55 protein-coding genes and 1 tRNA gene (1 of these 56 only partly in view) are annotated in these 56,613 nt (G+C 56.4%); 34 read left to right on the forward strand and 22 right to left on the reverse strand.

All coding sequences use genetic code 11. The features are described 5' to 3' along the window. Positions 1-102: 102 nt before the first annotated feature. From KGD89_RS05375 to KGD89_RS05400, 6 genes are all read left to right on the forward strand, one after another. Complete coding sequence (locus KGD89_RS05375) at positions 103-687, forward strand: fimbrial protein (RefSeq protein WP_025258785.1); 585 nt, start codon at positions 103-105, stop codon at positions 685-687. Positions 688-748: 61 nt separating this feature from the next. Continuing rightward, a complete protein-coding gene (locus KGD89_RS05380; protein ID WP_025258786.1) occupies positions 749-1,486 on the forward strand; it encodes a fimbrial biogenesis chaperone in 738 nt (245 codons plus the stop codon). Positions 1,487-1,631: 145 nt separating this feature from the next. Continuing rightward, positions 1,632-4,196 (forward strand): fimbria/pilus outer membrane usher protein, encoded by a 2,565-nt coding sequence (locus KGD89_RS05385; RefSeq protein ID WP_025258787.1) that lies wholly within the window; start codon positions 1,632-1,634, stop codon positions 4,194-4,196. Next, the gene (locus KGD89_RS05390; protein WP_025258788.1) at positions 4,187-4,933 is read left to right on the forward strand and encodes a fimbrial biogenesis chaperone; all 747 of its coding nucleotides are present in this window, start codon (positions 4,187-4,189) and stop codon (positions 4,931-4,933) included. Before KGD89_RS05385 ends, KGD89_RS05390 begins: the two co-directional genes overlap by 10 nt. A 1-nt stretch (position 4,934) precedes the next feature. Beyond that, on the forward strand, positions 4,935-5,933 hold the full coding sequence (locus KGD89_RS05395) for a fimbrial protein (RefSeq protein ID WP_025258789.1): 999 nt from the start codon (positions 4,935-4,937) through the stop codon (positions 5,931-5,933). Between the two features lie 102 nt (positions 5,934-6,035). After that, on the forward strand, positions 6,036-6,260 hold the full coding sequence (locus tag KGD89_RS05400) for a hypothetical protein (protein ID WP_025258790.1): 225 nt from the start codon (positions 6,036-6,038) through the stop codon (positions 6,258-6,260). Positions 6,261-6,266: 6 nt separating this feature from the next. Here KGD89_RS05400 and KGD89_RS05405 read toward each other — a convergent pair whose 3' ends face one another. The 4 genes from KGD89_RS05405 to KGD89_RS05420 form a co-directional block, all read right to left on the reverse strand. Beyond that, a complete protein-coding gene (locus tag KGD89_RS05405; protein WP_025258791.1) occupies positions 6,267-7,019 on the reverse strand; it encodes a YkgJ family cysteine cluster protein in 753 nt (250 codons plus the stop codon). Positions 7,020-7,120: 101 nt separating this feature from the next. Next, positions 7,121-7,435 carry a hypothetical protein gene (locus KGD89_RS05410; RefSeq protein WP_025258792.1) on the reverse strand — a complete coding sequence of 105 codons (315 nt, stop codon included), beginning with the start codon at positions 7,433-7,435 and terminating at the stop codon, positions 7,121-7,123. A 38-nt stretch (positions 7,436-7,473) separates the two neighbouring features. Next, a complete protein-coding gene (locus KGD89_RS05415; protein ID WP_025258793.1) occupies positions 7,474-7,935 on the reverse strand; it encodes a GNAT family N-acetyltransferase in 462 nt (153 codons plus the stop codon). 65 nt (positions 7,936-8,000) lie between these two features. Further along, a complete protein-coding gene (locus KGD89_RS05420; RefSeq protein ID WP_025258794.1) occupies positions 8,001-8,900 on the reverse strand; it encodes a chemotaxis protein in 900 nt (299 codons plus the stop codon). A gap of 600 nt (positions 8,901-9,500) precedes the next feature. Between KGD89_RS05420 and KGD89_RS05425 the strand changes: the two genes are divergently transcribed. The 7 genes from KGD89_RS05425 (at position 9,501) to KGD89_RS05455 (ending at position 16,460) form a co-directional block, all read left to right on the forward strand. Further along, positions 9,501-10,010 (forward strand): disulfide bond formation protein B, encoded by a 510-nt coding sequence (locus KGD89_RS05425; protein ID WP_025258795.1) that lies wholly within the window; start codon positions 9,501-9,503, stop codon positions 10,008-10,010. A gap of 466 nt (positions 10,011-10,476) precedes the next feature. Continuing rightward, the gene (cyoA, locus tag KGD89_RS05430; RefSeq protein ID WP_025258796.1) at positions 10,477-11,418 is read left to right on the forward strand and encodes a ubiquinol oxidase subunit II; all 942 of its coding nucleotides are present in this window, start codon (positions 10,477-10,479) and stop codon (positions 11,416-11,418) included. A gap of 3 nt (positions 11,419-11,421) precedes the next feature. Continuing rightward, a complete protein-coding gene (gene cyoB, locus KGD89_RS05435; RefSeq protein ID WP_025258797.1) occupies positions 11,422-13,434 on the forward strand; it encodes a cytochrome o ubiquinol oxidase subunit I in 2,013 nt (670 codons plus the stop codon). A gap of 2 nt (positions 13,435-13,436) precedes the next feature. Beyond that, entirely contained in the window at positions 13,437-14,066 is a 630-nt protein-coding gene (cyoC, locus tag KGD89_RS05440; protein ID WP_025258798.1) for a cytochrome o ubiquinol oxidase subunit III, read from the forward strand. Beyond that, positions 14,067-14,399, forward strand: a complete 333-nt coding sequence (gene cyoD / locus KGD89_RS05445; RefSeq protein ID WP_025258799.1) for a cytochrome o ubiquinol oxidase subunit IV — start codon at positions 14,067-14,069, stop codon at positions 14,397-14,399. Positions 14,400-14,409: 10 nt separating this feature from the next. After that, the gene (gene cyoE / locus KGD89_RS05450) at positions 14,410-15,297 is read left to right on the forward strand and encodes a heme o synthase (RefSeq protein ID WP_025258800.1); all 888 of its coding nucleotides are present in this window, start codon (positions 14,410-14,412) and stop codon (positions 15,295-15,297) included. Between the two features lie 143 nt (positions 15,298-15,440). Beyond that, on the forward strand, positions 15,441-16,460 hold the full coding sequence (locus tag KGD89_RS05455; protein ID WP_025258801.1) for a branched-chain amino acid aminotransferase: 1,020 nt from the start codon (positions 15,441-15,443) through the stop codon (positions 16,458-16,460). A 256-nt stretch (positions 16,461-16,716) separates the two neighbouring features. On the opposite strand, the gene KGD89_RS05460 is transcribed toward KGD89_RS05455, so the two are convergent. The 3 genes from KGD89_RS05460 to KGD89_RS05470 all read right to left on the reverse strand — a co-directional run bounded on the left by KGD89_RS05460 (position 16,717) and on the right by KGD89_RS05470 (position 20,350). Next, the gene (locus tag KGD89_RS05460; protein ID WP_038399757.1) at positions 16,717-17,679 is read right to left on the reverse strand and encodes a hypothetical protein; all 963 of its coding nucleotides are present in this window, start codon (positions 17,677-17,679) and stop codon (positions 16,717-16,719) included. A 118-nt stretch (positions 17,680-17,797) separates the two neighbouring features. Further along, positions 17,798-19,399, reverse strand: a complete 1,602-nt coding sequence (locus tag KGD89_RS05465) for a methyl-accepting chemotaxis protein (protein ID WP_025258802.1) — start codon at positions 19,397-19,399, stop codon at positions 17,798-17,800. Positions 19,400-19,561: 162 nt separating this feature from the next. Further along, the gene (locus KGD89_RS05470; RefSeq protein WP_025258803.1) at positions 19,562-20,350 is read right to left on the reverse strand and encodes a transporter substrate-binding domain-containing protein; all 789 of its coding nucleotides are present in this window, start codon (positions 20,348-20,350) and stop codon (positions 19,562-19,564) included. 162 nt (positions 20,351-20,512) lie between these two features. Here KGD89_RS05470 and KGD89_RS05475 point away from each other — a divergent pair, with 162 nt between their 5' ends. After that, positions 20,513-21,523 carry a zinc-dependent alcohol dehydrogenase family protein gene (locus tag KGD89_RS05475; protein WP_025258804.1) on the forward strand — a complete coding sequence of 337 codons (1,011 nt, stop codon included), beginning with the start codon at positions 20,513-20,515 and terminating at the stop codon, positions 21,521-21,523. A 12-nt stretch (positions 21,524-21,535) separates the two neighbouring features. On the opposite strand, the gene KGD89_RS05480 is transcribed toward KGD89_RS05475, so the two are convergent. Next, positions 21,536-22,195 (reverse strand): hypothetical protein, encoded by a 660-nt coding sequence (locus KGD89_RS05480; RefSeq protein WP_025258805.1) that lies wholly within the window; start codon positions 22,193-22,195, stop codon positions 21,536-21,538. Between the two features lie 433 nt (positions 22,196-22,628). Continuing rightward, positions 22,629-23,057 carry a hypothetical protein gene (locus tag KGD89_RS05485; protein ID WP_025258806.1) on the reverse strand — a complete coding sequence of 143 codons (429 nt, stop codon included), beginning with the start codon at positions 23,055-23,057 and terminating at the stop codon, positions 22,629-22,631. Positions 23,058-23,502: 445 nt separating this feature from the next. On the opposite strand from KGD89_RS05485, the gene KGD89_RS05490 reads away from it, so the two are divergent. Both KGD89_RS05490 and KGD89_RS05495 read left to right on the forward strand, forming a co-directional pair. Next, on the forward strand, positions 23,503-24,345 hold the full coding sequence (locus KGD89_RS05490; protein ID WP_025258807.1) for an AraC family transcriptional regulator: 843 nt from the start codon (positions 23,503-23,505) through the stop codon (positions 24,343-24,345). Between the two features lie 50 nt (positions 24,346-24,395). Further along, positions 24,396-24,962 (forward strand): LysE family translocator, encoded by a 567-nt coding sequence (locus tag KGD89_RS05495; protein ID WP_025258808.1) that lies wholly within the window; start codon positions 24,396-24,398, stop codon positions 24,960-24,962. Positions 24,963-24,964: 2 nt separating this feature from the next. Here the strand turns inward: KGD89_RS05495 and KGD89_RS05500 are convergent, their stop codons facing one another. Both KGD89_RS05500 and KGD89_RS05505 read right to left on the reverse strand, forming a co-directional pair. Beyond that, positions 24,965-25,360, reverse strand: coding sequence for a RidA family protein (locus KGD89_RS05500; protein ID WP_025258809.1), 396 nt, complete (start codon positions 25,358-25,360; stop codon positions 24,965-24,967). Continuing rightward, complete coding sequence (locus KGD89_RS05505) at positions 25,350-26,486, reverse strand: DSD1 family PLP-dependent enzyme (protein WP_025258810.1); 1,137 nt, start codon at positions 26,484-26,486, stop codon at positions 25,350-25,352. The genes KGD89_RS05500 and KGD89_RS05505 overlap by 11 nt, the downstream gene beginning before the upstream one ends. A 96-nt stretch (positions 26,487-26,582) precedes the next feature. Here KGD89_RS05505 and KGD89_RS05510 point away from each other — a divergent pair, with 96 nt between their 5' ends. Both KGD89_RS05510 and KGD89_RS05515 read left to right on the forward strand, forming a co-directional pair. Continuing rightward, complete coding sequence (locus KGD89_RS05510) at positions 26,583-27,464, forward strand: LysR family transcriptional regulator (protein ID WP_025258811.1); 882 nt, start codon at positions 26,583-26,585, stop codon at positions 27,462-27,464. A 109-nt stretch (positions 27,465-27,573) separates the two neighbouring features. Beyond that, positions 27,574-28,329: a hypothetical protein gene (locus KGD89_RS05515; protein WP_025258812.1), complete on the forward strand. Its 756-nt coding sequence runs from the start codon at positions 27,574-27,576 to the stop codon at positions 28,327-28,329. Positions 28,330-28,391: 62 nt separating this feature from the next. Here the strand turns inward: KGD89_RS05515 and KGD89_RS05520 are convergent, their stop codons facing one another. Next, positions 28,392-28,622 carry a hypothetical protein gene (locus KGD89_RS05520; protein ID WP_025258813.1) on the reverse strand — a complete coding sequence of 77 codons (231 nt, stop codon included), beginning with the start codon at positions 28,620-28,622 and terminating at the stop codon, positions 28,392-28,394. 176 nt (positions 28,623-28,798) lie between these two features. Here KGD89_RS05520 and KGD89_RS05525 point away from each other — a divergent pair, with 176 nt between their 5' ends. Then, positions 28,799-32,326, forward strand: coding sequence for an AAA domain-containing protein (locus KGD89_RS05525; protein WP_074569092.1), 3,528 nt, complete (start codon positions 28,799-28,801; stop codon positions 32,324-32,326). Positions 32,327-32,377: 51 nt separating this feature from the next. On the opposite strand, the gene KGD89_RS05530 is transcribed toward KGD89_RS05525, so the two are convergent. The 8 genes from KGD89_RS05530 to KGD89_RS05565 all read right to left on the reverse strand — a co-directional run bounded on the left by KGD89_RS05530 (position 32,378) and on the right by KGD89_RS05565 (position 40,804). Continuing rightward, on the reverse strand, positions 32,378-33,229 hold the full coding sequence (locus KGD89_RS05530; protein WP_236250095.1) for an alpha/beta hydrolase: 852 nt from the start codon (positions 33,227-33,229) through the stop codon (positions 32,378-32,380). Between the two features lie 44 nt (positions 33,230-33,273). After that, positions 33,274-34,065 (reverse strand): TSUP family transporter, encoded by a 792-nt coding sequence (locus KGD89_RS05535; RefSeq protein WP_025258815.1) that lies wholly within the window; start codon positions 34,063-34,065, stop codon positions 33,274-33,276. An 82-nt stretch (positions 34,066-34,147) separates the two neighbouring features. Next, positions 34,148-35,227: a hypothetical protein gene (locus KGD89_RS05540; protein ID WP_025258816.1), complete on the reverse strand. Its 1,080-nt coding sequence runs from the start codon at positions 35,225-35,227 to the stop codon at positions 34,148-34,150. A gap of 542 nt (positions 35,228-35,769) precedes the next feature. Next, complete coding sequence (locus KGD89_RS05545; RefSeq protein WP_025258817.1) at positions 35,770-37,371, reverse strand: hybrid sensor histidine kinase/response regulator; 1,602 nt, start codon at positions 37,369-37,371, stop codon at positions 35,770-35,772. A gap of 403 nt (positions 37,372-37,774) precedes the next feature. Beyond that, a complete protein-coding gene (locus tag KGD89_RS05550) occupies positions 37,775-38,320 on the reverse strand; it encodes a BRO-N domain-containing protein (RefSeq protein ID WP_025258818.1) in 546 nt (181 codons plus the stop codon). A gap of 318 nt (positions 38,321-38,638) precedes the next feature. Beyond that, on the reverse strand, positions 38,639-39,886 hold the full coding sequence (locus KGD89_RS05555; protein WP_025258819.1) for a DUF1835 domain-containing protein: 1,248 nt from the start codon (positions 39,884-39,886) through the stop codon (positions 38,639-38,641). Positions 39,887-40,233: 347 nt separating this feature from the next. Further along, complete coding sequence (locus tag KGD89_RS05560; RefSeq protein ID WP_074569091.1) at positions 40,234-40,554, reverse strand: type II toxin-antitoxin system YafQ family toxin; 321 nt, start codon at positions 40,552-40,554, stop codon at positions 40,234-40,236. Continuing rightward, positions 40,484-40,804 carry a type II toxin-antitoxin system RelB/DinJ family antitoxin gene (locus KGD89_RS05565; RefSeq protein ID WP_025258821.1) on the reverse strand — a complete coding sequence of 107 codons (321 nt, stop codon included), beginning with the start codon at positions 40,802-40,804 and terminating at the stop codon, positions 40,484-40,486. The genes KGD89_RS05560 and KGD89_RS05565 overlap by 71 nt, the downstream gene beginning before the upstream one ends. Before the next feature lie 754 nt (positions 40,805-41,558). Here KGD89_RS05565 and KGD89_RS05570 point away from each other — a divergent pair. Both KGD89_RS05570 and KGD89_RS05575 read left to right on the forward strand, forming a co-directional pair. After that, on the forward strand, positions 41,559-43,139 hold the full coding sequence (locus KGD89_RS05570; RefSeq protein ID WP_025258822.1) for an AAA family ATPase: 1,581 nt from the start codon (positions 41,559-41,561) through the stop codon (positions 43,137-43,139). 3 nt (positions 43,140-43,142) lie between these two features. After that, complete coding sequence (locus KGD89_RS05575; RefSeq protein WP_143008723.1) at positions 43,143-44,165, forward strand: hypothetical protein; 1,023 nt, start codon at positions 43,143-43,145, stop codon at positions 44,163-44,165. A 710-nt stretch (positions 44,166-44,875) separates the two neighbouring features. On the opposite strand, the gene KGD89_RS05580 is transcribed toward KGD89_RS05575, so the two are convergent. Beyond that, positions 44,876-44,960 (reverse strand) — tRNA-Leu (locus tag KGD89_RS05580). Between the two features lie 117 nt (positions 44,961-45,077). Between KGD89_RS05580 and queA the strand changes: the two genes are divergently transcribed. From queA to KGD89_RS05610, 6 genes are all read left to right on the forward strand, one after another. After that, positions 45,078-46,142, forward strand: a complete 1,065-nt coding sequence (queA, locus tag KGD89_RS05585) for a tRNA preQ1(34) S-adenosylmethionine ribosyltransferase-isomerase QueA (RefSeq protein ID WP_025258823.1) — start codon at positions 45,078-45,080, stop codon at positions 46,140-46,142. 14 nt (positions 46,143-46,156) lie between these two features. Then, the gene (gene tgt / locus KGD89_RS05590; protein WP_117148216.1) at positions 46,157-47,272 is read left to right on the forward strand and encodes a tRNA guanosine(34) transglycosylase Tgt; all 1,116 of its coding nucleotides are present in this window, start codon (positions 46,157-46,159) and stop codon (positions 47,270-47,272) included. 53 nt (positions 47,273-47,325) lie between these two features. Then, positions 47,326-47,661, forward strand: a complete 336-nt coding sequence (yajC, locus tag KGD89_RS05595; protein WP_025258825.1) for a preprotein translocase subunit YajC — start codon at positions 47,326-47,328, stop codon at positions 47,659-47,661. Between the two features lie 61 nt (positions 47,662-47,722). Continuing rightward, complete coding sequence (gene secD, locus KGD89_RS05600; RefSeq protein WP_025258826.1) at positions 47,723-49,591, forward strand: protein translocase subunit SecD; 1,869 nt, start codon at positions 47,723-47,725, stop codon at positions 49,589-49,591. A 9-nt stretch (positions 49,592-49,600) separates the two neighbouring features. After that, positions 49,601-50,512 (forward strand): protein translocase subunit SecF, encoded by a 912-nt coding sequence (gene secF, locus KGD89_RS05605; protein WP_025258827.1) that lies wholly within the window; start codon positions 49,601-49,603, stop codon positions 50,510-50,512. A 121-nt stretch (positions 50,513-50,633) separates the two neighbouring features. Continuing rightward, positions 50,634-51,176: a glycine zipper 2TM domain-containing protein gene (locus KGD89_RS05610; protein ID WP_025258828.1), complete on the forward strand. Its 543-nt coding sequence runs from the start codon at positions 50,634-50,636 to the stop codon at positions 51,174-51,176. Positions 51,177-51,278: 102 nt separating this feature from the next. Here KGD89_RS05610 and suhB read toward each other — a convergent pair whose 3' ends face one another. Further along, positions 51,279-52,094, reverse strand: a complete 816-nt coding sequence (suhB, locus tag KGD89_RS05615; RefSeq protein WP_025258829.1) for a type III secretion system regulator SuhB — start codon at positions 52,092-52,094, stop codon at positions 51,279-51,281. Positions 52,095-52,286: 192 nt separating this feature from the next. Here suhB and trmJ point away from each other — a divergent pair, with 192 nt between their 5' ends. The 7 genes from trmJ to hscB form a co-directional block, all read left to right on the forward strand. Beyond that, complete coding sequence (gene trmJ / locus KGD89_RS05620; protein WP_025258830.1) at positions 52,287-53,048, forward strand: tRNA (cytosine(32)/uridine(32)-2'-O)-methyltransferase TrmJ; 762 nt, start codon at positions 52,287-52,289, stop codon at positions 53,046-53,048. Then, entirely contained in the window at positions 53,048-53,824 is a 777-nt protein-coding gene (cysE, locus tag KGD89_RS05625) for a serine O-acetyltransferase (protein ID WP_025258831.1), read from the forward strand. The genes trmJ and cysE overlap by 1 nt, the downstream gene beginning before the upstream one ends. A 158-nt stretch (positions 53,825-53,982) precedes the next feature. Further along, on the forward strand, positions 53,983-54,474 hold the full coding sequence (gene iscR, locus KGD89_RS05630) for a Fe-S cluster assembly transcriptional regulator IscR (protein ID WP_025258832.1): 492 nt from the start codon (positions 53,983-53,985) through the stop codon (positions 54,472-54,474). A 44-nt stretch (positions 54,475-54,518) separates the two neighbouring features. Further along, the gene (locus tag KGD89_RS05635) at positions 54,519-55,733 is read left to right on the forward strand and encodes an IscS subfamily cysteine desulfurase (RefSeq protein WP_025258833.1); all 1,215 of its coding nucleotides are present in this window, start codon (positions 54,519-54,521) and stop codon (positions 55,731-55,733) included. Positions 55,734-55,816: 83 nt separating this feature from the next. Continuing rightward, on the forward strand, positions 55,817-56,203 hold the full coding sequence (gene iscU / locus KGD89_RS05640) for a Fe-S cluster assembly scaffold IscU (RefSeq protein ID WP_002552476.1): 387 nt from the start codon (positions 55,817-55,819) through the stop codon (positions 56,201-56,203). Positions 56,204-56,248: 45 nt separating this feature from the next. Then, positions 56,249-56,572: an iron-sulfur cluster assembly protein IscA gene (iscA, locus tag KGD89_RS05645; protein WP_025258834.1), complete on the forward strand. Its 324-nt coding sequence runs from the start codon at positions 56,249-56,251 to the stop codon at positions 56,570-56,572. 11 nt (positions 56,573-56,583) lie between these two features. Next, positions 56,584-56,613, forward strand: partial view of a co-chaperone HscB gene (gene hscB / locus KGD89_RS05650; RefSeq protein WP_025258835.1) — the 5' portion only. 492 nt of this gene lie beyond the right edge of the window; the window shows 30 of its 522 coding nt (coding positions 1-30); its start codon is at positions 56,584-56,586; the stop codon falls past the right edge of the window.

Raw genomic sequence — 56,613 nt, forward strand, 5'->3', positions numbered from 1 at the left:
TTTCAAAGTCATTAGCCTGACAGCGGCTTAAAAGTCCGGGACCTATAGTGCTCGCCGTCCGATAGTGGGCACACACGAAATAACACAAGGAATGTCGTTGGTATGAAAAAGCTTTCTCTCACATTGGCTGTTATGGGCGTTCTGGGCTTGGGTGCTGCGGGCATGGCTAACGCCGCCAACAACGGTAAGTTGATATTCAATGGAACACTGACCAATATTTCCTGTGATGTTGCTCCAGGCACGGGTGTCAGCCCGGGTACCAATCCTGGCGAAATCAATGTCGATCTTGGAAATGTATCGTTTTCCGATATCGGTCTTTCGAGTGAAAGCAAACTCGAAACGGCCATGCCTATTCAGTTGCTGGTCAACTGCAGTGCCGGTGCCGATCAGTACAACATGGTGAAAATGCGTTTTACAGCCCGCAATGGCAGTGGCCTGGATAACAACGATCCGAAACTGTTGCGCACCACCGGTGCGGCAGACGGTGTCGGTATTGGTCTGCTCAACGCATCCAATGTACTCATGGACCTGAGTGGTAATGAAACCATCGACAACACCCTGGTGAAGGATGGTGCGGGTGGTGCGACGGCAGAAATCAACTTCGGCGCCGTCTATGTACTCAATGGCACACCGACCAATCCGGGTAATGCCGATGGTTTCATGCCTTTCGTGCTGGACTACGAGTAATGAAACGGCAGGGTGAGCATTGCTCGCCCTGCCTCATGCCGAACTCAATGCGAATGCCACCATGTTATTTACCTCTTTTCGCTCTGCCGTCGTTCTTGCGGTGGGGCTGTGGATGTCGGCCGTCGAGGCGGGCATTGTGCTCAATACCACGCGGGTCATTTATCAGGGGGGTGACAAGGAAGCCAGTTTTGCTGTGCAAAACAGCGGCGGCGGAGAGATTCTTCTGCAGTCCTGGCTGGAAGCGCCGGCCCGCGCAGATAACGTCACTGCGAACCTGCCTTTTGTCGTGGCTCCGGCACTTGCCCGCATGGCAGGCGGCAGTCGGCAATTGTTGCGCATCATCTATGCCGGATCAGGCTTGCCGGAGGATCGGGAGTCGGTGCTCTGGCTCAATGTGCAGGAAATTCCCCAGACGGCCTCGGAAAATACCCTGCAGATTGCGATACGTCAGCGCATCAAGGTGTTCTTTCGACCTCAGGGCCTGAAGGGCGATCCGACGGCGGCACCGGAAATGTTGCGCTGGCGGCTGCTCAAGGGCGATGTGCTGGAGGTCGAGAATCCGGGGCCTTACCACGTCTCGATGCTCAAGCTGGCCACCCGCCAGGGCGGCAAGGAACTGGCAAGTCTTGAAAGCCAGATGCTTTCGCCGGGCCAGAACCTGCGCCTGACACTGATGCACAAGTCTGGCAACGGGCCGGTGGCGTTGAGTTTTATCAGCATCAATGACTTCGGTGGGCAAGTTCCTTATCAAGCGACTCTCAATGGAGAGCAAGTTACTTTGGCCACTAAAACCCGATAGCGATAACTCTCCAAATATTAGCCTGGACGCTTTTATTGATTCTCAACCCTTTGAGTACTGAAGATAACAGTGACTCGGTAATCGTGCGCCTGCGTGAAAGGATTCCGCTGCACGTCAGATCTGCGAAGTAGAGTGAAAACAGCTAATGGAATGGCACCACCAGAACAACAAGAAGGCCATGACAGGTTTTGGTCTGTATGGCAGAGCGAACTGGATCAAAGGCAAGACCCGAAGATCATTGCGGCGATGTCGGCTGGCGATTGTGGGGGGAAGTCTGTGTATCACGGCGTTCACCGTGGTATCGGCAGACACGCAAGGTGCACAGCCGGTCAAGTTCAATACGGCTTTCATTCAAGGCAGTGACCAGCCTCCCGACCTGCAGGAGTTTCTGCGCGCCAACAGCGTATTACCCGGTACTTACCGGGTGGATGTGTATGTCAACCGCGCACTGAGCGGTCGCAGGGATATCACCTTCAGTCGTAACGAAAGCTCCGGCCTGATCGAGCCCTGCCTGAGCCCCGAGATGCTTGAGAACTTCGGACTGGACCCGCAGCGTTTGACGGTGACCAGCGGGCAGGAGTGTTTCGATCTGGAAAACACCATTGAATTCGCCCGCATCGATTACCGGCCCGATGCCCTGCGTCTCGATATCAGTGTTCCGCAGGCTGCCATGGCGCGCAGCCGGCGAGGGTATGTATCACCGGAACTCTGGGATCAGGGAGAAACAGCCGGTTTCATCAATTACAACTTCAATGGCTCAAGACGTGATCAGCGTGGGCAGCAGTCGGATCAGTATTATCTGGGGCTGCGCAATGGCTTTAACCTCGGTGCATGGCGGCTGCGCAACGAGTCTTCGCTGGTGTATGGCGATAACCAGCCCTATCGCTTTCGCAGCAACCGCACTTTCGCGCAGCGCGATATCACGGCACTCAAGAGCCAGCTCACTCTGGGTGAAACCTTCACCGATTCTCAGGTCTTCGACAGCGTGCGTTTTAAGGGCGCGACGATAGCATCCGATGATGGAATGCTGTCCGACAGCGAGCGCACCTATGCGCCGGTGATTCGCGGCACTGCCGAAACCAACGCTACGGTCGAGGTCCGGCAGAACGGCTTCATGCTGTACAGCGGCAACGTTTCGCCCGGGCCGTTCGAGATCACCGACATTTATCCCAGCGGTTCCAATGGCGATCTGCTGGTGACCATTATCGAGGCCGACGGTCGACGGCGCACCTTTACCCAGGCCTATGCGTCTCTGCCGATCATGGTGCCTGCCGGTTCGTTTCGCTACAGCCTCGCCGCCGGGCAAGTGGACAGCAATGACGATCACCAGGCCTCGCCGAATTTCACCAGCGCCGCTGTCATTTATGGGCTTTCCGAGCGGGTAACCGGTTTTGGTGGCCTGCAACTGGCCGAGGACTACAACGCCGCCAATATCGGAACCGGGGTCAATACAGGCCTTGGGGCCCTGTCTTTCGACATCACCCATTCGATCAGCGAGCTGAAGCAACAGACCCGCAGCGGCCAGAGTATTCGGGTGCGTTATGCCAATACCCTGGATGTCACCAACACCACATTGGCAGTGGCCGGTTATCGTTATTCCACCGAGCAGTACCGGACCCTCAACCAGCATGTCAGTGAAACGGACGAGCGGCCCGGGCTGCTTGCCAATGGCCGGGCACGAGACCGGCTGGAGCTTAATGTCACTCAGGTGCTGCCCAGCCAGTCCGGTTCTCTGAGCCTGACAGCCTCCGAGCAGCGCTACTGGAACGTGTCCGGCAAGACTCGCCAGTTGTACCTGTCCTACAACGCGGCCTGGCGCACCTTGAATTACAGTGTGTCGTTAGAGCGCAATCAGGAATTTGGCACTCAGGGAAAGGGTGAAAACGATAATCGTCTGGCTTTGAGCATGACCCTGCCGCTGGGGGACTCGCCGGGTTCTTCGCGTCTTTCGTTCAATGCCGTGCGTGATGACAACGGCGAATACAACGTACAGACCGGGCTCAACGGTCAGGTGCTGGACAGGCGCGACCTGTTCTATTCGGTACAGGCCGGCCATGACAGCAGTTCCGGCAGCTTCGGTGCCGGCAAACTCAATGTCACGACGCCTTACGGCCGTTTCGAGACGGGCTACAGCCAGGGCCGTGACTATGACGCCTTGACCCTGGCTGCATCGGGTTCGCTGGTGGCCCATGGTGGCGGGATCAACCTCGGCCAGCCGCTGGGGGAAACCTTTGCTCTGGTTCAGGTACCGGAGGTAGGTGGCGCCAGGTTGAAGTCCTACAGCAATGTGGAAACTTCGGACAATGGCTATGCGGTGCTGCCCTACGCCCAGCCTTATCGCACCAACTGGGTGTCGCTGGACACCCGGCAACTGGGCGCCGATATCGAACTGGATAACGCGATCAGCCAGATCGTGCCGCGTCGTGGCGCGATTCCTCTGGTGAGTTTCAAGGCATCCCAGGGTCGCCGTGTGCAGTTTGAACTGGTTCGTGCCGATGCCAGCCCGATCCCGTTGGGCGCCAGTGTCGAGGATGAGCAGGGCCGTAATCTGGCCGTTGTCGATCCCAACAGCCAGGCATTGGTGCTCAGCGAAAAGGACAGCGGCGTGTTGCGCGTGCAATGGTCGGGGCAAAGCTGCCGTGCTCCGTTCACGCTTCCCCCCAAAGACGCCAAGCGTGCCTATGAGCGGCTCAAGGTGGTTTGCCAATGAACCGGGCATTGCGTCGCGGTGTGTTTGCGCTGTTCTGCTGGGCGAGCAGCACTGTGCAGGCGGCAGTATCGCTGGCGGGTACCCGACTGATTTTTGATGGCGTCTTTCGCGAAGCGAGTATCCAGGCCAGTAATCTCAGTGAGCATGAAGTGTTGATTCAGGCCTGGTTGAGCGCTCCCCAGGACACTGACGAAACGCCCAGAGAGCAGCGAACAGTCCTGCCCTTTGTCGTCACGCCGCATTTCTCCCGTTTGCCTGCCGGAGGCAAGCAGGAACTGCGGGTGCTGTATCAGGGCGCGGGCCTGCCCGAGGATCGCGAGTCACTGCTGCACCTGTACGTTCTGGAGATCCCGCCGCGGCGTGAGGGCACCAATCAGCTCAATATCGCCGTGCGTCAGCGTATCAATGTGTTCTATCGACCTCCCGGCCTGCCGGGCGACCCGGCTGAAACTGTCGGGCGCCTGGGCTGGAGCCTGACGGATGACGCCGTTCGCGTCAGCAACCCCACGGCTTATCACGCCACGCTGCAAGCGGTGAAGCTCGATGAGTTTCTGCTCAGCGATTACCTGTTGCTGGAGCCGGGTGCGCGTCTTGAGTTGCCGATGCCGCGTCAGTCCCGGCCACAAGTCTTTTCATTCAAGGGCCTGACCGACTATGGCGGTCAGCGCTCCCATTGCATGCGGTTGAACGGGCGAATGCCGTTCACTGATTCCATCCCACTCCAAGAAGAATGCTGATATGACCTGTTTTCCTGCCAAGCGCTGGTTGAAACCCCTCGTTCTTGTAGCGGCACTGAGCCCGGCCACCGGCTTTGCCCTGGTGTGCAAGACCCAGGGTTCGGGTGAGTCCGCGATTCATGGCGACCTGAGCAGCACGGTTGCCATACCGGCCTCGGCTCCTAATGGTGAGGTGATCTGGCGTTCCGAACGACTGAACATTCAGGTCGAATGTGCCAGGGAAGGGCAGCAGTCGGTGCCGCAGGAAATCTTTATCTACATCAACCCGGATAACAGGCCGATCGGCCAGGGCATTCGTGCCGGTCTGACCATTGATGGTGTGGATTACCTGCAAACCGGCGGGCGCATCAGTACCCGTCAGTCCGTGCCGGTCTGCCATGAAGGGGATTCCAATATCGGCGCGTGTCCCAAGGCCAGTTTCAACCTGGCATTTTCAGTCTTCGTGCAAAAGTACGGGCCGACGCCGCCTTCGGGCATGGCCAGTGACCTGACCGATTACCGGGTCTTCCAGCTCGACGGTGCGGCCGGTCTGGACCCGGTTCCGGGACGCAACCTCAGTTATGTCATCAACAACCTCAAAGGCCTGCGCTTCATCGCCTGTGAGGCACAATTGCAGGTGATGCCTGAAACACTGGAGTTCGGTTCCATCGGCATTCAGCGGGTCGAGGTGGGAAGGGTATTTGCCAGACGTCCGTTTTCCCTGCTGACCAGCCGCAGTTGTGAATCACCGTTCAGCCTCAATGCGCGCTTCAGGCCGGTGACGGGGCGGCTTGCCGGTGACGTGCTGGTACCGGGCAACAACAGTTCGCTGGGGATTCGGATCGTGAGCGAGAGAAGCAACTTGCCGCTGCGTTATAACGAGCTGTTTCATCTGGCCGACCTGCTGGGTGATAACCAGACGGCGCGTGCAGACTTCAATGCCGAGCTGCTATGGCAGACAACAAGGCCCAAGGCCGGGCCGTTCGAGGCCGAGGTGATGGTGGATCTGTTCTACAAATGACGACGACCCATGGCCGATGTCTGGTCGGGCAAGCGTTCAACGATTGAGGTATGCTGCGCGCCCACGGGCATGTGCCCGGCCATTTCGACTTTTGGTGTCGCCATGACAACCCCCGAACAAACACCTGCTCCAGAAGCCGTCACCGACTCAGCGCCGGAGACTGACAAGAAAACCACGGTTGCGCCGTTCAGCTTTCCGTTCAAGCCTTCCGAATTCGCGCAGGCCAAAAAGGATCAGGCCTGGTATCAGAAGTCGAGCAAGTCTTCGCATCACAAGACTCCCGGTGCCGCGCCTGCCGGAACCCGTCGTTCGATGGGCAAGCGCTGATCGGCATCAGGCCGACTGCAATGGAATGAACATGTAGGACGTCGGGTCGCGGGTCGTTACCTCGGCACCTGCTCCATTCAGCGTGTTGATGACTTCCTGACCCGCCACATGAAATTCCCAGCCCGCATCGGACGAAACCGGCTCCGTGCGGGTGGTGACCTGCTCGATGGCGGCCGCAAAAGCCTGCATGTCCGGCAGGTAAGCCACAAACCCGTTGCCCTTGAGCGCGGTGGTGCGAATCCCCAATAGCTGACAGACCGACTGCTTGGTGGCGATCTCGTCCCGGTCGGCCTGACGCGATTGTTCGATCAGCGCTATCAGTTGAGTATCCACCAGTTTGTTGCCCACGATCAGGTCCGGACCCTGTTCCCAGGAGTGCGGCGGGCAGTCCTTGGCTTCTGGGCGCAGGGGAATGTGCGGATTGATTTCCATCGGATAGATACGGCACACCAGCGGGCGACGTTCGTAGATGCGGCAGAGGTTCTCTGCGTCAAGATTCCGGCAACGCCCCACGTTGTAGGCAGCGAAAGTGATTGCCACGTACGCTTGTGCGGAGCCGCTGTTCACCACCGTCGAACGTCGGGTGGCGTGGGTCAGTTGCTCTTGGGGAACACCATAACCATCACTCAGAAATGCCTCGGTCAACACGATCACCGTACCGCCGTCAGCCGCCCATTGCGTGGCTTCGAGCAGAGTCAGGGGAACATGATGATCGGTACAGCAACCGCCGCAACCTACGCAGGAAAACTGAGTGTTCATTGTTTCGATAACCCGTTCAGGATAGGTGCCAGGACCGACAGCGAGTGGCTGCCGGTCACGACCTGGACAGGTAACGAAGCAAATTGTGCGCCAGCGCTACCTCACTTGAGGGGGAGGCTGTCCCATTCGGTTACGCTGGCCTCCCGGCTTTTGCGGTTGTACAGGCACAGTTCGGTGCCCTTGCGGTTGTTCATGTGCTTCTGGGGATAGCGGCCTTGCAACAGCAGGGCACTGTAGCCAACCCGGTCATCGAACAGGGCGTTGCTGCTGACGGGTTTGCTGTCCTTGAGCTGGCTGGCCTTTAGGCAGCTGTCGAGCATGGCCTTGTCCAGAGCGTTCCAGGCTTGCGGGGTGGCAGCGTTGGCCTGGCCGACAATTGCCCAGAGGATTATCGGCAGCGCGATAAGTGATTTCATGATTGGCCTCCACACTATCGGGAGTCGATTATGCCAGATCAGGTTTCTTCGATTGCCGAACGCCGGACGTAGGACATGTCCATTTTTTCGTACAACTGCCGCGCCATCAGATTGTTTTCCATGACCAGCAGGTCGACCCTGGGTTCGCCGCGTTGACGCAAGTGGCTGAACAGCAGCGTCAGCAAGGCCATGGCGACACCCTGACGCCGGGCGCGTGGGTGAGCCACCAGATCCTTGATGAAGGCGCTGGTCCAGCAGGTAATCACGCCGACCGGTCCTTGATCGTCCACGGCAACGAAGCACAGCCCGGTATTGAACTCCGGGTCATGTTTGAAAGCGTTCACCCAGTGGGAATAGTCCGGCACGCTTCCGCTGCCGTCCTGATAACCCAGGCTGAGCAGGCGATGAATTTCGGTGGCTTGATCGAGAGAGAAGGGGATCGGGCGGATGTCGGCAGGCCAGCTGGGTTCAGGTACCGGCTGCCCGAGGTCCCGACGCATCAACCAGTAATGCCGGGCTGAGGCGTCGGTCCTTGAAGGGCCTTGGGAGCAGGGCGCTCTGCGTATCAGTTGCCCTGGGCCATGACGGTGTGTGCCGCCTCGATCAGACATTTGGTCAACTCGGGGGACGAGAACTTGGTCAGCACGGAGTTGGCGCCGGCCAGCTTGGCCTTTTCGCCGTTCATTGCGCTGTCCAGGGAGGTGTGCAGCAGGATGTACAGGTCCTGGAAGTCCGGGGTTTCACGCAAGGTACGGGTCAGGGCGTAGCCATCCATCTCGGACATTTCGATGTCGGAGACCACGATGTTGATCTGCGCCGGGGTGCCTTGCAGCTCCAGCAGGACATCGATGGCTTCCTTGGCGCTGCGGGCCGTGTGGCATTCCAGGCCAAGGTTGCGCAAGGTGATGATCGACTGCTGCAACGCGACCTGGCTGTCGTCGACGACCAGAATCCGGGCCTGGGACAGAACCATGACGTCTTCGGCAGGCAACTCGTCGGACTGGACAACGATTTGTGCTGGCGCGATGCCGTGAATCACTTTTTCGATATCCAGCACTTGTACCAGAACGCCATCGACCTGGGTGACGCCGGTGATGAACGACCGGCCGCTGGAACCGAAAGGCGGTGGACGAATGTCGGTGGTCAGGCAGTGGACGATCTTGCTCACCGCCTGCACATGCAGACCCTGCTTGGAACGGCTGACGTCAGTGACGATCAGGCAGCCGCCATCGGGATCGGCCAGCGGGCGTTCGCCAATGGCACGGCTGAGGTCGATCACGGACAGAGAGGCACCGCGCAGTGTCGCGACACCTTTGACGTGCGGGTGGGACTCGGGCAGGTGAGTCAGGGGCGGGCAGGGAATGATTTCACTGACCTTGAGCAGATTGATCGCCATCAGCTTGCCGCTGCGTAACGTGAACAGCAGCAGCGAAAGTGAATCTGCTCGGACGTTCTTGGGGGACATAAAAACCTTCTGGCTATAGGTGTTCGTCGCTGAGAGGCGCAAAACAACTTTCAGTGACAGGCTATCGACTCGCGACAGGCTGGCTTTAGGCTAACGGGCCGCAGCATTGAAGGCCTGTGTGTTCGGTCACTCTTCTTGAAAAGTGATTTTCACTTCGTGCAGGATTGTTTTCGGCCGCAAGAGCGGGGGGCGCAATACTGGCAGTTTGATTTGTTTGACGTCAAACGGTTGATTGCGTCACAGAACGAAAGAGAATTACCGATTGTGTCTTTTGTGCGCCCCTGGCTGTGTCCCGGGATTGCCCTGCGGTAAACTGTCGCACTTCTTCTTCCGGGTGCCTGGGTGCGACAAAAAGACGCATCCTTCTATATATAAGGAAGAGATCTGTTTTTTTGCGCCTTCGTGCTCCACCACCTGTCGCGGTGCCGAAGGAACCATCCGGTTGGCAAATCCATCCGTATGGCGGACAGGCGCTTGAGTTGGCAGGGACGAGAGACGAATATCGCGCACCATCCGCCAGCGGGTATTTACTCGCGATCAGTCCCGCAGGTGCCTGCGCTGGCCCGGCGCACCTGCACACCATTTCGATAAGGTAAGTGAATGAGCGACAACACGTTGTACCTGAGACGCGAAAAGCGTTTTCTGGTCTTGCTGGGAATCATCTGCCTGTCCCTGATCGGCGGCGCCCTGTACATGCAGATCGTGCTGGGCGAGGCACCTTGCCCGCTATGCATCCTGCAGCGCTATGCCTTGCTGTTCATCGCCATCTTCGCTTTCATCGGCGCTGCCATGCCGGGCCGTCGCAGTATCACGGTGATGGAAACCCTGGTCACCTTCAGCGCCCTGGGCGGTATCGCGGCTGCCGGCCACCATGTCTACACCCTGGCGTATCCGGCAGTGAGCTGCGGCATCGACACCCTGCAGCCCATTGTCGACGGTCTGCCTCTGGCGTCGCTTTTCCCGCTGGTATTTCAGGTCAGCGGTTTCTGCTCCACACCCTATCCGCCCGTCTTGGGGTTGTCATTGGCCCAGTGGGCTCTGATAGCATTCGTTCTGACGGCTGTTCTGGTCCCGATTGGCGTCATTCGCAATCGTCGTAGACCTTACTGAAAGCAAGGGCTTTGATGGAAAAATGCCTCGTTTTCACGAGGCATTTTTTCTGGTTGTAAAGATCAATGATTTGCGATTGTTGCAAGCTTTGAGATTAACTGTTACAAAATTAGGCATAGTCAATAAAAATTTACATATCTACAATCGCCAGCACTCATCGTCCAGCCAGGCTTGGCGATCAGAAATTTTGAGGCTCGGAGCGCCCTGTGCAGGCTAAACAGGCAGCGCAATGCTGGCCTCTGAGCGCGCAGGATCAGCGCGCGCAAGGCGATTGATCTGCGAAAGCAGGCCAGTTTCCGGCGGCTCAAAATAAGAATTCATAGCAAAAAACCCGGATTTGTCGTTTCGCAACAGAGCGTTTCGGCAGGTCCTTGTTCAATTTAAAAAAAGATGCCGGCACTGGCAGGGTAAAGTGTTGGCGGTCGAAACCCACTGCACCGCGCAAGCTGCTTTTAGAGGTCGTGAGATGAGTAAAACAAGGTACCCCAGGTTTTTTGGCTACTTGGCCCTGTTCAGCATGCTGTTGCTCAGCGGCTGTGACGGCGTTCCTCTGCTCGATCCGAAAGGGCAGGTGGGTATCGAACAGCGGAACCTGATCATCATCGCCACGCTGCTGATGCTGATCGTGGTCATCCCGGTCATTGTCCTGACCTTCGTCTTCGCCTGGAAGTATCGCGCGTCCAACAAGGCCGCCAAGTACACGCCCGACTGGTCGCACTCGACCAAGATTGAAGTCGCGGTCTGGGGTATCCCCATGATCCTGCTGGTCTTCCTGGGCTACTTCACCTACATCTCCACTCACTCGCTGGACCCGTACCGTCCGCTTGAGTCCGACGTCAAGCCTGTGACCATCCAGGTTGTCGCGCTGGACTGGAAATGGGTGTTCATCTATCCGGAACAAGGCATCGCCACGGTCAACAAGATCGTCTTCCCTGCCAATACCCCGATCAATTTCCAGGTTACATCCGACTCTGTAATGAACTCGTTCTTCATTCCAGGCCTGGGTGGCCAGATCTACGCAATGGCTGGCATGCACACCAAGCTGCATCTGATCGCCAACGAAAACCACGAGTTCAACGGTATCTCGGCCAACTACAGTGGCGCGGGTTTCACCGGCATGAAGTTCAAGGCTATCGCCACCAGCCAGGCTGATTTCGATGCCTGGATCAACGAAGTCAAGAGTTCACCTAAACAGCTTGGTGCTGCTGAATACGCTGAACTGGCCAAACCTAGCGAACGCAATCCCGTCGAACTTTATTCCACGGTTACTCCGAACCTGTTCCAGATCATCATCGACAAGTATGAAGGTATGAACCCAGGCAAGAAGCTGATCCCTGGTGAGAAAGAAGTCGCTGGTGCCGAAGGTGCGGAAAAGGGCAAAAATTCAGCTGCTGGGGCAGAGGAGTAAACGATGTTAGGTAAATTAAGTTGGGAATCGGTACCGTTCCACGAGCCGATAGTCATGGTGACCCTTGCCATGATCGCGCTCGGTGGTCTGGGTGTGGTCGGGGCTATCACTTACTTCAAGAAGTGGTCTTACCTGTGGACCGAGTGGTTGACGTCCGTCGATCACAAGAAAATCGGCGTGATGTATATCATCGTCGCCATGATCATGCTGCTGCGCGGTTTTGCCGACGCCATCATGATGCGTGCACAGCTGGCCATGGCCCAGAACGGCGCCGAAGGCTTCCTGCCGCCTGAACACTATGACCAGATCTTCACCGCTCACGGTGTGATCATGATCATCTTCATGGCGATGCCGTTCTTCACCGGTCTGATGAACATCGTTCTGCCGTTGCAGATCGGTGCTCGTGACGTTGCCTTCCCGTTCCTTAACTCCCTCAGCTTCTGGCTGCTGGTATCGGGCATGCTGCTGATCAACATCTCCCTGGGTGTCGGCGAGTTCGCCAAGACCGGCTGGGTTGCGTATCCGCCGTTGTCGGGTCTGCAATACAGTCCTGGAGTGGGTGTCGATTACTACATCTGGGCGCTACAGCTATCGGGGCTAGGTACGACACTTACGGGCGTCAACTTCCTGGTGACCGTGCTGAAGATGCGTACCCCTGGCATGAAACTGATGGACATGCCGATCTTCACCTGGACCTGCACCTGGGCAAACATCCTGATCGTGGCTTCGTTCCCGATCCTGACCGCTACCCTGGCGTTGCTGACCCTCGACCGTTACCTGGACTTCCACATCTTCACGAACGAAATGGGCGGTAACCCCATGATGTACGTGAACCTGTTCTGGGCATGGGGTCACCCTGAGGTTTACATCCTGATTCTGCCTGCGTTCGGTGTCTTCTCCGAAGTCATCTCGACGTTCTCGGGCAAGCGTCTGTTCGGCCACAAGTCGATGATCTTCGCTTCCGGCGCGATCTGTGTACTGGGCTTCATGGTATGGCTGCACCACTTCTTCACCATGGGTGCGGGCGCCAACGTCAACGCCTTCTTCGGTCTGGCGACGATGCTCATCGCGATACCGACGGGTGTGAAGCTATTCAACTGGCTGTTCACCATCTACCAGGGCCGTCTGCGTTTCACCGCGCCAGTACTCTGGACCCTGGGCTTCATGGTTACCTTCTCGATCGGCGGCATGACCGGCGTTCTGTTGGCAATCCCGGGTGCTGACTTCGTACTGCACAACAGCCTGTTCGTAATCGCTCACTTCCACAACGTCATCATCGGCGGTGCGGTATTCGGTTACATCGCCGGCTTCGCGTTCTGGTTCCCTAAAGCGTTCGGTTTCACCCTGAACGAGAAGTGGGGCAAGGCAGCGTTCTGGTTCTGGATCAGCGGCTTCTTCGTTGCATTCATGCCTCTGTACGCGCTGGGCTTCCTGGGTATGACCCGTCGCCTGAACGCTACCGACATGCCTGAGTGGAACATCTACCTGAACGTTGCTCTGTTCGGTGCATTCCTGATCGCAGCCGGTATCGCTTCGCAGCTGATCCAGTTGTTCGTCAGTATCCGTGACCGCAACCAGAACCGCGATCTGACCGGTGACCCATGGAATGGCCACACTCTGGAGTGGTCCACTTCTTCGCCACCACCGTTCTACAACTTTGCCGAGCTGCCTGAGGCAAAAGACATCGATGCATTCACGGACGCCAAGCGTGCCGGTACCGCCTACAAGGTTCCTGCTCACTACTCGGCTATCCACATGCCTAACAACACGGCGACCGGCCTGTACATGGGTCTGCTGTTGACCGTCTTCGGCTTCGCGTTCATCTGGCACATCTGGTGGCTGGTGGGTGCAAGTCTGCTGGCGACCATCGTTGTCTTCGTCATTCACGCTGCACGTGACGACCAGGGCTACATGGTGCCTGCTGAAGATGTAGCGCGTATTGAAGGTGAGCATCACAAGGTCCTGGCGGCCAACGGTGCATACACTCCTGTCAAGTCCTCGCTGGAACAGGTTTAAACATGTCAAATATTGCTATCAACTCCGGAGCCCACGGTCATGACGCTCATGACCATGGGCATGACGATCACCACGACAGCGGTGGAATGACGGTCTACGGCTTCTGGCTGTACCTGATGACCGACTGCGTGTTGTTCGCATCGTTCTTCGCGGTCTATGCCGTGATGGTCAACAGTGTCGCGGGCGGCCCGTCGGGCCAGGACATCTTCCTGCTGCCTTTCGTGGCTGTGGAAACCGCGTTCCTGCTGGTCAGTAGTATCACTTATGGCTTCGCCATGCTGGCGCTGTACAAAGGCAAGAAGAGTCAGGTCCTGAGCTGGTTGGCCCTGACTTTCCTGTGCGGTGCTGCGTTTATCGCCATGGAAATCTATGAGTTCCATCACCTGATCAACGAAGGCTACGGTCCTAGCCGCAGCGGCTTCCTGTCGGCGTTCTTCGCCCTGGTCGGCCTGCACGGTCTGCACGTAACCAGCGGTCTGATCTGGATGGGTATCATGATGTATCAGGTCCAGAAAAAGGGCCTGACCAACACCAACAAGACCCGCCTGAGCTGCCTGAGCCTGTTCTGGCACTTCCTGGACGTGGTCTGGATCGGTGTGTTCACTATCGTCTACCTGATGGGAGCCCTGTAAATGGCGAATTCACATCATCCAGCTGAAGACAATAGCCACGGTTCCGTGAAGTCGTACATCATCGGTTTCGTGCTGTCGATCATCCTGACTGCCATCCCGTTCGCTCTGGTCATGTCTCCGGTTCTGCCGAAAGACCTGACCATCGCGATCATCCTGGCCTTCGCGATCGTCCAGATCCTGGTGCACCTGCATTACTTCCTGCACCTGGACTTCACGAGTGCGCAACGTAACAACGTGCTGGCGTTTGCCTTCACCGCGTTGGTTATCGTGCTGCTGGTCGGCCTGTCGCTGTGGATCATTTTCAGTATCCATCGCGAAATGATGGCGCATTGAGGAATACCAGATGTCCCTGAAGCACTTTATCCAAATCACCAAGCCGGGGATCATTTTCGGTAACGTGCTTTCGGTGGCAGGTGGCTTTTTTCTGGCTTCCAAGGGTGATATCGATTTCATCGTGTTTCTTGCGGCGGTAATCGGTACCTCCCTGGTCGTAGCGTCAGGTTGCGTATTCAACAACTGCATCGATCGTGATATCGACCAGCGCATGGAGCGGACTCGCAACCGTGTGCTGGTGCAGGGCCTGGTGTCCATCAAGCTTGCACTGCTGTATGCCACGATTCTGGGCATCGCCGGTGTCAGCCTGCTGTACACCTACGCCAACCCTCTGGCTGCCTTGCTGGGTGTGATCGGCTTCGTGATCTACGTGGGCTTCTACAGCCTGTACTTCAAGCGTAAATCCGTACACGGCACCCTGATCGGCAGCCTGTCGGGGGCCATGCCTCCGGTGATTGGCTACTGCGCTGTAAGCAACAGCTTCGATTTCGCGGCATGGACGCTACTGGTGATGTTCAGCCTGTGGCAGATGCCGCACTCGTATGCGATCGCGATCTTTCGTTTCAACGACTATCGTGCAGCGAAGATTCCGGTTCTGCCGGTCAAGCGCGGCATTCTGGTCACCAAGCGTCACATCCTGCTCTACATCCTGGCGTTCCTCGTGGCGACCCTGATGTTGACGTTCGGCGGTTACGCGGGTCTGAACTACCTCGCTGTTGCAGCGGGCATGGGCATGTACTGGTTGTACATGGCCTGGAAGGGCTACAAGGCTGCAGACGATACTGTCTGGGCCCGCAAGCTGTTCGTGTTCTCCATCTTCACCATCACCGCCCTGAGCGTGATGATGTCGGTGGACTTTCAGGTAACGAAAGAGTTGCTGGTGACCTACGCCTTCTGACTTGCACTTGAACCCGAAAAACAAAACCCTGTCCCCGAAAGGCGCAGGGTTTTTTATTGGATGCTCACTTCAGCTCAAATGATCTGGCAGAATACGGCACAGGCCTGACTCATCCAGGCAGCGGCTAAACGAAAGAGGGCGTTATGAGTCAAGAAAGCATCAACTGGGAAACCCTGGGTTTCGATTACATCAAAACCGACAAGCGCTACCTCTCTCACTGGCGTGATGGCGCCTGGGATCAGGGTTCCCTGACCGAAGACAACGTTCTGCATATCAGCGAAGGTTCTACCGCGCTGCATTACGGTCAACAGTGCTTTGAAGGCCTGAAGGCTTATCGTTGTAAGGATGGCTCGATCAACCTGTTCCGTCCTGACCAGAACGCCCAGCGCATGCAGCGCAGTTGTTCCCGTCTGTTGATGCCTCACGTACCGACCGATGTATTCATCGAAGCGTGCAAGCAGGTCGTCAAGGCCAACGAACGTTTCATCCCGCCTTATGGTTCGGGCGGTGCCCTGTACCTGCGTCCGTTCGTGATCGGCGTTGGCGACAACATCGGCGTGCGTACCGCGCCCGAGTTCATCTTCTCGATCTTCTGCATTCCGGTTGGCGCCTACTTCAAGGGCGGCCTGAAGCCGAACAACTTCGTGATCTCCGGCTACGACCGTGCTGCCCCGAACGGCACCGGTGCTGCCAAGGTCGGTGGCAACTATGCTGCCAGCCTGATGCCAGGTTCCGAAGCCAAGAAACACAGCTTTGCCGACTGCATCTACCTGGACCCGCAAACCCACTCCAAGATCGAAGAAGTCGGTTCGGCCAACTTCTTTGCAATCACCGCCAACAATGAGTTCGTCACGCCCAAGTCGCCTTCCGTGCTGCCGGGTATCACCCGTCTGTCGCTGATGGAACTGGCACAAAGCCGCCTGGGCCTGACCGTTATCGAAGGTGATGTGCTGATCGACAAGATCGGTGAGTTCAAGGAAGCGGGCGCCTGCGGCACCGCGGCCGTCATCACTCCGATTGGCGGGATTTCCTACAAGGACAAACTGCACGTCTTCCACAGCGAAACCGACGTCGGCCCTGTAACCCGCAAGCTCTACGCTGAACTCACCGGCGTGCAGTCCGGCGATGTCGAAGCGCCGGCTGGCTGGATCGTGAAGGTCTGATTCCCCACGACCCGCGTAGGAGAGAATTCATTCGCGAAATGCCCCGTCTTCGCGGATGAATTCGCTCTCATCAAACAAGACGCAAGACCATGAGTCTGGAAACACCTGCTCCTGTTTGCTGCGCGACAGCGCGGCGCCGAGGCGGCGGGTGATCTCCTACGGCAGTCAGGTCGTAAATTACTTTGTACGATGCTAAATCTCTGTCGGTTTTCAGGCCTTTTTCGCCAGCAAGCTGCCTCCTACAGGTTTTTTTGCCTCACGCCTTCGCTGGCCCCAGCACAATCGCCAAATGCCGCAAGTCGTCGACTTCGACGCTGAAGCTTTTCCCCGATGGGCTTTTGACGACATTCCCCAAGGCATAGACCGTGAAGAACTTCACTTCATCGGCATGGCTCAACAGCTCGGTGATGTACCGACTGGAGCGATAGGCCTGCATCTGCGCGGGTGATACGTACAGTGTCACCAGTTTGGCTTCGAGACGGTCGAAGAACTTGAACTTGAACCCCAGACCATAACGCTCCACCAGCCCGCCGCCATACAGCACCCGGCCGTTGTCGCCTGTCTGCGCATATTTGATGTGGCGAAAGTACGAGCGCAGGGACAACTCGCCTTGTCCGGGAATCTTCAGGGTCAGCAGCTTGAAGTCATCGGGGGATAATTGCGCCTTGGCCTGACGGAAGCTGTCCACCAGCCGCTCAAGATTATTGGTGCGCGTTTCACTGTAGCGCGGTGCTGCAGGCGTCGAAGCTTCTGCCGCTGGAGAGTCGTTCGCGGGCTTCGGTGCGCGAGGTCCAGCCTTGTCGGGGCCGGCCTTTTCCTTGACCGGGTCTTTGATCACGGGATCGAAGACATCAATGTAGTCATCCAGCTTGCGCTTGACCTTGCGAATGCGGGCCTGGGGATCGGTCTCTTCGACTTCGGGTTCTTCGTTGGCTTCCCCGGCGTCCTCCTCGACCCACTCGCAGCTGGCGTGATGGTCGTAATGCGGGTTGGCGCGAAAATGAGCGGCCACGAAGGTTGGATTGTCCTGAGGCTTCACGTCATAGCGAACCCCTGTCACTTTGGCGCCCAGCGCCCGGCAGGCTTCGCTCGAGCACAGGAACTCGAATCGCGAGCGCGGTAGCTCCTGAGAGAAATACTCTCGCCGGGCGGCGGTAATGGACAGTTCCTGCTGCAACTCGACACAGAACGCACGAGTGATGGTTTTGCTGGGTTTCATGCGTCTTTCCTTGATCGTCCAAGGCAATACGCTATTTCAGGACGGACTGGCTTTCAACCGAATGTTTGGCTGGAAGACACTCTTTGCGCTGCGGGCAGCGCAAAGAGTGTGTCTTGGGTCAGGACAGGCGGAAACGTCCGACGATGCCGCTCAGGTCCACAGCCAGTCGTGACAGCTCGCGGCTGGCCGTACTGGTTTGCTGTGCGCCGGAAGAAGACTGCGCCGACAGGTCGCGGATGTTCACCAGGTTGCGGTCAACTTCCCGCGCAACATGCGCCTGCTCCTGTGCAGCGCTGGCGATCACCAGATTGAGGTCGTTGATCTCGCTGACCGCCGCGTTGATCTTGCTCAGCGCTTCATTGGCGCCTTCGGCGATGCCCAGGGTTTCGCTGGCCAGTTCGGTATTGCCGCGCATGGAGCCCACGGCGCGGTCGGTACCGTTCTGGATATTGGTGACCAGACGTTCGATTTCGCTGGTGGATTGCTGGGTACGATGAGCCAGAGCGCGCACTTCGTCGGCAACGACGGCAAAACCACGTCCGGCTTCGCCTGCGCGCGCCGCTTCGATAGCGGCGTTCAGCGCCAGCAGGTTGGTTTGTTCCGCCAGGCCCTGAATCACGTCCAGCACCTTGCCGATATCACGGGACTGATCTGCCAGCTCACCGATCAGGGTCGCAGTCTTTTGTACGTCATTGCTCATGGTATCGATGGCACTGACCGTCTTTTTGACCAGCCCGAGCCCGTCTTGCGCGGCTCCCGTCGCGTTGTTGGACGAACGGGCGGTGTGTTCGGCATTGCGGGCCACTTCTTCCACTGCGCTGGTCATTTGATTGACTGCCGTGGCGGCCTGATCGATTTCGGTGTTCTGTTTGTGCAGGCCGTGAACGCCATCTTCGGTAATGGCGGTCATTTCTTCGGCTGCCGAGGCGAGCTGGTTTGCCGAGCTGGAGATCTGCTGCAATGTCTCGCGAAGCTGTGCCTGCATGGCACCGACGGCGGCCACCACGCTGGACTTGTCATTGCTCGCAATGTTAATGGTGCTGCTCAAGTCACCCTTGGCGATGGTGCGGGTGATGCCAGCCACCATGTCGGGTTCTCCACCAATGGCGCCGAGAATGCTACGAGTCGTCAGCAGCGTTGCGATGACGCCCAGCAGAGCAATGACCAGCGTCGCGCCTATCGCCAGGCCATTGGCCTGGTTGGCGCTCTCTTCCTGCGCCTGGAAGCGTTTGCCGGCCTGTTGCTTGCCTTGCTCGCGCAGGGTTTGCAGGGTCTTGAAGACCTGCTCCGCGTAAGGCTTGACCTCGGTGCGGTTGATATTGGTGGCCCCGGCAATATCGCCGGTCTGGATCACGCTGGTCTGATGGCGCATACCGTCACGCAACTTCGCATAGTCACGCTGCAATTGCTGGGTCAGTTGAGTATCCAGAGTGCCAGCCGTTTCCTGGCTCAACTGACTCGTCAGCTTGTCCAGTTGAGTGAAAGCGTTTTCGTTCTCGGTTTTCCAGACGGCGGTTTGCTCCGGGTTGCCAATGGCGATCATGCGCAGAATATTGATGTCCACCCGAGTGAGTGTGCCATCAATATTGTTCACGGTTTCTGTCGCCAGAAAGTCGCGGTTATAGAGCGCATCGACGTTTTCGGTCGATGTCTTGAGTGTCTGGATCATGAAAACCGACAAGACGAAAAAAGCAATGATGATCGCGAAGGTCGAGAACATCAGACGCTGTTTTACGGTGAAGCCGGTTCTGGTGGCGACTTGAGTGTGTGCCATGACTTTCTCCTCGATGGAGCTTGTTGCGCAGATTGGAGATGCCGCGCTCTGGAGGCGCGTTATCTTTTATCGGCGTGAAACCCCTGAGCTAAAGCCATGGCCTGGAGTTTATTGGCCCGGTACCGCCAGCCATTCACTCAGCGCCTGCTGGTAGGCGCCTGTCGCTTTACTCAAGTGCAACCACTGGTCGACATAGCTTTTCCAGGTCACGTCATCCCGTGGCAGCAGATAGGCCTTTTCACCGTATTGCATGTAACGGGCCGGATTGACCGCACACAGGCCCGGCATGCGCTTCTGCTGATAGAGCGCTTCGGAGGCATCGGTGATCATCACGTCGGCCTTCTTGTCCAGCAACTCCTGGAAGATGGTCTTGTTGTCGTGGAAGGCAATCGGAGCCTTGGGCAGGTAGGCGCGGGCGAAAGCTTCGTTGGTGCCACCTGCGGGTTCGATCAGGCGGACGGACGGCTGGTTGATCTGCTCGATTGTCTGGTACAGCGCCTGATCTTCGCAGCGGACCAGCGGGATCTTGCCGTCGACATCCAGCGTGTTGCTGAAGAAGGCTTTCTTCTGGCGCTCCAGGGTGACGGAGATGCCGCCCATGCCGATGTCGCATTTACCGGCGACCATGTCCGGCATCAGGGTTTTCCAGGTGGTCGGGACCCACTCGACCTTGACGCCCAGGCTCTTGGCCAGCGAGCGTGCCATGGTGATATCGATGCCTTCGTACTCACCGTCCTCGCGCAGGAAGGTGTAAGGCTTATAGTCGCCAGTGGTACACACTGACAGCTCACCGGCCTGAATCACCTTGTCCAGATGCGAGGACGATTCCTGTGCCTGAGCCATGCCTGTCAGGCCCAGCAGAAGGGCGGCCGGTACGCTGTATTTCAGATTCATCATGGGGCTGGGTACTCGCAGCGGTTTGATTGGATTTATCGGACGCGGCAGAGTGCTCCATGGGTTGGAGCGACGTGAAGCCGCAGTCGCGTCATGCCCGTTCGTTGAACTTACGGGTACGCATTTCGTCATTTCACAGGACGTTGAATGGAAAGGAGATCGATCATGAGCAACACAACCATTTATGTACAGGCCGGTGGCGGTTACGAGCGCGTTATTGTCGGTGACAGTGAAGTGCTGGCACCCAAGGCCGGGGAAATCACCGTGCGCCTGCACGCCAACTCCCTCAACTACCACGACTTCGCGGTGGTCAGCGGCATGTGGGGCCCCAGCGAGTCACGCATTCCGATGGCTGATGGTGCCGGTGTGGTCACGGCGGTGGGTGAGGGCGTCAGCGAGTTCAAGGTCGGGGATTCGGTGGTCAGCACCTTCTTCCCGGACTGGATCAGCGGCGAGCCGCTGGTGGAAGGCTTCGTGACTGTCCCAGGCGATGGCATCGATGGCTATGCCCGTCAGCAAGTCACCGCCCGCGCAACCTCCTTCACCCTCGCACCGGTCGGCTACACCCACGCAGAAGCCTCGACCCTGACCACTGCGGGCCTGACCGCCTGGCGTGCGCTGATGAGCGATGGCGGCCTGAAGGCAGGTGACACCGTATTGGTCCAAGGCACCGGTGGTGTTTCGATATTCGCCCTGCAATTCGCCAAAATGGCGGGTGCCACCGTCATCGCCACATCCTCCAGCGACGAAAAACTGGAGCGCCTGAGCGCGCTGGGTGCCGATCACCTGATCAACTACCGCAAGGACAGCACCTGGGGCGAAACTGCCCGTACCCTGACCGGTGGTCGTGGTGTCGATCACATCATCGAAGTCGGTGGCCCCTCGACGCTTGAGCAGTCCATGCAGGCGGCGCGTGTGGGCGGGCATATCTCGGTGATCGGCATTCTGACCGGCGTGGCCGGGCAACTGGCAGTCGTGCCGGCCCTGCTCAAGCAACTGCGCCTGCAAGGCGTACTGGTCGGCAGCCGAACCCAGCAGCAGGACATGATCCGTGCAATCGATGCCAACGGCATGCGCCCGGTCCTGGATCGCTCGTTCCCGCTGACCGATATCGTCGAAGCATTCCGCTATCAGGAAACCAACCAGCACTTCGGCAAGATCACGCTGGATATCTGATCGGCTTGGGCGTTATGTGTAGGTTTCTTCCAGAGTTGTGAGCTGTTCTTCGATAGTCGTCATCAGGGTTTCCCAATCGGCCTGGGTTCTTTGCCAGGCCTCTCCCTCATGCACATAGAGAAAGTCCACGATGGTGTGAGTGACCTTACCTTTGCCCACGGCCCCGAACGCCTCGGCACTCAGCGCCCGCGCCAGCATCTCAAGCTCGGCGGCATGGTTCAGCCAGCGCCAGTGGCTTTTGATCACCACCTTGTCCAGCAGAATGCACTGCTTTTTGAATGCCCTCAGCGCCAGACCCAGCGGGCTGGCGCTGAGCAACGAATCGATCTGACGCACATTATTACCGGCCTTCAGCTCGGCATTGGGGCCGAAAAACCATTCGTTGAACCCGATCTCGATCTCCCGGAACGCCACACTGGCATCCCAGATAACCCCAAGTGCCTTGTGCTGACGCACGTCCTGCTTCCACGAACCATAAGCCTTGAACGCGACCCCCGCGATCCCTATGACTGCCAGGGCCTCGATCAGAGAAGAGGCCGAATAAATGACAAAGTAAGCATCTGCCGTCCGCACAGGATGGGTACCGGAAGCCGCGCTGTAATAAGTCGCCGCAACCACCACCATCAGCGCGAAACAGGCACTGTAGAACCCGAAGGCATAAGGGTCTTTCATTATTATTCTTGCCCCCATCAGTCAAGGTGGTTAGAGCATCAACCGCTTAAATGATGGGTTTGAGGGTAGTCGAGAGTGGGAGTGTTTGCCGCTGAGATATCTGGGTGAGTACGGGCGGATTTATCCGCGAGACGTCACTGAAGACAATGAATTTCATGTGATGAAAGGTTCATCCCGCAGACCCAACCCCGTGGGAGGGTCCTTGGCCGCGACAGCTTTCACACAAAATATGTCCGGAAATGGAGCTTTCCAGGCTGTCATGTCGCAATTTCCGTTTTTTAGCGACACGTTATTGGGTCATGTCGTTGGCGACGACCTATCAAAAAGCACGGCGCTGTCGCAGCATATGAATATCTGGCCACGGCAGACAGGAATGAACCCTTTTCTGACCCTCTTTTTTTCACCATAGGTTCGTCCTTTAAAAATCAAAGACTTACAAAACTTGATAAAAAAAGGGGTAAAACGGCTGCAAGCGCATATTTTTCTTTGAAAACGGAGGGTTATCGAGGAGAGTGTCTACTTCACTGCCGTATAGGCAGCTCAGAAACAGGTCGAAGCCAAACAGCAAGCAGAACGCATCTTCACTGCCGTATAGGCAGCTCAGAAACACAGCATGCCGTGGCGCTGGCCGCGCTGGTGCTTCACTGCCGTATAGGCAGCTCAGAAATGACGGAATGCCAAGGCCAGCAACTGGAACGCCTTCACTGCCGTATAGGCAGCTCAGAAAAAGGATGAAGCCATAGAGCGCTGAATGCGCAACTTCACTGCCGTATAGGCAGCTCAGAAAAAGGATGAAGCCATAGAGCGCTGAATGCGCAACTTCACTGCCGTATAGGCAGCTCAGAAAGACAAAGGTGTTCATCAAAGCCGACAAGGGTCCTTCACTGCCTATACGGCAGTGAAGAAGACACTCTGCTCGATAACTCTCCGTATTCAAAGAAAAATATGCGTTTGAGGCCGTTTTACCCCTTTTTTCATCACGCTTTGTAAGTGATTGATTTTTAAAGGATGAACCCAATGTGAAAAAAAGAGGGTCCAGAAACTTCACGGCCGCACAGGCCGCTCAGAAAATCGACTCAGGCAGGCATCGATGGAAACCGCGACCAGTCGCCAGCAAGCTGTCTCCCACGGTGCTCTGACCTTAACGCATACAGAGCCAATTCATTCGCGAAAGGTGTTTGAATACGGCTTTCCCGGATGAATCCGGTCCTGCATATGTTTGAAGGCCACCCTGCACAAACCTTCTAGACTTCCCGTCTCCCATACGCGATAACACTCAACCCGACCCCAAACCCTGTAAGCCCACCATGACTCAGAGCAACTGGATCAATCTTGCTCAGGACCGCGACACCGGTATCGAGACGTTGCATGCCCATTTCCAGGGGAATGCTCATGTCTACGATCCGCATTGGCATGACAGTTATCTGGTGGGTGTCACGGAGCAAGGGGTGCAGCAGTTTCATTGTCGGCGGCAGCGTTATGCCTGTACGCCGGGGCAGGTGTTCATGCTGGAGCCGGGGGAGATTCATGATGGGGATGCGCCAAGCGCAGACGGTTTTACGTACCGGATGCTTTACCTCGACCCGGACTGGGTGGCCCGTGAGTTGCCCTCGCTGTTTGAAGACGCGCCGGATGGCTATCAACTCGGTTTCGCCAGCACCCTGGCAAGCGACTTGCGACTGACCAACGCCACTCTTTTTGCCTTTGCCGCGCTGCATGGGCAGGAAACACGCTTGTTCCGGCAAAGCGCGCTCGATGGATTGCTGGAGCGGCTGACCGGCAATCTGCGCTGGCGGCTTCGGCAGAATCAGGACCCGCGTCTGCCGCAGGTTGCCTTGCGCGCCCGTGATTATCTGCATGCCAACTTTCGACGCGATCTTGGCCTTGATGAACTGGCTCAGGTCTGTGGTGTGGATCGTTTTCGTTTGAGTCGTGCCTTCAAGTCGGCATTTGGCTTGCCGCCCCATGCCTATCTTGTGCAACTGCGTCTGGCCCAGGCCCGAAGGATGCTGGCTGCCGGAGCGTTGCCCGTCCAGGTTGCCAGCGACCTGGGTTTTGCCGATCAGAGCCACCTGGGCCGATGGTTTCTGCGTGCCAACGGCATGACGCCATCAGCCTATCGAAACCGCTGCACGGATCTTCCAGACTAAGGCTGCATACCGGGCGAGCATGAGCACATCCCGCTTCTGGAGTTGTGCTCATGTTGTCCTTCCTGTTGTTTGCCTTTGTTTCCTCGATTACCCCAGGCCCGACCAATATTCTGGTCCTGAGCAACAGCGCCCGTTATGGCCTGCGCGCCAGCCTGCCGATCATTTTCGGTGGCTGCATGGGCGCGGCGGCATTGGTGCTGGTGGTCGGGACTGGTGTGGGACGTTCTCTGGTGCAGATACCGGGTGCCCATCAGGTGATGGCAACCATCGGTGTGCTCTGGCTGACCTGGCTGGCATGGAAGATTTTCAACAGCGCCAGCACCATCGAGCAGGACGACAAACAGCAACGGCTCGGTTTTATCGGCGCGGCAGGCCTGCAAGTGGTCAACCCCAAAACATGGATGATGGCGCTGGCAGTCGTCAGTGTCTTCAGCCAGGGCACGGTGGTCGATCTGGCGCTGGTGTTCTTTCTGGTATCGCTGCCCTGTATGAGTTGCTGGGCATTGCTGGGCCTTGGATCGGCGCGGCTGCTCAAGTCCGGGCAGGCCATGCAGCGGTTGAACCGTGGCATGGCGGTGCTATTGCTGGTGTCGGCGTGGGCCGGGTTTTTGCGTTGAAGTCAGCTTCCACACCGCGCAACCGCCTCGATTTCAATCAGATACCCATGATGCAAAACCGGCACGGGCACCACCGCGCGTGCCGGGCGATGTTGGCCCAGGTAGCGGGCATAGAGCTGATCGAATGCGGGCCAGTGTTCGATGCCGACGATATAGACGGTCACCTTCAGAAGATCATCTGCACCACTGTCAGCCTTTTCGAGAATCGCCAGCAGGTTATTCAGGACAATGGCGGCCTGGACCTCGAAAGGCTCGTCGACACTGTGGCTGCCATCGGCGCGTACCGGTAACTGGCCGGACACCCACAACAAGCCTTGATGACGCACGGCCTGTGAATAGTGCCCGCCCGGTGCCGCAGCATTCGGGGTGTGGATCAGGTCGATCGGATTACCAGCCATGCAGACGACTCCAGATGTGCGTTTCGCCATTGGCATCAAGGGCGTGGTAATGAGGAAATTGCGCACCCGTCGCACAGGCGTGGTTTGGCAGAATGCGCAGGCGGCTGCCTATGGGGAAGAGGGCGGTCAGGTCGCCGTTTGCGGGTGTTTGCAGAGTCACGATGCCGTGTTCCTGATTAGCGCTGTGCAGCAGGGTGCCGTCGATCCATTGGCCGTCTTCGCTGCACACTTGGCCATAGCCGAAATCCTGTTGTTGGCGCTGGGTGCCACGGTCGCGGCTCATGGCCATCCAGCCCGAGTCGGTAATCACCCAGCCCTTGTCCAGTTGATGGCCGATGACCGTGGTCAGCACGCTCAAGGCCAGCTCATCGGCCTGGCACACGCCGACGTTATGCATCACCAGATCAAAGAACACATACACCCCGGCGCGCACTTCGGTGACGCCTTGCAGATCGGCAGCCGACAGCGCCGTGGGCGTCGAGCCGATACTCACTTGCGGGCACGGCAGACCTGCCGCCCGAATCCGCTCGGCGGCGCTGACACATTGATAACGCTCTTGCTCGGCCAACCGTTGCAGGGCTTCGGCGGTGTTCAGTTCATAGCTGGAACCGGCATGAGTCATGACTCCGACGAGCCGCATGCCGCCGTCATGCAGCACCTTCGCCACTTCGATCAGCACACTGTCGTCATACTGGATCCCCGAGCGATGGCCATCACTGTCGATCTCGATCCAGACGTCCAGCACTTCACCTTGCGCCTGGCCAAAAGCAACGATTGCCCGGGCACCGGCAACGCTGTCAGTGATGATGCTCAGTGCGCAGCCCTGACGTTTGAGCGCCAGCGCTTGAGGTAACTTGCCGGGAGCCATGGCGACCGCATAGAGAATGTCAGTGATCCCGGCCGCAAAGCAGTGCTCGGCTTCTTTCAGGGTCGACACCGTGACACCACTGGCACCCGCCGCTATCTGCGCCTCGATCACCGGCAGGCATTTGCTGGTTTTCACATGAGGTCGCAGACGAACGCCCAGGCTGTCCATACGTTGCTGCATGCGCTGAATATTGCGCTGCATTCTGGCCACATCAATGATCGCGGCAGGTGTTTCCAGGCTGGAGAGGGCGTTGGGCATGATCGGTTCTCGAAGGGAGGCTGACGGTTCTCACTCTACTGATTGATCGTAAGTCCATGGTTAAATAAGACGTCACTTATGATTAAGTAAAATTGAATGATCACCATCGAAGACCTGCGCCTGGCCGTGACTCTGGCGCGCTCCGAATCCCTGAGCGCAGCCGCCAGAACTCTCAATGTTTCACCGCCTGCGCTGTCCATGCGCTTGCGCAAGCTGGAGGCTTTGCTGGGGGCCCGCCTGGCCAGTCGGGATGCCCGGCGCTTGAGCCTCACGGCAGAAGGTGAGCGTTTTGCCAGAGAAAGCGCGATATTGCTGGAGCGTCTGGAAGCGCTGCCCGAGTCTTTCAAGCAGCCTGACGACCAACTGACAGGCACCCTGCGGCTCGCTGCGCCCTTCGGCTACGGTCGCCAACGCATTGCGCCATTGCTGGCGCGTTTTGCGAAGCTGCATCCGGGGTTGCGTCTGCACCTGGATCTGCGCGAAACACCCTGGCCGGATCGTCATGACAGCGATGCCGTGATCCATATCGGCAGCATCAATGACAGCTCATGGGTTGCCCGCACGCTGGTGCAAAACGAGCGTTGGCTGTGTGCCAGCCCGCAGTACCTGAAAACCCATGGCGTGCCCCAGAGCCCGGCCGAACTGGCGAACCACCGCTGTATCTGCATTCGCGAGAATGAGGAAGATGTCACGCTCTGGCACCTGCGCAAACAGACGGCCCGGCATACGGTGCGTATCGAACCCGCCATGCTCTGCAACGATGGCAGTGTTGCCCGCCGCTGGGCCGAGCAGGATCAAGGACTGGTTCTGCGCTCCGAGTGGGACGTGAGCGACGCTATCCAGGCCGGCGCTCTGGTCCGGGTACTGGCCGACTGGTCCTTCGAGAGCGCACCCATTCTGTTGCTGGTGCCGTCACGCAAACACCGCAATGCGAGGATGCAGGCGCTAGTGGGGTTTCTTGAAGAGTCGTTGAAGTGAGTGATTGTTCTTAAAGATGACTGATCTCACGCCGATATCGCTGTAACTTCAGTCACCGCTCAGCCCAATCCCGCAGGATGCGCAGAGCTTCCATCATGGACGAACATCAATGAATCAAAGTGGTTACCTGTGTCTGGCCTTCATGATCATCGTGGGCTGCCTGAGCTTTTTTCTGCAACCCGAGGCCGCTGGCGTTTCATTCGCATTGATTGCGCTGTTTTCCTGCAGCTACTTTGTCTACTTCCTGATCAAGAACAACCTGCACCACGGCATCATTCGTGGCCTGCTGCTCTCGGTGCTGGTCATGGCACTGGCGGTCATCCCGGTTCTGGGCTGGATCGTGGTCATCGGTTTTGTGATCTACAACATATCCAAAGCCGTGGACGGTCTTAAAAGCCTGATCCCGGACGTGCTCACCAGTGTGGTCATTTACGGCCTGCTGCTTGCCCGACTGGCCTTCGATATTCGTGACCCGTTGGCCATTGCCGTACTTGCCTGTGCTTATCTGGTGGCTGCGATCATCTATTGCCGAGGCCTCAACGGGCTGACCACCCAGAATGCGCTGTTCAAGATGAGCATCATGTGGCTCTCGATTCCCTTTGCGGCGCTGACCGTCATTTCCATCGTTTCAGCTCTGGGCAACCTGTTCCGCACCATCAGCTCCACCATCACCCGCACGGTTCTTACGCCTCAAGTGGTTTCTGCCCACATGCGTGGCGGCATCCAGATTGAGGAATACACCCGCACGATCAGCACCTCCGTCAACGAAACCGTCACGCGAGTCGTGCCAGGTGTGGGGGGCGTGGTGACAACATCCATGGCCGGCGAAGTGGCACAGAAGGTCAAAGAGGAAAAGCCTGAGTAATTCGGGGGACGGGTCTGGTCGCAGGTTCTGCTGACGACCAGACTCCGGATATTCGTTCCAGGCTAGAGGTCTTTCTTCACTTCCTTGTCCACATGCTTGTCCGCTTTGTGGCGCTCTTCATCATCGTGCTTGAGGCCTTTTTCGGCTTCCTTGGCGTCATGCTCGACACCCTTGTCCACTTCACGATTGTCGTGCCGTACGCCTTTCTCCAGCTCGCTTTCAGCAAGGGCCGGGCTTGCGAAGCTGCCCAACAACAGAGTTGCAGCGAATGTCGCCATCACTAGCTTCTTCATAGACTTCTCCATTTTCTGAACGGCCGTCCCTTTCATGGGGCGATCAGGTTCAACGATAGACCAGCCAGGAACAGGGATGCGGGTTTTGTATCTGGATGCTGGTTACAGGCTATATGGCATCATTTGCTTGTCTGTTAAGGTTCTGCCCCACCCATGGATCAAGATGAATCAGGACGATGAACGAAAACGCTCTCAACTTCGCCAGATACTGGCGCAACTCTCTGGTCGATGCCGAAAATGGTAACGGTGGTCTCAAATCTGATGGCCTGGCCGATCATATTCGCCTTCCGTTCGAGGCCTTGCAGTCAGGATATCTGGGGAGCGAAACCGTCGAATGCCTGTTCAAGGATGAGCCTGAGCGATGCCAGAGTATTGAGGTCACTATTCGGCCCTGGGTTTTCAGAGCGCGACTTGAGCACGGCAAAGTCCGCAGCGGCATGCATGCGATAGTGACACCATTGATCGGGCATGTGCGGGTCAATCGTCACGGGCAACTTTTCCCGACCGCCAACACCGTCATACCACGTGACATTCTCGACCCCCTGGAGTCGGGCAGTTTCTCGCTGGGCGATGTCGCCGATGTGGATACCTTTCTGGCAGTCAACACATTACCGGCCTTTGAGCCGCGGGAAGATGACCAGGCGGCGGATGCCGATGAGTATGCCCGGCAATGGGCTGCCTACTTGCAGTTCTGTGAACACTTTCTAGAGGAGGTCAGCCCTGGCTGGCTGCAAGGCGACAACGGTTATGAGCGCTCGAATGAGTGGTGTCTGTTCAAGGAGGAAAAGATATCCGGGGCCAGCCAGCATATTGTTCGTCTGTACGATCACATACGTGATACGAAACCTGGCAGTGCGCTCTTTGAACGTTATGCCAGTCAAGTCACTCTTGTTCCCGAACCCTGCCTGCCTAAAAGCGCAGGCTTTACAGCGCGTCTTGGGCATGCCAGCGATCAATACGCGCTGGCCGATGAGCAACGCGATGCGCTGGCGCATTTTCTGACATCCCGCCACGGCGATATTCTGGGTGTGAACGGACCGCCCGGAACCGGCAAGACAACGCTGCTGTTATCCGTGGTTGCATCACTGTGGGCCGAGGCGGCGCTTGCCCAGGCCGAACCTCCGGTGATTGTGGCCAGCTCCACCAATAACCAGGCCGTGACCAATATTCTCGATGCCTTCGGTTCGGATTTCGCCAAGGGTGAGGGGCCTTTTGCCGGACGCTGGTTGCCGGATATCGACAGTTTCGGGGCCTATTTTGCAAGTTCATCTGCCAACCCTGAAACAGTACGCAAGTATCAGAGCCAGAGCTTCTTTACCAAGACCGAATCCTCGGCCTATCTGACGCGAGCACAAAGCGAATGGTTGAGCAACGCGGCGTTGGCCTTTGCGGGCATTGCGTCGCTCACGGTCGATGTAGCCGTCAAACAGTTGCATCAGGCACTGGAGGCTCGCGCCAACGAACTGAGGGTGATCGAGCAGTCATGGGATGCGCTTGCCAAGGCTCGTGAGGCACTTCGAGCCGAATGGGGCGACGACCCCGATGCCGGTATCGAGAGCGCGCGGACGGCGGTACAGACGCTCAAAGCCAAAAGCGCTCGATTCAAAGCCCTGGAAACCTCATTGCGCCAGTATCTGGCCGATGAGCCTCTGTGGTACGTGCTGTTTGCCTGGATCACGCCCGTACAGCAAAAACGTCGGCTGCGGGCTTGCCTGCATATCGAGCGCAGCCATCTCGATCCGCAGACTTCAGAGCCTCTGCTCAGTGAAGAGCAACTGGAGCAGTTGTCATCGCTGAACAAGGTGTCGGCAATCAGTGATGCCGTGGTGGCCTGGCGTAAGGCTGTCGCAGAGCAGGTCGCCACGCAGGAAGCCAGAATCGTCAGCGCTCAAGCCCTGCTGCTGGCACGGCAGCAATGCCTGACGAACTGGCATAGAGCATTGCAGCCTCTGAAGCTGCCTGCCGATGCGGTCACCGACGACATGACGCTCAGCGAGTGCGATGCACTGGCCGACACACGCATACGCTTCCCGATTTTTCTGTTGAGTACCCATTATTGGGAAGGGCGATGGCTGCTTGAGCTTGAGCAGACCTTGCCGGATATCCTGAAAAACCCCAAAGCCAATGGCCGCAAAACTCTGGAGAAACGCTGGCATCGCTGGATGAAGCTGACCCCCTGTGTGGTGTCGACCTTCTTCATGTTGCCCAACTATCTGAAAGGCAGCAAACATAACGGCAGTGGCTACGACGATGACTACATGTACGAGCTTATCGACCTGTTGATCGTCGACGAGGCCGGTCAGGTCCTGCCTGAAGTGGCGGGGGCCTCCTTTGCCCTGGCCAAAAAAGCGCTGGTCATTGGCGATACCCTGCAAATCGAGCCTATCTGGTCGATTCCCGACTCGGTGGATATCGGCAACCTGATGAGCGCCGGGCTGTTGCCACGGGTTGGCGTGGACCACGCCTATGAAACACTCTGCGCCACCGGCGTCAGTGCGGCCTCGGGCAGCGTGATGCGGATTGCCCAGAATGCCAGCCGCTATCATTACGACCCCGACATGGACCGCGGGATGTTCCTCTACGAACATCGTCGTTGCTACGACTCAATCGTCGATTACTGCAACGCCCTCTGCTATCAGGGCAAGCTGGTGCCCAGGCGTGGTGAAAAACCTCAAGGTGGATTACCGGCACTGGGTTATCTGCATGTGGATGGTATTTGCCAGCAGCAGAACGGCCGTAGCCGGATGAACCGTCTGGAAGCTGAAACCATCGCGCAATGGCTTGTCGCCCATCGCTCGCAGCTTGAAGAGCGCTATGGTCAGGCGTTGTGGAAGATCGTCGGGGTTATCACCCCCTTTGGCGCTCAGTCCCAGGCTATCGCCGAAGCATGCGATGCCTGCGGTATAAAGACCGGCAAGGGCGATGGCGAACTGACGGTGGGCACCGTGCATTCCTTCCAGGGCGCGGCGCGCCCCGTGGTGATTTTTTCGGCGGTGTATTCCAAGCACGCCAATGGCGGTTTCATCGACCGTCGCTCAAGCATGCTGAACGTCGCAGTATCTCGCGCCAAAGACAGTTTTCTGGTCTTCGGCGACATGGACCTGTTCGGCATGGTGCCTGAGGCCAAGCCGCGAGGCCTTCTGGCTGAATACCTGCTGCGCGACCCTGCCAGCGAACTGGTATTTCAATATCAGCCGCGCAAGGACCTGCAGACTTCCCGCTCAACCTTTAGTCATCTGATCAATGCCCCGGCCCACGATCAGTTCCTGCTCAAGACCCTGGCTACTGCAACACGCGAAGTGCACATCGTTTCACCGTGGATCATTTTGCAGCGCATCCATGACATCGGTGCCTGGCAAGCCATGACTGACGCCGTGGCGCGTGGCATCAAGGTGAAGGTCTATACGGATCGGGATTTCAATCTTCGTGCGCACTGGGAAACGAATCCGAGTGAGGCGCTCAAGCAGGCCCTGCAATCATTGCGAGGTCAGCAGATTGAATCCCATGTCGTGCGCAAGGTGCATAGCAAAATCGTCATGGCCGATGATCAGTTACTGTGCATGGGGTCATTCAACTGGTTCAGCGCAAATCGCGGCAGCGGGGCCAATTATGAAACGTCCATGGTGTATCAAGGACCTGATGTGGCGAGCGAGATAGGCACCCATCGGCAGAGTCTCGCTGCACGTATCGACCCTCTACATTGAGGCCGCGTGCTGCGGCAGTCCGGAATCCGCTTTCTGGCTGCCGCCGTCCGGTTAGTGGGCCGGGTGTCGAACGCACTGGTTATTCAGAAAACCTGAAATCTCCTGCGCCAGATCCCGCGCATATTCCGGGTTATTACGAAACCAGGCCGAAACAGCATGGTCGCATCCGGGCAGCACATGCTTTTTGAAAGCGTGAGGGCGCAGGTGTTTCTCGATGGCCTCGATCACTTCATAAGGAATCGGGCTATTGATGATGCGCTCGTGCGGTGTGCCTTGATCTATTGTCACTGTTCCGGCTGATGTGCCCGCTACTTTGTCGAAGGCCGTAGATTCAAGGCCATCAAACTCTCCGATTACCAGCATCAGCTCTCCCTTGAACTCATTCAGGAATTCAAGGGATGACGAATCGAGAAAGCTATACGGGACTGAAATGGCGCTTTTGAACGGCTCGCCAAATGGCTGTTGATAAGCGACATCCGAATACAGGGCCGGGCAGAACAGTATGATCTTCCTGACGCTGGCCTTGTGGGCTTCAGCCACTTTCAGGGCCAGTGCTCCGCCCAGACTGTGGCCGATCACTGTGTCGAAACTTGTGCCCAGGCACCTGGCAAACCGCAAGGCTTCTTGCAGGTTATTACCCAGGGAAGTGTCTGCCAGCTGGATATCGGTTGTCGTGTTATGCCCCGAAAGATTGAAACTCAGACTGGCAACGCCCGACGCCTGCAAAGGATAAAGAATGCCATTCAGTTTGCTGTAGTCCGAGCGGGCTCCATGAATGGCCAGCACCTGTGGGAGTGCATCTGGCGATGCGGCATCTGCGAGAATTCGGCCTTCAAGTTCATACCCCTCGAAGGCTTGTGAAAAATAACACGCAGGACCTGTCGGCGTTTCATCGAACTGCAACCGGGATCGAATTCGAGAGCTGTGAGATAACGCCGACAGATTGATCATAACGAAGCCAGTGTGTGCATGAAGGCAAGTCGCAACGGGTTGGTTTCCACGCTCAAGAGTTTAATGGCCAGCGCGCAGCACACCACCACCAACATGGGTTTGATCAACCGTGGCCCGACCCGCACTGCGGCCCGCGCACCCAATTGCGCGCCAGCAAAAGCCGCCAATGCCATGGCAATCGCTATCGGCCAGATAATCACGCCTTTGGTGATAAAGACCGACAAGGAACCCAGGTTGCAGGACGCATTCGCCAGTTTGGTAAAACTCATGGCCCGCATCATGCCCAGGCCGCAGAGCAACACGAAACCGACAATAAAGAACGAACCGACACCGGGGCCAAATATACCGTCGTAAAAACCCAGGGCAGGTGCCACGGTAAAGGAGAACAGCAGAATCCCGATTCGTTTACGGCGATCTTCATTGCCGATCTTTGGCGAGAACGCAAAATAAAGCGCAACCAGAATCAGCATCACCGGCACGCAGACTTCCAGATAGCGTTTGTCGATAGAACTGACCAGCAATGCACCACTGGCCCCGCCGATAAATCCACAGAGCACCAGAAAGCGACCTTCTCGCCATTCGATCATGCCTTTTCGGGCAAAAGTGATCGTTGCCGAAATGGTGGCCGAAGCGGCCTGAAACTTGTTCGTGGCAATTGCACTGATAGGGTCGACGCCCGCCAGAAACAGGGCCGGCAAAGTGATCAGCCCGCCACCTCCGGCAATCGCATCAAAAAAACCGGCGCAAAAAGCCACGAGCGCCAACATGCCAATCAAATCCCAGGCCATTACATTTCCTCATTACCCATACAGGCCAGCCATCTGCATGGCTGGCCGTTCAAGACACCCGACAAGACCGGGTGCAACGCAATCAACCACGCAACAACAGCGGATCTTCTGAAATAACCAGAGGGGCAGAGAACTTGGACATGCCAAATATCCGCACCAACACTCGTCGGTTGTCCTTGATGACATCCCGACAATGCAAGGCCCGAATGTTATTGATGACCATTGCCGATTCCTGGGTCAGTACATATTCACAAGGCGTGGCTTCTTTAATGCCCTCGCAAAGCGCGGAGTAAGCCTTTTTCACAAAGGGCGAAGCGTTTTCATTGACTGAAAAACGATACGAGTTGAAGCGGGCTGCGAAGCCGACTTTATTGTCGAACTCCAGAATCGACACACCGCGACCGTCTTCGCCTTTGCCGCTGACAAAAGAGTCGCTGCGGGTGAACTGGAAGCTGCCGGTTGTCAGCGCCAGGCAGTGAGTGACGCCGATCTTGTCCAGCACAGGCGGGAGTGGAATGACGGTGGTCGGTTCCAGGCTCGGGTTCCACAGGGCCGAAAGGATCAGCGAAGACGGCGAGGGCGAATGCCCGTCCTGGGCGTTCACGGCACACCAGTAAGGGGCTTCGGTATGAGGCCCGAGCGCCAGGCCCGAATGGGAGCTCAACTCCTTGACCTCCGGCTCGGCGGTGATTTTGGTCAGGCCACCGCCTTTGAAGTTGGCGACCAGACGAACCAGTTTTCCTTCGTTGTCCATGTCATAGGCAAAGGAGCTGTTATCCACCAGCTTCAACAGGATCTGGTTGCGGGCGGCCATGCACAGCACGTCGTGCCGATCTTCCAGGGCTGCCAGCTCCGGCAACTCATCGGGTGGGCTGTCACTGCTGATCTTTTGCAGGCCTTCGAATATCAGCAGCGAGATAAGACCATCGGAGTAGGCAAGCAGAAGTTCTGATTGCTCTTTCGACATCGAGAACTTCAACTCGGTGGCCGCGACAGAAGCCTTGGCCCTGGCACCCGCCGCCTGCGGCCCGCCAATAGCCGCCAATTCTTCGCAGAACGTATGCAGCAGGTTTGACTGCTGAACATCAAAGCGAAACGTTCTGACTTCCTGATGGGCGAGAGAGATAACGGATTCGGTACTTTGTTTTATAGCGGTGGTCATGTGTGACATCCCTGTGGTGCTTTGCACCTTTTTTATTGTTTATAGGCACTGCTTGAACAACAACGCACAAGGCCCTGCATATCAAACGATGCATTGCTTCAGGTTGATGCGAATCCATGAAGTGTTCAAAGGCACAGATAGACTGTCGGCCTTCAGACGCGAAGTGCCTGTCAATGCCTGTGTTACGCGCAATACGTAACGTGCATGGATTTTTCTAGCGTAATCGGAGTGCTCGCAGGGAACGGCAGAGCAAGGGTGACGGGAACGGAAGCGGCAGTGCGGTGCGTTCTTGAAGGCGCATATAGGAAAACCTGGCAGATTGTTTTTATTTTGATTTTCTGTAGCGAGTCTTTCAAAGTGGATCGGGAGTATTGAAACTTCCCGGGGCAGATAATGACCCACTGAAAAAACGCGCCGAGATTAACATCAAAATAATGGCCAGCAAATTATTTTGATAAAGCTGTCCCCTTGGCCGTGATAGGCGCACGTCATGGAAGGGATATTCGGTGCCTGTTGCACGTAGCCGCAACAGGCACTGTCACTCAGGCTACGCCGTTGGGACCGTCGAGCACCTGGCGTACTTTTCTGGCGAGATCGTGAGGCATGCAAGGCTTGGACACTACTTCAAACTCGGTACCGCCCAGGTCAGTCCGCTCGATAGAGCTTTCGGCGTAACCCGTGGTCAGCAGCACCTTGATTTTCGGGTAGCGCCGTTTCACTTCCCTGGCCAGCATCACCCCGTTCATCCCGCCCGGCATGATCAGGTCGGTGAAAAGCAGGTCATACGTCTCGCCGCTTTCAAAACGCTTCAGCGCTTCCCGGGCATTGAGCACCATGTCAGTGACGTAGCCGTAATCTTCCAGCACCATCTTGGCCAGCTCTGCGACGTCGGGTCGATCCTCGACGATCAGGATGCGTTCGCTGCCAGTTTTGCTGGCAACCGGTGTAGCGTGGTCATGAATGCTGATGCTGGCATCATCCACCGGGAAGTAGAGGCGCAGTGTGGTCCCGACATCTTCCTCGGAGTAGATCCGCGCCGCTCCGCCCGATTGCTTGGCAAAGCCATAGACCATCGACAGCCCAAGACCGGTGCCCTGGCCTTCTTCCTTGGTCGTGAAGAACGGGTCCATAACCCGGTCGCGAATGCTGGCAGGCATGCCGATGCCATTGTCTGTGATCGAAATACTCACGTAACTGCCCGGCAGCAGGCCGTCATAAGAGACGCTGGCCAGGTCCTTCACGATGATGTTTCGCGTTTCGATGAACACCCGACGGTCCTGCCTGCCAATCAGCGCATCCCGTGCGTTGATCAGGATGTTCAGCAGAGCAACTTCGGCCTGGCTCGGGTCGAGGCGACAGTTGAGAAGGGCGGGCTCAAGGCTGTACTCAACCGGAACTTCTGCACCGAAAGTACGCTCGATCAAGGCCTCCATGCCCGTGACCACCTGATTGAGGTTCAGCACCCGGCCTTGCAGCTTCTGCTTTCGGGCAAAGGCCAGGAGTTGCTTGGTCAGGGTGCTGGCACGGTCAACGGCCGACTTGGCGTGCTCGACGCTTCGTTTGATGCGAGGGACATCGATGCTGGACTTGTCGGTGGCTGAGTCGATCAGGCCGATGTAACCCCCCATGACCTGCAACAGGTTATTGAAGTCATGGGCAATCCCGCCGGTCAATTGGCCCAGTGCTTCCATTTTCTGGGCCTGACGCAAGGCATCCTCAGCATCCCGGCGGCGGCTGACATCCAGTTGTGAGGCGAAAAAGTAAACAAGATCGCCATTGTCATTGAAGACTGGCGACATGAACAGGGCGTTCCAGAACGACGAGCCGTCCTTCTTGTAGTTCAGGATTTCCGTCGCGATGTCTTGTTTGTCTGCAATGGCCTGGCGCAAGGCGGCGACAACTGCACGATCCGTTTCCGGCCCTTGCAGAAAGCGACAGTTACGGCCCACGATCTCATCGGCTGAATAGCCCGTCATCTCGAGAAAAGCCTGATTGGCAAAGATGATCGGATTATCCGGGCGATGAGGGTCGGTAAATATCATCGGCATCCGGGTGGTTTCGACGGCTGCAAAAAAGATATCTTTTTGTGGATGAGAGATATCACCCGTTACCCGGTTATTCACCCGGACTTTACTATCGCTCACACACCCACCCTCAACGCTCGGTCACATCAGTGAACTATAAGAGCGTTATCTTGCCTGTTCGGTTCCGAAGGGTGATGTGCGGTAGGGCAAAAGAGTTGGGGTGAGGTAGGGACTGCCTGTAGGTAATCACCCGTCGTCTCGGCGTAGTAGCCGGTAGGAGCGGATTTATCCGCGAGACGTCATTGATGTCGCAAAGTTTCTAAACTGCCTACACGGCAGTTAAGCCAACACTTTGCCAATAACCCCTCGTTTTAAAAGCAAGACCATGGCTAGAGCGCTGTTTTACCCTTTTTCGAGGCTTTTAAGTCATTGATTTTAAAAGGAGCAGGAGGGGGCTGAAAAAAGAGGATCAGAACCCGGCAGGCCTTTGCCAAAAGCCTGCCGGGCTAAAGTCAATCTCGCTTCACATCACGAATCGTTTGCCACCCAGGGCTTCCAGCAGTTTGCGCCATATTCCTCGTCTGGGTTGGGGGGCCACCTCCATGACCACATGCGGCACATCCCTGAATCGAATCCATGATTCGCTGCGCCATTGCAATACGCTCAGGGCATTGCCGAACCATTGCATCTGATTCAGGTTGGGTTGATCGCCCTTGACTGCATGTTGCTGATGCAAAACCGGCAACACCTCATGGGTCAGCCAGTGGCGCAAGGCGCGATTTTCGGGGATGTAATGATGAACCAGCATCGCAAACACACCGGACTCACTGAGCAGCATGCACTTTTCCCAACGGCCATGGGCATGCAGCCAGGCGGTGCGACGTTGATCGGGGTCGAGCTTGAGGGTGGCGCGTTCGTCCAGCATTTTGCCCATCAGACGCGCAAGGTCCGACAGGCAAAACCATGCCTGAGCGTCACACGTGACGGCACGCAAGGCGCGGTGATGGCGGTTGAAAACGAGGGCTTCAAATTGTTCTGTGCAGGGCGCAGAGGGATTGAGGGGGTACATCGGCGTAGCTCCTGGATGATTGAAGCTGCCACACAACGTCGCTAAACGAATGGGTGGCAGCTGTGCGAAGGTTAGCGAACCGGTATCCAGAGAACCGGCAGACCCGAAGGTCTCCGACGCACAGCCGCCATAACGCATACCTCAAGCATAAGCCTGAAGTATTCGGGGGACGCTGAAACGTCTGGATAATCGGGTCGCTAAACCCTGCCGCTGATTTTGCAGCGGACGGCGCGGAGACTAACGCGCACTGCAAGACGTGGCAACTGCTGGCCGTTCGATGCCTGTTTCAATCACTGCCCATTGCGAGAGGCCCGCCACCTAATCACGCCAGACCGGCATCAACCGCTCATCAATCACCCAATGAGACTGCCCAGGACGTATGCAGACACCACCGACCCAACGCTCATGAGCGGCATGCTCCAGCCAATATGCCTCACCCCTCAAAACCTGCTTGCCCAATGGCGTAATCGTCAACAGGCGACGAGGCCATTCCAGATGAGCCTCCGACTCGATCAGCAAGGGGCGCGGAGTATCGATCAGCGGTCGCATCATCGCGTGAAACATCATATCCCCCAGAAACGGCAGCGGCTCGCGTTTGGCCATCAGTTCGGCGAAAACCCTGCCGCATGCCACGGGGCCAGCCTCGTCCACATACTGCAAAGTCAGGCGCTCAGTGAGCGACAAGCCATCGCGAATACCCGGTAACTCCTGCAATTGCCGTAACAGCGCGGGCGCGAGAAAGGGCAGGGCGGCGTTCGGTTCATGAGCCAGTTTCGCCAAGGCCGCGGGAGATGAATCGCAATAAGCCAGCCACGCCTGACGCGCCAACAACAGCGCGTCCTCATCCACCCGCCTGCGCTGTGGCCAAAGCCAGGCAAGTACATCGGGCGCCAGTTGCCCGATGCCGATGAAGCGCTGAACGCCGGGCACCCGATCCACCTCGATCAGCTCAAGCTTGCGCGGCAGACGCTCAAGCCCCGCCAGCGCCCGTATCAGGAAAAGCTGATCATAAGCATCCGCTTCGCACCACAGCACACTATGGTCGGCGTCGCTCAACTGCGAGAGGTTGGAATATTCATCATCGAACCGTCGTGCGGCGTCGGCCACATCAACCCCGAAAGCCTCGTTGATGAACTGGCTGCGCAGCGCCTTGTACGCCTCGGCAGGCAGATCCTGGACCGGCCCCATGCACAGCGGGTCCGTCAGCATCCGGAACGAACCCTTGAAACCTGCCAGTTGCAGGCTGTGCGCAATGTCGTTGCCGCAACGCCAATGCACGGTACGCGCTTCGTCACTCGCCTCGAAATCCGGATGCCGCGCCGCAAACTCCACCGCATCCACATGGGCCTTGAGCTTGGGCCAACTGCTGAAACCCAGTTCCCGGGCGATCAGCCACTGGGCATCGGACAAGGTCACAGACGCGGAGGCATAAGTGCGTGAAATCATCGAAAGCTCATCAGGCGCAGCGCCATTTTTCATGCGCTGCAAAAGCGCCTTGGCCCGCTTGCGCTGCTGCTCAAGGTTGATACGACCGTCATTGGACAATGACGCAGAACGAGTAGACATACGATCTCCTTGCACAAACCTTGTCCGCTTGAAGGTCGGGAGTCGTAATGACGAATGCGGGGAAGCATGATCCTGGGCGCAGCCCTTTCCGCGGGTGGTGGCGTGGATAGCGCCGGGCTGGAATATAGGCAACGGACACGATGAATGCAATGTTCACCTGGCTAACAGGCATATCACTTTGTGGGACCGGATTTATTCAGGAAGGCGTTACCGAATAACCATCCGGATGCTGCTGGCCACAGCTCGTCGCGGCCAACGTATTCCCACCAGTGACAGGTATGCCTTAACTGATCGGCATTAGGAGGTTTGGCCCCTGATCTTGAGAAATCAGAGGCGGTGATGTTGAGCTATTTGAACAATTCAGCATGGCTGCCGAGATCGACAAAGGTCACTAGATCGGCTCGGGCCATGTCATAAATCAGAAGAAAGTCTCCGCCGATGTGACATTCCCGATACCCGGACCATTCTCCCTTCAGTGCATGATCCAGATACTCGGGAGGTAACGGCTCCCCCAAGAACAGCATCACCATAACCTTGCGGACTTCATTCATGTCGCGAAGCCCTGCGCGCTTATAACGCTCCCAGGACTTTTTAAATTCAGGTGTCTGCGTGCACTGTTTTGGCAGGTCGGCGCGCTTTTTTTTCTTTTCCGGTTTTGCCGTCAGCATCCCTTAACATGTCATCGAGAGAGTCGAACTGACGACGAATTTCACGCGCTTGTGCCATGGCCTGAGCGGTTTTTTCTGAAGGGGCGCGAACCTCGAAAGGCAGCCCTTGAGTTGCCACAACTTGGCGGAGAAAAAGACGCAAGCCGTCACTGAGGGTCAGCCCGCATGCATTCAGTACTGCGGTGGCACGATCCTTCAACTCCTCGTCGATGCGACAACGCACGTCAGTGGTTTTAAGTGTTGCAGCCATGATCTCAGCTCCCTCCGCTTGATATGTAGCTACGTTGTGGCTACGTAACGATGGTGTCATTCCATCAAGTTTTGGCAAGTGCTTTTTGTCTTGGGCAGAACTTCAGCCAGTCCGTACGTCTTGAATCATGAGGCTGACAAGTCGTCTCCCAAGGCGGTAGGCACACAACCGCCATAACGCAGTGCGCAGAAGAGTTAATCGACTGCTTCGCGATGGGGGGGAATTTATCTTTAAATCGGGTCGCGAAACCCGGTCGCTGCAGGCAGCGAATGTCGGGAGGGGTAGCTTGGGGGGGCTATGGGGAGTAGGTGGTTGTAGGGCTGGTGTGAGTGTGACGTAGGATTTGACGGTTATGAAGTGGGATAGGGCTGCTTGGGCAGTTAATGCAATAATGAGTAAATAAATTTTCTGCTGATCTTCTTAGCTGCCTATACGACAGTTAACAAGACACTCTTCTCGATTTTCGCGTGTTTGCGCTCCCCTATAGCTGCTTAACCCAGCGTGCTCGGCCTCGGGCAAGGCCATAATCGCTTGTCAGCTCAATAAGTTCAAAGCTCTCAATTTCAGTAGGGTGTAGACCTGATTTCATTGGTGTTTATAAAACACCGCGTTAGCCATTGACAGAAAATCGTAGTCTAGCGATGATGGCTTTTGGCTATGCTGGTGCGGGGAATCCCTTTGCTAGCAAAATTTTGGCAACAAATTCTCAGTTCAGCTCTTGCCAAACAGCACCACATCGATTCAAAGGAATGATATGAGTAGTATTAATAGTTTTGGTGTTGAGCAGCTTCGTAGTTTCGGTGAAAAAGAACAGCTCATACCTGTGAAGAAAATTAATGTATTTGTTGGGAAAAATAGCTGCGGGAAAAGCACGTTTTTAAGAACTTATCCATTGTTGCGTCAATCAGTGGAGTCAGATACGCGTACCCCGATACTGTGGTACGGTGCATATGTTGATTTTGGTGATTTTAATACTGCTCTTCATGATGGCGGGAATGAGATTACGTTTGATTTTGATACAACTTTAGATATTGTAGATACAGCATTGTACGATGGTTGGGAGTGGAGTCATGTTAGGGCTAGTGCTCTTTATTTGGATGAGAGCAGTGTAGAACATCCTGCAAATATAAAAATAAAGCTAAGAAGGCGGGATAGAGAAAGTTTGATCACTACTATAATATTTAGCCTGTATGGTTCTCAGGTTAAGCTTACCTACTCAGGCGAAGAAGTTCTTTCTTTAGAGGTGGAGTGCGTAGAGTTAAAGATTAAGGATTCGTACCCTGTTTCAGTTGTTTTTAACAAGGGGGCAATCATACCTCGTGTGGTTCGAGATATACGAGAGGTGACCATAAAGAATCAAGGCAAGCGCAAAGTTATTGTTGATACTATGCATGTGGAGCCTGTGAATAAAATGATTAAGTTTTTATCTAAATATCATCACAAGGCTAAACAGGAGCGTAAGATGAGGGAGCAGATTTCCACAATTCCTTTCTCTTATGGTGCCGATCTTTATGGGCACATTAAAGAGGCGTTTTCTTCGGATAAATTCTTCTTGAAGAAGTTGGATGAGAATGCGCAGTATATTACCAAGGTGTGTTTTAATTATATATTGGCTCAGCATATTCATTCATTTTGGGGGGGGGCTGATGACCTGTTTAAAAACTTCTTTGGCGGTGTTCGATATCTAGGTCCTCTTAGGGCTTCTGCAGAGCGATTTTACAGGTATCAAGATTTACAAATTGCAGAAATTGACCATACGGGTGCTAACCTGCCTATGGTAATTAACTCTCTTGATGCAAGGAAAAAGCGAGAGTTAAGCGACTGGATGTTCTCAAATTTTGGTTTTAAAATTGAGCTGGTAACTACTGGTCTTCATTATGCTATCCAAATAAAAGAGGAGCATGATGATAAGTTTCATAATGTTAGTGATATGGGGTTTGGTTATTCTCAGATTCTTCCTGTGATTGTTTCTATCTGGTTGGAGCTAGTTGATAAGGGTAAGGGGGTTAGGCTGAAGAAAAATAAATCAAGGACGATAGTTATTGAACAGCCTGAACTGCATTTGCATCCAGATTTGCAATATAAGTTTGGCCTGGCAATTGCTAAGGTTGCATCGCTCGCTGATTCAAAGAGCTTTAACTTTGTTATTGAGACTCACAGCAAGCATTTGATCGACGCATTAGGAAAAAGCGTACGTAGTAATGTTATGGATGAAAGTGATATTAATATTACCTTGTTTGAAAAGGAGAAGAATGGAAAAACTTTAGTGTCTTTTTCTGGCTTCGATGATGAAGGTTATCTTATCGACTGGCCTGCTGGCTTTCTATCGGCGTAAAAAATGATATTTATTATTGACGCAGTAATCGATTTTTCGACCAGTTTTGACTCGAAGGTTAGAGCGCTGGATAATATTTTATCGGCGCATGGAGAGGGAAAGCATGTTTTGTGGGCTCCTATTGAGGTTGTAGAAGCGTTGCAAGATGTTCCGCAGCTTAGTTCATACTCGAAGCGAGTTTTGTTTAGTTTGAAGAGTACTGTCATTGAGACTCGCAGAATAGAGAGGCAGTTTGATTTTCATGTTGTTGTTGAGTTTGATGATGGGGCGCGGATGGAGCTTGGTGAGGGGAGGTTGAATGTCGGGTTTAACTATTTTTTAGATACTCGAATGTTGCAGCCATCTATATTGATTACTGAGAACTTACTTGATGCAAGTGCGTTGGAGTGTGGTGCTGCTTTACATTTGGTAGGGAATAAGCTGCTTTCCGCATTTGGTGTTGTTTTGGATTTTAGGCCGGGGGGTGGAAGTACTACTTATGATCTTTTTAAAGACCTAGTATCGCAAGGAAGGTTTTTGTTGTGCGTAATTGATAGTGATTTAAAGCATCCTAAAGGGCCTAAGGGTAGTACTGCGAAAAGATTTCGACACGAAAAATTAGGTTTGAATCTTGCTTATCATCTGGAGATTTTAGGGTGCCATGAGATTGAAAATATATTGCCTGTAAATGTTGTCAGGGATCTAGTTCCTCGTGCACAAACACCTTGCTTGTTATATTCATCCTCCAAGTATCACCGTTATCGTCCTTATCCAGATCATAAATTTGGTTTGAGAGTTTCGACAGCTCGTCAATCGGATCTTGAGTTTAATAGTGACTATTGGTCGGAGTTTAATGGTTGTGACGATGAAGTATGGATATGTGCTCCTTTGGGGGAGTCTCTGCTACAGAATAGTGTGCAAAAAATGAAGGAAATGTCACCGCATAAACTATATGAGTCGTTAAATAAAACGGCCGATGAAGAGTGGATGCGTGTGAGTAAATTGGTCGCTTCGTGGGGCGTAGGAGTTAGGCGCGTAATTCCATAATGAGTAGTGGTAGTCGTATATGTTATAAGCATTTTTTTATTTTTCAGTCTGCGGTTTTTTGTGCTGTAGGCCTTGGTGGTTGGTCGTGGGAGTTTGGTTTTACAAAGCTTTATATTTAAATCTACTTTTTCGGAGATGGCTATGGTTCATCGCCGTCTCCGAGTCAACAATGGTTTATCGATAGGTCTTTCGGTCTGCAAAAATGGTAGCAGTTAAGGGTTGCTGACCCGATGAGATTTACCCACGACTTTCGTGTGGACAGTGTATTTCATTGGGAGGACTACTATGAGTGTCGCGGACAAGCTTTCTATAGGTTACTGCCAATCAATTAAGGTCATGAATTAATTTATGGGAGGCAGCTTGCTGGCGACTTCACGTACAGACGCAGAATATCTGTCGGTTTCAGGCCTTTTTCGCCAGCAAGCTGCCTCCTGCAAGCTTGCGTGTGCCTCAAATGATCGGCATCGGGATCTGCAATGTCGGAGGGAGAGGCCGGTACATTCAAGGAATATGTATTGTCTGGAATGCCGTCTCGCGAATGAATTCTCTCCTACTCAGGTAGCTACTTTCTTTCATTGGCACGACGATAGTTGTCGCCTGTAAGCGGGCTCCAGGCTCAGCAACCAACAAAATCCAGGCACAAAAAAACCGGCTTAGTGGCCGGTTTCTTTCAAACCCAAGCTCTGCAACCGCTTGAGTGTCTTGCTATATGGTGCCCCGAGGGAGACTCGAACTCCCACTCCTTTCGAAAACGGATTTTGAATCCGCCGCGTCTACCAATTCCGCCATCAGGGCTCAATGGCGGCGAAGTATAGGGATGCGCATATCATTGGTCAACAAGGTTTTTTGCAGGTTTTTTACTAATCCCTCCAAACCGGATAAACTCCCCGGCCCTGCTAATCGAACACCATCATGCGCGTTGCTGACTTTACCTTCGATCTTCCTGATTCCCTGATTGCTCGCCACCCGCTGGCCGAGCGGCGCAGTAGTCGTCTGTTGACCCTGGACGGGGTGAGCGGCGCGCTGGCGCATCGTCAATTCACTGATTTGCTTGAGCATTTGCGCTCTGGCGATCTGATGATCTTCAACAACACCCGTGTGATTCCCGCACGTCTGTTCGGGCAGAAGGCGTCCGGCGGCAAGCTGGAGATTCTGGTCGAGCGGGTGCTCGACAGTCATCGGGTGCTGGCGCATGTGCGGTCGAGCAAGTCGCCCAAGCCGGGTTCGTCGATCCTGATCGATGGCGGTGGCGAGGCCGAGATGGTGGCGCGCCACGACACGCTCTTCGAGCTGCGTTTCGCCGAGGAAGTGCTGCCGCTGCTGGACCGCGTCGGGCATATGCCGTTGCCTCCTTATATAGATCGCCCGGACGAAGGCGCTGACCGCGAGCGTTATCAGACGGTCTATGCCGAGCGTGCTGGTGCGGTGGCTGCGCCGACGGCAGGTCTGCATTTCGACGAGCCGCTGCTGGAGGCGATTGCCGCCAAGGGCGTCGAGACGGCCTTTGTGACCCTGCACGTGGGCGCTGGCACCTTTCAGCCGGTGCGTGTAGACCGCATCGAAGATCACCACATGCACAACGAGTGGCTGGAAGTCAGCCAGGAAGTCGTCGATGCCGTGGCCGCGTGCCGTGCGCGGGGCGGGCGGGTGATTGCGGTCGGGACCACCAGCGTGCGTTCGCTGGAAAGCGCGGCGCGTGATGGCGTGCTGAAACCCTTCAGTGGCGACACCGATATCTTCATTTATCCAGGGCGGCCGTTTCATGTGGTCGATGCGCTGGTGACCAATTTCCATTTGCCTGAATCCACGCTGTTGATGCTGGTTTCGGCGTTCGCCGGTTATCCCGAAACCATGGCGGCCTATGCGGCGGCCATCGAGCATGGGTACCGCTTCTTCAGTTACGGTGATGCGATGTTCATCACCCGCAATCCCGCGCCGACTGCTCCGCAGGAATCGGCCTCAGAGGATCAAGCATGAGTCGCACCTGTCGTATGTCTTTCGAGCTGCTGGCCACTGACGGCAAGGCTCGTCGCGGTCGCCTGACCTTCCCTCGTGGCGTGGTGGAAACCCCGGCGTTCATGCCGGTGGGCACTTATGGCACGGTCAAGGGCATGCTGCCTCGGGATATCGAGGCGACCGGCGCGCAGATCATTCTGGGTAACACTTTCCACCTGTGGCTGCGTCCGGGCACCGAGGTCATCAAGGGCCACGGCGACCTGCACGATTTCATGCAGTGGAAAGGACCGATCCTGACCGACTCCGGTGGTTTCCAGGTGTTCAGCCTGGGTGCCATGCGCAAGATCAAGGAGGAGGGTGTGACCTTCGCTTCCCCGGTCGATGGGGCCAAGGTGTTCATGGGGCCGGAAGAGTCGATGCAGGTCCAGCGTGACCTGGGCTCGGACATCGTGATGATCTTCGACGAATGCACGCCGTACCCGGCTGATGAAGACGTCGCACGGGTTTCCATGGAGCTGTCGCTGCGCTGGGCCAAGCGCTCGAAAGTCGCCCATGGCGAGAGCACGGCGGCGCTGTTCGGCATCGTGCAGGGCGGCATGCATGAAAATCTGCGCATGCGCTCGCTCGAAGAGCTGGACCAGATCGGTTTCGATGGCCTGGCCATTGGCGGTCTGTCGGTGGGCGAGCCCAAGCACGAGATGATCAAGGTGCTGGATTATCTGCCGGGCCAGATGCCAGCAGACAAACCTCGTTACCTTATGGGGGTAGGCAAGCCCGAGGATCTGGTTGAGGGTGTGCGCCGCGGAGTCGACATGTTCGACTGCGTGATGCCGACCCGCAATGCCCGCAACGGCCATCTGTTCATCGATACCGGTGTTCTGAAGATTCGTAATGCGTTCCATCGCCATGACGATTCGCCGCTGGATCCGACCTGTGACTGCTACACCTGCAAGAACTTCTCCCGCGCTTATCTGCATCACCTGGACAAGTGCGGCGAAATGTTGGGGAGCATGCTCAATACGATCCACAATTTGCGGCATTACCAGCTGCTTATGGCTGGTTTGCGCGAGGCTATTCAACAAGGTACATTGGCCGCCTTCGTCGATGCCTTCTATGCCAAACGCGGCCTTCCAACGCCGCCGCTTGGCTGAAACAGAACCGATTTTTCGTGTTTCTTATACTAATTATGCAATTGGAGCGCTAAATGAGCTTTTTCATCTCTCCCGCTTTCGCGGATGCTGCTGCACCGGCTGCCGGTCCTGCGGGCACCGGCTTTGAGTGGATCTTCCTGGTCGGCTTCCTGGTCATCTTCTATCTGATGATCTGGCGTCCACAGGCCAAGCGCGCCAAGGAGCAGAAAAACCTGCTCAGCAACCTGCAGAAGGGCGATGAAGTCGTTACTACGGGTGGTATCGCTGGCAAGATCAACAAGGTGACCGATGACTTCGTGGTGATCGAGGTTTCCGACACTGTTGAGCTGAAGATCCAGAAGGGCGCTATCGCTGCCACTCTGCCAAAGGGCACCCTGAAAGCGATCTGAGTACCATTTTTACCAATCGACGGGGCGCGCAAGGCGCCCCGCGTTCTAAGCGGGCGGCGTGATGCTGAACAAATACCCTCTGTGGAAATACGTACTGATCCTGGCGGTGCTGGTGGTCGGTTTCATTTATTCCGCACCCAATCTCTACCCTGACGACTCGGCTATCCAGATCAGTGGCGCGAGTACTGCGTTGCAGGTCAGTCAGGCGGATCTGGACCGTGCAGGCAAGGCGCTTGCCGATGCCGGTATCGCGGTCAAGGCCTCTTCTCTGGCTGAGAATGGCAAGGGCGGTTTGTTGCGTCTGAGCAAGCAGGAAGATCAGTTGCCAGCCAAGGATGTGGTGCGCAAGGCGTTGGGTGATGACTATGTCGTCGCACTCAACCTGGCCCGTACTACCCCGACATGGTTGCGTAACCTGGGCGCAAGCCCGATGAAGCTGGGTCTGGACCTTTCCGGTGGTGTGCACTTCCTGCTGGAAGTGGACATGGACAAGGCCATCGATGCTCGCCTGAAAGTCTATGAAGGCGAAGTCAAAACCCTGTTGCGTAAGGAAAAGGTGCGTTATCGCAGCCTTCCACAGGTCAACAACGTCATTCAGTTGGGTTTCACCGACGATGCCGAGCGTGAACAGGCCCGTGCCCTGGTCCGCAAGACCTTCACCGATTTCGATATCACGCCTGCCGAGTTGAACGGTATTCCCGTTCTGCGTCTGGCGCTGACAGCCGTCAAGCTGGCTGAAATTCGCGATTACTCCATCAAGCAGAACTTGACCACCGTACGTAACCGGGTCAACGAGCTGGGTGTTGCCGAACCTCTGGTTCAGCGCCAGGGCGCCAACCGTATCGTGGTTGAGTTGCCGGGCGTGCAGGACACTGCCGAAGCCAAGCGTATTCTCGGCAAGACAGCCAACCTGGAGTTCCGTCTGGGCGCAGGTCCTGATGACTCCAAAGGCACGACCGAGATGTTCGAGTTCCGCGAAGGCGGACGTCCGGCAGCAGCGGTCGAGCGTGGTCTGATCATTACCGGCGACCAGGTGACTGACGCCAAGGCGAGCTTCGACGAGCACGGCCGTCCACAGGTGAACATCAACCTCGATGGTCATGGTGGCGAGCTGATGAGCCGCGCAACCCGCAGCAACGTGGGTCGCAGCATGGCGGTGATCTTCATCGAGCAGCGTCCGGTCACGACCTATGTGAAGCAGATGGTCGATGGCGTTGAGAAAGACGTGCCGGTGCAGACTTTCAAGGAAGACAAGAAGATCATCAGCCTGGCGACCATCCAGTCGCCACTGGGCAGCCAGTTCCGGATTACCGGTCTGAACGGCCAGGGTGAGTCCTCCGAGCTGGCGTTGTTGCTGCGCGCCGGTGGTCTGGCGGCACCGATGTACTTCGCTGAAGAGCGCACCATCGGCCCGAGCCTGGGTGCCGACAACATCACCAAGGGTATCGATGCTTCCCTGTGGGGCATGCTGTTCGTTTCGCTGTTCATCATGGCGATCTACCGCTTCTTCGGTCTGATCGCGACGGTCGCTCTGGCCTTCAACATGGTCATGCTGCTGGCGCTGATGTCTCTGCTGGGTGCAACGCTGACCCTGCCGGGTATTGCCGGTATCGTTCTGACCATGGGTATGGCGGTGGATGCCAACGTGCTGATCTTCTCGCGTATTCGTGAGGAAATTGCCAATGGCATGAGCGTGCAGCGTGCAATCAACGAAGGTTTCGATCGTGCCTACACGGCGATCCTCGACGCCAACCTGACGACGCTGCTGGTCGGCGGCATTCTCTTTGCGATGGGCACCGGCCCCGTCAAAGGGTTTGCGGTGACCATGTCGCTCGGGATCTTTACCTCGATGTTCACGGCCATCATGGTGACCCGCGCAATGGTCAACCTGATCTACGGCGGTCGTGACTTCAAGAAGTTGTGGATTTAAGGGGCTGCCATGTTACGTACCATCAACTTCATGGGCGTTCGCAATGTCGCGTTCGCCGTTACCATGCTCCTTACTGCACTGGCGCTGTTCAGCTGGTTCCATAAAGGGCTTAACTTCGGTCTGGACTTCACCGGCGGTACGCTGATCGAGCTGACCTACGAGCGTCCTGCTGATTTGGGCAAGGTGCGTGAGGAGCTGGCTTCGGCCGGTTTCCACGAGGCCGTGGTGCAGAGCTTCGGCGCGACCACCGACTTGCTGGTGCGCATGCCGGGTGAAGACCCGCAACTGGGTACTCAGGTAGCCGATGCGCTGCGCAAGGCGGGTGCCGATAACCCGGCGACCGTCAAGCGTGTCGAGTTCGTCGGCCCGCAGGTCGGTGAAGAGCTGCGTGACCAGGGCGGTATCGGCATGTTGCTGGCCCTGGGTGGCGTTCTGATCTATCTGGCGTTCCGCTTCCAGTGGAAGTTTGCGGTCGGTGCGATCATTTCCCTGATTCACGACGTGGTCGTGACCATGGGCATCCTGTCGTTCTTCCAGATCACGTTCGATCTGACGGTTCTGGCGGCGGTGCTGGCGATCATCGGTTACTCGCTCAACGACACCATTGTCGTGTTCGACCGTGTACGTGAAAACTTCCGCCTGCTGCGCAAGGCTTCGCTGATCGAGAACATCAACATCTCCACCACCCAGACATTGCTGCGCACCATTGCGACTTCGGTCTCGACGCTGCTGGCAATCATTGCGTTGTGGGCGTTCGGTGGCGACAGCCTGGAAGGCTTCTCCATCGCGTTGTTCATCGGTGTTCTGGCGGGTACTTACTCGTCGATCTACATCGCCAACGTGATGCTGATCTGGCTGAACCTGACCACCGAGGATCTGATTCCTCCGGTTGTCACCGAGAAGGCGGATGATTTGCCTTGATGCCCCGCTAAAAATGAAGAAATGAAAAGGCGCGAGTTCGGAACTCGCGCCTTTTTTTATGCTCCAAGGCTTGGCAGTGCGTAGGAAAGAATCTACGCGTCCGTAGGTCAGGAGGTTCAAAGTGAACAAGTCTCTGCTTGTTGGTGCTGTGTTGGGTGCTGCTGTCGTTACCGCTGGTGGCGCTGTTGCCACCTACAGCCTGGTCAAGGGCGGCCCAGAGTATGCAGATGTGTTGGCCGTCGAGCCGATCAAGGAACAAATCAAGACCCCTCGTGAGGTCTGCAAGGATGTAGCCGTTACCCATCGTGCTCCGGTCAAGGACGAGCATCAGATCGTGGGTAGCGTGATCGGTGCTGTGGCGGGTGGCTTGCTCGGTAACCAGGTTGGCGGCGGTAACGGCAAGAAGATTGCCACGGTCGCCGGTGCGGTAGGCGGTGGTTATGCGGGTAACAAGGTTCAGGAAGGCATGCAGAACCGCGATACCTACACCACGACTGAAACGCGTTGCAATACCGTCAACGATATCAGTGACAAGGTCGTGGGCTACAACGTGAAGTACAAGTTGAACGAGAAGGTTGGGCAGGTCCGTATGGCCAATGACCCGGGTAGTCAGATCCCTGTGGACAAGAATGGTCAGCTGATTCTGAGTCAGGCTGCTCAATAAGCCGTGATGTGGGAGTAGTCGGGCTTATTCTCGAATGAATTCGCTCCTACGCTCAGCAGGCATAAAAAAACCGGCGAAAGCCGGTTTTTTTACATCTGCCATTCAGCGTTTCAGCGAAGGCGGCAGGTGTGGAGCGATGGCAGTCAGGACTGCCTTGAAGCATTTGGTGTTGCCGGCAACGATGTGGCCTTTCTCCAGGAAGTCGTGACCGCCTGTGAAGTCGCTGACCAGGCCGCCTGCTTCCTGAATCAGCAGTGCGCCCGCTGCCATGTCCCACTCGGACAGGCCTGATTCCCAGAATGCATCGAAGCGACCGGCTGCAACATAGGCCAGGTCCAGGCTGGCAGCGCCTGCGCGGCGGATGCCGGCGGTCTGGCCGACCAGGCTGCGGAACATGCCCAGGTAGTTTTCCAGGCCGTCCATTTGCTCGTCGCGGAACGGGAAGCCGGTACCCAGCAGGGCGCCTTCAAGGCTCTTGCGCTGGCTGACGCGCAGACGACGACCGTTCAGTGCTGCGCCACGGCCACGGCTGGCGGTGAATTCTTCCTGGCGAACCGGGTCGAGAACAACGGCGTGCTCAAGGCGACCGCGGTATTTGCAGGCGATGCTGACGGCGAAATGGGGGATGCCACGAACGAAGTTGGTGGTGCCGTCCAGCGGGTCGATGATCCACAGGTAATCTGCGCCTTCGCCGCTGCCTGCGTGCAGGCCGCTTTCTTCGCCGAGGATGCCGTGGGTAGGGTAAGCCTTGCGCAGGGCGGTGATGATGCTCTGCTCGGCGGCACGGTCGATTTCCGTGACGTAGTCTTTGGCTTCTTTTTCGTCAACCTTGATGGTATCCAAGCGCTCGATGGAGCGGAAAATCAATTCGCTGGCGCTGCGGGCGGCGCGCAGCGCGATATTCAGCATGGGCTGCATGGACAATTCACCTAAGGTTGTTAAAGAGAGCCGGGTATTCTATGGGTTAAGTCGAATTATTTCCAGCCCCGGCATTGTCGTCCCGATCAGGTTTTACGATTTTCCGTGGCTGCGCCTCTGTAAGGTTCATGGCGTTAATGAGGCAGGTTCTGTAAGATTTGCACCCCTTAATTTTGTCGGTGAGCGCTCGCTTTGCTGCAGAACATTCGTGTTGTCCTGGTCGGCACTACCCATCCCGGAAATATCGGTGGGGCTGCGCGTGCCATGAAAAACATGGGGCTTTCGCGCCTGGTACTGGTCGAGCCGCGTGTGTTCCCGTCTCCCGAGGCTGATGCGCGAGCGTCGGGTGCTGGCGATATTCTTGAAGGTGCGCAGGTCGTTGCGACCCTTGAAGAAGCGCTGGTGGGTTGCAGTCTGGTGCTGGGCACCAGTGCTCGTGATCGCAGTCTTCCCTGGCCAATGCTCGACCCGCGTGAGTCTGGCGTGAAGGTCGTCGAGCAGGCCGGGCAGGGCGCCGAGGTTGCGCTGGTCTTCGGTCGCGAGCATGCCGGCCTGACCAACGAAGAGCTGCAGCGTTGTCATTACCACGTCCATATCCCGTCGGACCCTGCATTCAGTTCGCTCAATCTGGCGGCTGCGGTTCAGGTACTGGCCTACGAAGTGCGCATGTCCTGGCTGGCTGCGCAGGAGTCGACGACAGCTCCAGTCGCAGCGGCGCGTAATGCCGAGCTGGCGACCATGGATGAGATGGAGGGCTTCTATGGTCATCTGGAAGCGGCGCTGGTGGACATCGCCTTTCTTGATCCCGAGAAGCCCCGTCATCTGATGGCGCGGCTGCGTCGCCTGTATGGTCGTAGCGAGGTGGAACGCTCCGAGCTGAGCATTCTGCGTGGCATCCTCACCGAGACCCAGAAAGTGGCTCGCGGTGAACCTTATAAGCGGAAGGATCAATGATGTTTGAACGTCTGCGCGAAGATATCCAAAGTGTTTTTCATCGTGATCCGGCTGCGCGTAACGCTTTTGATGTGCTGACCTGCTACCCGGGCATGCATGCCATCTGGCTGCACCGGCTGGCGCATATTCTGTGGCGCCATGGCTGGAAGTGGCTGGCGCGGATGGTGTCCAACTTCGGGCGCTGGATGACCGGTATTGAGATACACCCCGGTGCGCGCATCGGTCGTCGTTTTTTCATCGATCACGGCATGGGTATCGTGATCGGCGAAACGGCCGAGATCGGCAACGATGTCACGCTCTATCAGGGTGTGACGCTGGGTGGCACCAGCTGGAATGCAGGCAAGCGTCACCCGACTCTTGAGGATGGCGTCGTGGTCGGAGCGGGTGCCAAGGTGCTTGGGCCGTTCACGGTGGGCGCGGGTGCCAAGATCGGCTCCAACGCAGTAGTCACCAAGGCTGTACCGGCGGGTGCGACGGCGGTGGGGATTCCGGGGCGCATCATTGTTAAATCAGATGACGAAGCAGAAGCACGGCGCAAGGCGATGGCCGAGAAGTTGGGGTTCGACGCCTATGGTGTCAGTGCCGACATGCCGGACCCGGTTGCCCGGGCCATTGGCCAGTTGCTCGATCACCTGCAAGCTGTGGATGCCCGCCTGGAAGACATGGGCGGCGCTCTGGGGCGTCTTGGCAGTGATTACTGCGCCAAGGAGCTGCCCAAGCTGCATGACGAGGTTTTCGATTGCGTGAAGTACAAGAGTGAAGAGAAGGTCGGCTAAGGCTTGCTGAATATGGAGGCGTGTCAATACGACGCGCCTTTGCTATGATACCGCCCGCTATTTTGGCTAATCCCGACTATTTCACTAGGTCTAATAGTTGACTTAAATACTCGGGAATAGCATACTCGCTCCTATTCCGAACCTCCGCGGTACACGCCATGCGACTGACTACAAAAGGCCGATACGCTGTAACAGCAATGCTTGACCTGGCATTGCATGCGCAGCACGGGCCAGTGTCTCTGGCCGATATCTCTGAGCGGCAAGGCATTTCCCTGTCTTACCTTGAGCAATTGTTCGCCAAGCTGCGCCGCAGCAATCTGGTCTCGAGCGTGCGTGGTCCTGGTGGTGGTTACCAGTTGTCCCGCGACATGCAGGGCATTCAGGTTGCTCAGGTTGTCGATGCGGTCAATGAGTCGGTCGATGCCACTCGTTGCCAGGGCCTGGGTGATTGCCATGCCGGTGATACCTGCCTGACCCACCACCTGTGGTGCGACCTCAGCCAGCAGATTCATGAATTTTTAAGCGGTATCAGCTTGGCGGATCTTGTCACTCGCCGTGAGGTGCAGGAAGTCGCCCAGCGCCAGGACATGCGCCGCAGTAATAACAATGCGTCGCAGCTGGGAAAGATTGAAACGTCCGCCGTCGAATGAACGCAGATGAATGAGCGGTGCGCCTGCCTGATAGGAGAGATTCAATGAAGTTGCCGATTTACCTCGATTACTCTGCGACCACGCCGGTCGATCCGCGCGTAGCGCAGAAAATGATGGATTGCCTGCTGGTTGACGGAAACTTCGGTAACCCGGCTTCCCGCTCCCACGTATTTGGCTGGAAAGCCGAAGAGGCCGTTGAAAACGCCCGCCGTCAGGTCGCGGATCTGGTCAACGCCGATCCACGCGAAATCGTCTGGACCTCCGGTGCCACCGAGTCCGACAACCTGGCCATCAAGGGTGTAGCGCATTTCTACGCCACCAAGGGCAAGCACATCATCACCTCCAAGGTCGAGCACAAAGCCGTTCTCGACACCACGCGCCAACTGGAGCGTGAAGGTTTTGAAGTGACCTACATCGAGCCGGGCGAAGACGGCCTGATCACATCTGCAATGATCGAAGCTGCCCTGCGCGACGACACCATCCTGGTTTCGATCATGCATGTGAACAACGAGATCGGCACCATCAACGACATCGCTGCCATCGGTGAACTGACCCGTTCGCGTGGCGTGTTGTTCCATGTCGATGGCGCTCAGTCCACCGGAAAGGTTGAAATCGATCTGGCCAGCCTCAAGGTTGACCTTATGTCGTTCTCGGCCCACAAGACCTACGGTCCAAAGGGTATCGGCGCGCTGTACGTGAGCCGCAAGCCGCGTGTTCGCCTCGAAGCGACCATGCACGGTGGCGGTCACGAGCGTGGCATGCGTTCCGGCACGTTGGCGACTCATCAGATCGTCGGCATGGGTGAAGCTTTCCGTATCGCCAAGGAAGAGATGGCGAGCGAGAACGTTCGCATCAAGGCCCTGAGCGACCGCTTCTTCAAGCAGGTCGAAGATCTGGAAGAGTTGTACGTCAATGGCAGCCTGACTGCTCGCGTACCGCACAACCTGAACCTGAGCTTCAACTATGTCGAAGGCGAGTCGCTGATCATGGCGCTCAAGGATCTGGCGGTTTCGTCCGGTTCGGCCTGTACGTCGGCATCGCTTGAACCTTCGTACGTGCTACGCGCCCTTGGTCGTAATGACGAACTGGCACATAGCTCGATACGCTTCACTTTTGGTCGCTTCACGACTGAAGAAGAGATTGACTACGCCGCGCAGAAAGTCTGCGAGGCTGTTACCAAGCTGCGCGCTCTTTCGCCGCTGTGGGACATGTTCAAAGATGGCGTCGATATCTCCAAGATCGAGTGGGCGGCGCACTAATTTAAAGTCGCCGCCACACAGGCCGGGAGCAACCCCGTTGACCGGCCTGTAGAGCGACTCCCTGATGTGAGAGGAACATAATCATGGCTTACAGCGAAAAGGTCATCGACCACTACGAGAACCCGCGCAACGTTGGCAAGATGAACGCGGAAGATCCTGATGTTGGCACCGGCATGGTCGGCGCTCCTGCGTGCGGCGACGTGATGCGTCTGCAGATCAAGGTCAACGAGCAAGGTGTCATCGAAGACGCCAAGTTCAAGACTTACGGCTGCGGCTCCGCCATCGCTTCCAGCTCCCTGGCGACCGAGTGGATGAAGGGCAAGACTCTGGATGAAGCAGAGACCATCAAGAACACTCAGCTGGCTGAAGAGCTTGCTCTGCCTCCGGTAAAGATTCACTGCTCGGTACTCGCGGAAGACGCCATCAAGGCTGCCGTCCGTGACTACAAGCAGAAGAAAGGCTTGCTGTAAGAAGCGGTCTTTTCAGAGAAAGCTGGCGACAAGAAAGGAGTTCCGATGGCTATCAGCATGACAGAAGCTGCCGCTAACCACGTACGTCGTTCCCTCGACGGACGCGGCAAAGGTGATGGCATTCGTCTTGGGGTTCGCACCACAGGCTGTTCAGGGCTTGCCTATGTACTCGAGTTCGTCGACGAGGCGGGTACCGAGGACAGCGTGTTCGAGCTGCATGGCGTCAAGGTGATTATCGACCCGAAAAGCCTGGTCTACCTCGACGGCACCGAACTCGATTTCGTCCGTGAAGGTTTGAACGAAGGCTTCAAGTTCAATAACCCCAATTCGCGCGGTGAGTGCGGCTGCGGCGAAAGCTTCAACGTCTGAGGCTTTTATCCGTGGGTACTCCTTGTCACTTCGCCCTGTTC

This window comes from Pseudomonas cichorii, assembly GCF_018343775.1.
In the GTDB taxonomy this organism is placed as follows: domain Bacteria; phylum Pseudomonadota; class Gammaproteobacteria; order Pseudomonadales; family Pseudomonadaceae; genus Aquipseudomonas; species Aquipseudomonas cichorii.

Bases quoted from the DNA above. Each gene is read 5' to 3' on its own strand.
- cyoB (WP_025258797.1), top strand. From the start codon at position 11,422: ATGTTAGGTAAATTAAGTTGGGAATCGGTACCGTTCCACGAGCCGATA.
- KGD89_RS05465 (WP_025258802.1), bottom strand. From the start codon at position 19,399: ATGTTCTCGACCTTCGCGATCATCATTGCTTTTTTCGTCTTGTCGGTT.
- KGD89_RS05495 (WP_025258808.1), top strand. From the start codon at position 24,396: ATGTTGTCCTTCCTGTTGTTTGCCTTTGTTTCCTCGATTACCCCAGGC.
- KGD89_RS05480 (WP_025258805.1), bottom strand. From the start codon at position 22,195: ATGAAAGACCCTTATGCCTTCGGGTTCTACAGTGCCTGTTTCGCGCTG.
- KGD89_RS05500 (WP_025258809.1), bottom strand. From the start codon at position 25,360: ATGGCTGGTAATCCGATCGACCTGATCCACACCCCGAATGCTGCGGCA.
- KGD89_RS05550 (WP_025258818.1), bottom strand. From the start codon at position 38,320: ATGTACCCCCTCAATCCCTCTGCGCCCTGCACAGAACAATTTGAAGCC.
- cyoE (WP_025258800.1), top strand. From the start codon at position 14,410: ATGTCCCTGAAGCACTTTATCCAAATCACCAAGCCGGGGATCATTTTC.
- KGD89_RS05470 (WP_025258803.1), bottom strand. From the start codon at position 20,350: ATGATGAATCTGAAATACAGCGTACCGGCCGCCCTTCTGCTGGGCCTG.
- KGD89_RS05535 (WP_025258815.1), bottom strand. From the start codon at position 34,065: ATGGCCTGGGATTTGATTGGCATGTTGGCGCTCGTGGCTTTTTGCGCC.
- KGD89_RS05375 (WP_025258785.1), top strand. From the start codon at position 103: ATGAAAAAGCTTTCTCTCACATTGGCTGTTATGGGCGTTCTGGGCTTG.
- KGD89_RS05575 (WP_143008723.1), top strand. From the start codon at position 43,143: ATGATATTTATTATTGACGCAGTAATCGATTTTTCGACCAGTTTTGAC.
- cysE (WP_025258831.1), top strand. From the start codon at position 53,048: ATGTTTGAACGTCTGCGCGAAGATATCCAAAGTGTTTTTCATCGTGAT.
- iscA (WP_025258834.1), top strand. From the start codon at position 56,249: ATGGCTATCAGCATGACAGAAGCTGCCGCTAACCACGTACGTCGTTCC.
- cyoD (WP_025258799.1), top strand. From the start codon at position 14,067: ATGGCGAATTCACATCATCCAGCTGAAGACAATAGCCACGGTTCCGTG.
- tgt (WP_117148216.1), top strand. From the start codon at position 46,157: ATGTCTTTCGAGCTGCTGGCCACTGACGGCAAGGCTCGTCGCGGTCGC.
- KGD89_RS05485 (WP_025258806.1), bottom strand. From the start codon at position 23,057: ATGAACACCTTTGTCTTTCTGAGCTGCCTATACGGCAGTGAAGTTGCG.
- KGD89_RS05635 (WP_025258833.1), top strand. From the start codon at position 54,519: ATGAAGTTGCCGATTTACCTCGATTACTCTGCGACCACGCCGGTCGAT.
- secD (WP_025258826.1), top strand. From the start codon at position 47,723: ATGCTGAACAAATACCCTCTGTGGAAATACGTACTGATCCTGGCGGTG.
- KGD89_RS05490 (WP_025258807.1), top strand. From the start codon at position 23,503: ATGACTCAGAGCAACTGGATCAATCTTGCTCAGGACCGCGACACCGGT.
- cyoA (WP_025258796.1), top strand. From the start codon at position 10,477: ATGAGTAAAACAAGGTACCCCAGGTTTTTTGGCTACTTGGCCCTGTTC.
- queA (WP_025258823.1), top strand. From the start codon at position 45,078: ATGCGCGTTGCTGACTTTACCTTCGATCTTCCTGATTCCCTGATTGCT.
- KGD89_RS05425 (WP_025258795.1), top strand. From the start codon at position 9,501: ATGAGCGACAACACGTTGTACCTGAGACGCGAAAAGCGTTTTCTGGTC.
- secF (WP_025258827.1), top strand. From the start codon at position 49,601: ATGTTACGTACCATCAACTTCATGGGCGTTCGCAATGTCGCGTTCGCC.
- KGD89_RS05405 (WP_025258791.1), bottom strand. From the start codon at position 7,019: ATGAACACTCAGTTTTCCTGCGTAGGTTGCGGCGGTTGCTGTACCGAT.
- KGD89_RS05520 (WP_025258813.1), bottom strand. From the start codon at position 28,622: ATGAAGAAGCTAGTGATGGCGACATTCGCTGCAACTCTGTTGTTGGGC.
- KGD89_RS05410 (WP_025258792.1), bottom strand. From the start codon at position 7,435: ATGAAATCACTTATCGCGCTGCCGATAATCCTCTGGGCAATTGTCGGC.
- cyoC (WP_025258798.1), top strand. From the start codon at position 13,437: ATGTCAAATATTGCTATCAACTCCGGAGCCCACGGTCATGACGCTCAT.
- KGD89_RS05510 (WP_025258811.1), top strand. From the start codon at position 26,583: ATGATCACCATCGAAGACCTGCGCCTGGCCGTGACTCTGGCGCGCTCC.
- KGD89_RS05505 (WP_025258810.1), bottom strand. From the start codon at position 26,486: ATGCCCAACGCCCTCTCCAGCCTGGAAACACCTGCCGCGATCATTGAT.
- KGD89_RS05570 (WP_025258822.1), top strand. From the start codon at position 41,559: ATGAGTAGTATTAATAGTTTTGGTGTTGAGCAGCTTCGTAGTTTCGGT.
- suhB (WP_025258829.1), bottom strand. From the start codon at position 52,094: ATGCAGCCCATGCTGAATATCGCGCTGCGCGCCGCCCGCAGCGCCAGC.
- KGD89_RS05540 (WP_025258816.1), bottom strand. From the start codon at position 35,227: ATGACCACCGCTATAAAACAAAGTACCGAATCCGTTATCTCTCTCGCC.
- KGD89_RS05555 (WP_025258819.1), bottom strand. From the start codon at position 39,886: ATGTCTACTCGTTCTGCGTCATTGTCCAATGACGGTCGTATCAACCTT.
- yajC (WP_025258825.1), top strand. From the start codon at position 47,326: ATGAGCTTTTTCATCTCTCCCGCTTTCGCGGATGCTGCTGCACCGGCT.
- KGD89_RS05565 (WP_025258821.1), bottom strand. From the start codon at position 40,804: ATGGCTGCAACACTTAAAACCACTGACGTGCGTTGTCGCATCGACGAG.
- KGD89_RS05455 (WP_025258801.1), top strand. From the start codon at position 15,441: ATGAGTCAAGAAAGCATCAACTGGGAAACCCTGGGTTTCGATTACATC.
- KGD89_RS05415 (WP_025258793.1), bottom strand. From the start codon at position 7,935: ATGCGTCGGGACCTCGGGCAGCCGGTACCTGAACCCAGCTGGCCTGCC.
- KGD89_RS05515 (WP_025258812.1), top strand. From the start codon at position 27,574: ATGAATCAAAGTGGTTACCTGTGTCTGGCCTTCATGATCATCGTGGGC.
- KGD89_RS05385 (WP_025258787.1), top strand. From the start codon at position 1,632: ATGGAATGGCACCACCAGAACAACAAGAAGGCCATGACAGGTTTTGGT.
- KGD89_RS05420 (WP_025258794.1), bottom strand. From the start codon at position 8,900: ATGTCCCCCAAGAACGTCCGAGCAGATTCACTTTCGCTGCTGCTGTTC.
- KGD89_RS05475 (WP_025258804.1), top strand. From the start codon at position 20,513: ATGAGCAACACAACCATTTATGTACAGGCCGGTGGCGGTTACGAGCGC.
- KGD89_RS05525 (WP_074569092.1), top strand. From the start codon at position 28,799: ATGAACGAAAACGCTCTCAACTTCGCCAGATACTGGCGCAACTCTCTG.
- KGD89_RS05460 (WP_038399757.1), bottom strand. From the start codon at position 17,679: ATGAAACCCAGCAAAACCATCACTCGTGCGTTCTGTGTCGAGTTGCAG.
- iscU (WP_002552476.1), top strand. From the start codon at position 55,817: ATGGCTTACAGCGAAAAGGTCATCGACCACTACGAGAACCCGCGCAAC.
- iscR (WP_025258832.1), top strand. From the start codon at position 53,983: ATGCGACTGACTACAAAAGGCCGATACGCTGTAACAGCAATGCTTGAC.
- KGD89_RS05395 (WP_025258789.1), top strand. From the start codon at position 4,935: ATGACCTGTTTTCCTGCCAAGCGCTGGTTGAAACCCCTCGTTCTTGTA.
- KGD89_RS05560 (WP_074569091.1), bottom strand. From the start codon at position 40,554: ATGCTGACGGCAAAACCGGAAAAGAAAAAAAAGCGCGCCGACCTGCCA.
- KGD89_RS05380 (WP_025258786.1), top strand. From the start codon at position 749: ATGTTATTTACCTCTTTTCGCTCTGCCGTCGTTCTTGCGGTGGGGCTG.
- KGD89_RS05400 (WP_025258790.1), top strand. From the start codon at position 6,036: ATGACAACCCCCGAACAAACACCTGCTCCAGAAGCCGTCACCGACTCA.